The following is a 57671-nucleotide window of genomic DNA, read 5'->3' as shown; positions in this document are numbered from 1 at the left end:
AGATCGCCGAAGTCGAGCCCCTTGGAGAAGGTGCCGCGCGTGATGGTGACGAAATGGGCCGTCGGATAAATCCGTCCGATAACGGCGCCGGCGCCCTGGAGCGAGGAAACCGGATCGACCAGCCCCGAATATTGCGTGGCCGGGATCATGGTGAGCAGTGCGGTCGCGAAGATCGCGGCAATCTGGCTCGTCATGAATGACGAGATCACAAGGCCCATGGCGGTGGTGATGATGACATACAGGAGCGCTGCGGACGTGAATGCGACGAAGCTGCCGGTGAAGGGAACCCGGAATGCGAACACAGCAAAAGCGGTCAGCAGGAAGAAGTTCAGCATGGCGAGCGCGACATAGGGGAGTTGCTTTCCGATCAGGAACTCGAGCCGGGTGACCGGCGTGACGTAGAAATTGATGATCGAGCCAAGCTCTTTCTCGCGCACGACGCTCAGCGTCGCCAGGATCGCCGGGATGATCAGCAGCAGGATGGGGATCACGGCCGGCGCCATCGCAACGATGCTTCTGAGGTCGGGGTTGTAGAGGAAGCGAACCTCGATCTGGTGGTCGCCGGTGGTGGCGGCATTGCCGTAAAGCTGCCGGGCGCGCTGCGCGAGCCATGTCGCGTGCATCGCCTGTACGTAGCCGCGCACCGTCTCCGCGCGCGACGGCATTGCGCCGTCGACCCATGCGCCGATCTGAACGTTGCTGCCGCGCGCCACGTCGCGCCCGAATCCGGGCGGGATTTCGATGGCAAGGCTGAGCTCGCCGCTGCGCATGCGACGATCGAGATCGTCATAGTCGGTGATCGGTGCGAGCTCGGTGAAGTAGCGCGAGCCCGCGATCTGAAGGGCATAGTCGCGGCTGATCGTGGTGTCGTCATGATCCATGACCGCGAAGGAGAGGTTTTCGACGTCCATGTTGATGCCATAGCCCATCACGAACATCAGGATGAGACTGCCGAGGATCGCAAGGGTGGCGCGGATCGGATCGCGCTTGAGCTCGAGCGCCTCCCGTTGCGTATAGGCAAACATGCGGCGCGGATCGAAGAAGCTCAATGTGCTGTGCATCGCGCCGTGCGGCTTCGCGGCGGCAGCGGGGGGGCGCGATATGCGGCGTTGGGGGCGCCTTCGTCGTGTCACTCGCGGCGATTGCGTCCTTGAGGTAGGCAACGAAAGCCTCTTCGAGGCTGCCGCCGCCGCGCCGCGCCGCGATTTGTTCCGGTGTATCGCTGATCATGACCTTGCCGGCATGCATCAGCGAGATGCGGTCGCAGCGCTCCGCCTCGTTCATGAAGTGGGTGGAGACGAAGATCGTGACGTTGTCCTGCCGCGACAGGTCGGACAGGATTTGCCAGAAGCTGTCGCGCGCCACCGGATCAACGCCGGACGTCGGCTCGTCCAGGATCAGGATATCGGGCGCATGGATCATGGCGACGGCGAGCGACAGGCGCTGGCGGACGCCGAGCGGCAGCGCGTCCGGCAACGCGTCGATAACATTGGAAAGGTCGAAGCGATCGACCATGTCGAGGACTCGACCGTCGATCGTATCGGGGGCGAGCCGGAACAGGCGTGCGTGTAGCTCCAGGTTCTGGCGGACGGTCAGCTCGGAATAGAGCGAGAAGGCCTGCGACATGTAGCCGACGCGACGCCGGACATCCATGTCACGGGGATCGACCTCGCGTCCGAACAGCTGGGCTTCGCCTTCGCTGGCCGGCAAGAGCCCGGTCAGCACCTTCATGGTCGTGGTCTTGCCGCAGCCGTTCGAGCCGAGAAAGCCGAAAATCTCGCCGCGGGCGATGCGGAAGGTCACATGATCGACAGCCGTGAAGTCGCCGAATTTGACGGTGAGATCCTTGGCCTCGATCGCGACGTCGCTGCCCTGGTCGGCCCGGCGGGGCGGGATCACCACCTCCTTGTGGTCCCGTCGTTGCTCCTCAGGCAACAGGGCGATGAAGGCGGCATCGAGATTGTCGGTAGCGGTCTGCCGCAGCAGTTCGGCCGGCGTGCCGGTGGCGAGCACCCGTCCCTCATCCATCGCAACCAGCCAGTCGAAGCGCGCAGCTTCCTCCATATAGGCGGTGGCGACGATGACGCTCATGCCGGGACGATCCTTGCTGATCGTCTCGATCAGCTCCCAGAACTGCCGGCGCGAGAGCGGATCGACGCCGGTGGTCGGCTCATCGAGGATCAGCAGATCAGGATCGTGGATCAACGCGCAGCAGAGGCCGAGCTTCTGCTTCATGCCGCCCGACAGCTTACCCGCGGGCCGCTCTGTGAACGGCGCAAGACCGGTGTCCCTCAGGAGCTGCTGAATTCTCTCCGCGCGCTCGCGGCGGTCATGGCCGAACAGGCGGCCGAAGAAATCGACATTCTCGAACACGGAGAGCGTCGGGTAGAGATTCTTGCCGAGGCCCTGCGGCATGTAGGCGATCTGCGGACAGGTCCGCCGCCGGTGGGCAGCGTCCGTCATGTCACCGCCCAGCACGTGAACGTGGCCGTCCTGGATTGTGCGAGCTCCGGCGACCAGCGAGAGCAGGCTGGATTTGCCGACGCCGTCGGGTCCGATCAATCCCACCATGCGGCTTGCGGGAATGTCGAGCGTGATGCCATCGAGCGCGCGCGTTGTGCCGTAGGACAGCCCGACCGCCTCGAGGCGTATCACCGGTGCAGAAGCGGAGGAAGGGAAGGCGTGCGGCGCGTCGGTCATTTGACCAGATTTTCCGTCAGCTGCGCCGGCCACTCGGCGTTGGGATCGAGGCGAACGAAGGCGCGACCGGGCAGCCCGGTCTTGACCTGCTCGATGTGTCTGCGCAGCAGCTCCGGCGAAATATGCGCCCTGACGCGGAACATCAACTTCTGGCGCTCCTCCTCGGTCTCGACCGTCTTGGGTGTGAATTGAGCAACGCTGGCGACGAACGTCGCCGTGGCCGGGATGACCCGTTGCGGCGCGGCGTCGAGCACGAGGCGGACCTCCGAGCCGATGGCCACGCGGCCAGCCTGCGCCGTCGGCAGGAAGAAGGTCATGTAGACGTCGCCGAGGTCGACGAGGTTCAGCACGCGCCCGCCGGCGCTGAGGACCTCGCCCGGCTGGGCCACGCGGAATTGAACGCGGCCATCGCGCGGTGCGCGCAGCGTCGAGTCGTTGAGGTCGGCCTTGATGCTTTCGATCGCGGCCTTCGCCGCATCGACGGCAGCTTCCGCGTCGACCACCTGCGCATTAGCAGCGCTGATCGCGGCTTCAGAGGCGGCGAGCTGGGCTTCGGACGCTGCCACGGCTGCGCGCGCGCCGTTGGCGGCTGCCCGGTCGTCGTCGAGCACCTGCTGGGATACCGCGTTGGTTAGGATCAGTTGCTCGGAACGCTGGAGCTTGCGATCGGCTGCATCGAACTGCGCTTTGCGCTGGGCGATCACGGCGGTTGCCGTCTTCTTCTCGGCTTCGCGCTGGGTCACGAGACTCTTGGCGGTCTCGATACCGATCGTGGCGCGCCGCAATTGCGCCTGGGCCTGGCGGTATTGCGCCTCGAGCTGCACGGTATCCATCTGCGCCAGAGCCTGTCCCGCGGTGACCAGATCGCCTTCTCGCACCAGGATGTCCCGGATGCGCCCCGGCGTCTTGGTGGCGATATCGATCTCGACGGCCTCGATGCGGCCGTTACCACTGGCGAATCCGCTCGGAAGGCTGTCGCCCCCAAGCCTCTGCCAGAGGAAGTAACTGCCTGCGCCGAGAGCAGCGACGAGGGCGGCGATCAGCCAAGGTCTTCGATTGCGTGTCATGGTCGAGGTCGTTTTCATTGGGCAGCAAGGTCGGATGCGGATTATCGCTGGCCTCGCGGTCCCAATGTCAATTGGGTCACGCCGGCCGCAAGGTTGAGCCCGATCGAGCGCTCGACCGAGATCGGCTGCAGCATGATCGTCCGCCGCGACCCGCCAATCAGCACGTTGGCGCCAAGCCCGGGGCCAACGGCGATATTGCCGCTCGCGCCGACATAGTTGCCGCGCAGCGTGCCGGGACCTATCCGCGAATTCCTGGCGAAGACGGCCCAGGACAATGTGCCGGCACTGGTCACGCCGAGATCAAGCCCGACGCGCCTGATCCGCCCTTCGTAGACGTACTGCCGGGGCGGGCGCAACGCGTTGAATACGCAGCGCAAGGACTGCGCCGACCCGAGCACCATTCCGACACGCGGCTCCGAGAAGCACAGTAGCCTGCCGACCCTGAATCTCTCGGCGTGTGCGGGAGAGGTGACGACACAAAGAACGGCTATCGCGCCGGTGACTGCAAGATATCGCAATGGTCGCATTCAAGCCTCCGTCTGTTACCCGCTTCCCGTCGGCCCGGCCGCGGGCCGGTCCTGGCGCAGCCAGAACGAGATGGCAAGGCCGATCAGCAGCACCGCGCCGAGCAGGAAGAAGAAGATCGACTGCTTCAGCCACGAGATGGCGGGGACGGCTGCGCCCATCGCAAGTCCGAGAAAGGCAATTTGCAACGACAGGAGACTCACGCCAGCAAGGAACGTGCCGAGCGCAAGCAGCGTCAGCAGGACGAGGCCGGTCGCCGGCGTCGGAAGCAACTGCTGAACACCGGAGACGAGGATGATGTTCATCGTGATCAGGACCGCGATCCAGTGCAGCGCCTGGGTCCAGATCAGACGGATCTGGCTTTCCCGGCCCTCGGTCTCCGGCCATTTCGTGACGACGCAGACCACACCGATGGCAAGCGCCAGAAATTCCCAATAGCCAACCAGCGGCTGGTGCGAGATGTTGGTATAGGCGACACCCCCGATGGCGAGCAGCAGTGCGACAGCGTAGGGAAGCTGTTGCCACAAAATGTGACCCATCCCCGAACGTGCCTGGGAAGGCTCAGGGGTATCATGGTGAGCATTGATTTCGCTCATGGCAGTCACTCACGATTGTCCAACGCCGACCCGAGACGGTCGCCGAGATAGTCCTCGACATAAAACCTGATGATCGCGACGCGGCCGATGGCGACGAGCGGCATCGCGAGCGCGATACCCATGACGCCGAACAAGGCGCCGAGCAGAACGATCGCCACCAGCGTCCAGGCCGGCGGCGTCTCGACCGCCTGACGCTGGATCAGCGGGCCGATCACGTAGCCTTCGATCGACTGGATGATCGTGTAGACGACGACGGCCCAGATCAGCGGCGAGACGCCGAGCGGCATCGCCACGAGCGCGATCGGGATCGCGGCGACGATCGGCCCGAGATAGGGAATGAAGTTCGACAAGCCCGCCTGCAGTCCGAGCACGAACGGGCCCGGCAGCCCGATGAGATAGAGCGCGAGCCAGACGCATAGCGTCATCAGAATGATGCGGATCAACTGGCCGACAAACCATAGCCGCATGACATTGCCCATCTCGTCCATCACTGCACGCATGCGGGCGCGGTAGGATTGCCTGACCAGCACGACCAGGCTTTCGCGGTAGCTGGTCGGATCGAAGGCAAAGAGAATGCCGAGGAACAGGATCACGAGCACGCCGGTCAGAAGGCTCGAGGCGCCACCCAGCAGGAATTGGGCATGGCTGAAAAACCGGCCCTGGTCGGCGAACAGCCATTGCGCAATGTCGCGCCCCCATTCAGGGCCGAGTAGGTCCACGCCATAGGACAACAGATGCTGCTGCACGATATCGAGCTGGGCATCCATGACCTTCAGCAGCAGGCGCGTCTGCTCCGGCAGCTTCCCCGCGCCCCAGACCAGGCCGAAGCCTGACAGAGCTGACAGCAGCAGAAGCACGAGCGTCAAACGCCATACGCGACCGAGAGGAACGACCGGCGCCAGCGCCCGCGCCGCGGCATCCAGCAGGGCCGCAAACAGCACGCCCGCGAAGACGATCAATAGGCTGGGCACCGTCGTCCACACCAGGAACAGCGTGACGCCCGCGACAAGTAGAATAAGACCCGTCGCGAGCAGGCTCCGCTGGCCGGTATCCCCGCTATGATCTATCGGGCTCTCGTTCAGAACGACCTCGCGCACGCGCTCTGGTCCCATCCTGGATTCGCTCATAGATCGGTCCATTGCCGGGAGCCGCCAGACCTTAGGTGCGAACGCGGCGGCTGCCATAGTGAGGATGCTTGCCGCCGCGGTGCCGCCAGTAGCGGTGCTTGGCCGGATTCGTATTGGTATTCGGCGTCGCATCGTTTGGCGCGGCTGCGCCCTGTTGCTTCGGCGCCGTCACGCCGCCGTCCTTCGGCTGGGCCTGACAGAGGGTCGATGGTGCAATGACGGCTACCAGTGCACCCAGGATCAAGGCGCGATACGCGGTCCGAATATTCACACTCGCCTCCATACGGTCAGCGATATTGGTCAGATCGAGATGGCTCCGATGGCCAGCCCATAAATTCCTGCGCCGGCGGCGATTGCAATCGGGCCGAACAGGACGGATTCAACCGGCTTGAAGGTTCTCGCCGAACGCCCATGCTGACCTCGTTCGCCGGCGAAGACCTTAGAAGACCTTAATGGTCCGCTTCGCGGGCGCACATCCGGAATTCTATGTAGGGAGGAGGGCAGAAATCAAGCGGACGAGGCACGCCGGTCTAGTTGGACTCTCGGAAATGGAGCAGGCGGGGCCAGGACATCGGTCAGGGACGTGTTCCTAAACGCAAGCAGACGCAACCAAATTGCCGCCGATCATTTCGCCAAGCGTACGTCCTCAAGCGCGGGTCCTGAAGTGTGCGTCCGGTGTTTTGAATCTTGTTTGCATCGGATTTGAGCGCTGCGTGGCACAAACTGCATATCGAACGTCGCGAACATATTCCTCGCAAATTAGAGATTTTGGTTGTCTGGGAATGCTATCTGTTGGTGTGGCGCGTTGTGCGGTGGTATGATCGTCAAGCCTGCGGGGAGGATCTTCCGATCTGGTGGTTGATGTTGGCGGGGCGGGGAAGGAGACACTCGATCTGGTCGAGAGTCGCCGGAATAGAGTGAGTATCTGCCGTGAAGTCACATGGTGCGTCGAAGCGAATCCGTCTCGGCAGCGGGACGGGTTCGCAGGAAGCCATCGACGGGCTCTACTGGATGTCTTCTGCAGATCTTCTGTTTGCCGCGCGCCCGTCCTACCGCGGACACTTCGCCTATGAGCGGATCAATCCGGCATTCGAGTTGCAGCTCGGTGTATCGTCCGAAGACGTCCGCGATCTGGATATCTTCGATTGCATGAGCGCCGACGACGCCAGATCCGTTTGCGAGGCCCTTGGGATGGGCCTTGCGGAAGGAACCGGTGTCAGGATCCGCCAGCGACTTGCGCTCGGCGGTCGACCTCGGGCGATGGAAACGACCGTCACGCCGATCGTGGATCCCGCGCTCGGTGGCATGATCCGATTGATCGGCAGCCACCGCGAACTGCGCGATGGTCCCATTCAGCAGGCATGCGGCGGCGGATTCGATATCAGCGTTGACCTGTTGTCCATTCAGGAAGGCATCCAGCAGCGGATCGCCTCCGATCTGCACGACTCGACCTGTCAGCATCTGATTGCCGCCAGCCTTACCCTGATGCGGATCCGCAGCAGCCTGGGCGACGCGTCCTCGGCCGAGCGGCTCTGCGACGACATCGATGCGTCGATCGATGAAGCCCTACGGGAGCTTCGCGCTTTTGCCTATCTGCTTCATCCGCGGAATCTTGAGGGGGAGGGGTTGAAGGCCGCGATCGAGCGTTACGCAGAGGGTTTTTCGGCGCGTACATCGCTAAGCGTGGCATTTGACATCGTGCCGGACGTCGACCAGCTGCCATACGAGACGAAGCGCTCGCTTCTGCGCGTCGTCCAGGAAGCTCTGACCAACGTCTTCCGTCATGCGAAGGCGACGGAAGTGACCATCGTCGTCGAATTTGCCGACGGCCAGTTCCGGTTGACGATCAGCGACAACGGGCGCGGCCTTCCCGACCCCGGCAGGCGCGGCACCAAGGCCGCATCGATCGGGGTCGGAATTCCCGCGATGCGGGCCAGGCTGCACGAGATCGGAGGTACGCTCGAGATCCAGTCCAATCCAGCAGCGTCGCATTCCGGCGCCGTTCTGTGCGCAATGTTCCCGCTTCGTCTCGCAGCGAACAGGCGCAATCGGCGAAGTAACGTGGCGGTCGTGAGGGCCTACGCAGGCACGCAGTCAACGAAAGAACACTAGCCCGCGGCGGCGAGCCGGAAAAGAACCGGACCGCCGTGAAGGATTTGGAGTGCGCTGCGATGAAGCGAATTCTCATAGCGGACGATCACGAAGCGGTGCGTTCGGGCCTGCGCGCGGTGCTTGAACAGCGGGCGGACTGGGCGGTTGTGGCCGAGGCTACCGACGGCGGCAAAGCGGTCGCAGCCGCAATCGAGAGCCGGCCTCACGTCGCCATCCTCGACTTCTCGATGCCCCGCATGACTGGCGTCGAGGTGGCCCGGCGGATCAGGGATTACCCGCTGCAGACAGAGGTTCTGATCTTCACCGTGCACAATTCGGGCTTGATCGCGCAGCAGGCGTTCGAGGCCGGCGCGCGCGCGTTCCTGGTGAAGTCGGATGCGAACAAGCTGCTGCTGGCTGCCGTCGAGTCGCTATTGCAGCACAGGCCGTTCTGCACGCAGAGCTGCGTGAACGACTTCGAACGCGAACCGGGTGCCGATGGTGGGTACCACCACGAACTCACGGCGCGCGAGCGGCTCGTGGTCAAGCTGGTTGCAGAGGGATACAGCAACAAAGGGATCAGCGCGATCCTCGATCTCAGTGCCAAGACGATCGAAGCGCATCGGGCGGCCGCGATGCGCAAGCTGGAGGTGGGCTCGACGGCCGGATTGGTCCGCTATGCTGCTCGGACGGGTCTGATCGTGGCCTGAACGGTGACTTCGGCGAGCCGCTCCGGGGCGTCAGTACCTTTGCCGGGATATCTCAGGGTTTTACTGGATAAACCCGGTGGCCGGGCGCCGTATAATCGGCTGATTGTGCGGACGGTCACCGCCGTTGTCGCCCGGTAGAGGCGAGACTGGCAAACGGGAACGACGCCGTGAAGCGCATCTTGATTGCGGATGACCACGAAATCGTGCGTTCCGGGCTTCGCGCGATCGTCGAAGCACGCCCAAACTGGATCGTGAGCGGAGAAGCGATCAACGGCGAGCAGGCTGTCGCGCTGGCGCTGGAGACCAGACCGGATGTCGCGATCGTTGACTACTCCATGCCCATCATGAACGGTGTGGAGGTCAGTCGTCGTCTCAAGGCGCTGCGTTCACGAACCGAGGTGCTGATCCTGACCATGCACGAGAGCGAGGAACTCCTGACGGAGGTCATCCTCGCCGGCGTCCGTGGCGTGCTGTTCAAATCCGACGCCCGCAAGCACCTGATTTTCGCCGTCGAGGCCTTGCTCGACGGTAGGCCCTACTTCACCAGCGCTCTGCTGGAGAAGTTGCTTCAAGATTACCAGTCGAACAAGCAGAACCGGAACGACATGCTGCTCACCTCGCGCGAGCAGAGCGTGGTCCAGCTGATCGCGGAAGGGCATACCAACAAGTCGATCAGCGAAATCCTGAAGTTAAGCGTGAAGACCGTCGAGACCCACCGCGCCGCCGCGATGCGCAAGCTCCGGATGTCGTCCACTGCCGAGCTGGTTCGCTATGCCATCCGCAAGAAGCTGGTGTCGCCGTAAGGGCTGACTTCGCCGCACCGATCGCGGGGCTTGCCCGACGAGTTCGCCTCGCGCTTCGTCCAACCATCAAGTTCTGACGACAAAGCCCTTGGCGAGGTGGTTCCGAACAAAATAGATCATCGCAATTCCGGGAACGAGCGCCAGAACCGTCATTGCCATGACGAGGCCGACGTCTGTTCGGAAGCCGAAGAGCGCGTTGATGGCCATGGTGATTGGCTTGCCACCGGTCGTCGTAAGAATGCGGGCAAGCACCACCTCCACCCAGGAGAAGATGAAGCAGAAGAACGCGGTGACCCCGATGCCCGGCGCCACGGCTGGAATGAGATGGCGGAAGAAAAAGCTGACGAGAGTGTGGCCGTCCAGGAACGCTGTCTCGTCCAACTCACGAGGCACCGCTGAGATGAATCCCTCCAATATCCAGATGGATATCGGAATGTTGAAAACGCAATGAACAAGAGCGATGCCGACTGGGGTGTTGACCAGGCCGATCTGTGCGAACAGGACAAAGATCGGCAGTGAAAGCACGACGGTCGGCGTGATGCGGAAGACCAGCAGCAGGAAGAAGAGCTGCCGATCGGCGACGAAGCTGTATCGGGCGAACGCATAAGCGGCGGGCAGTCCGACGCCAAGGCAAAGCGCAACGTTCAGCAGGACGTAGATGATGGAATTGAGAATCGCTTCTTTCAGAACAGGCGAAAGAAGAATGTTCTTGTAGTTGACGAGACTGAAATGCCCTTCGGGGATCCCGTCTCTTGGAAGCGTCGAAACAAAGCTGATGAGGATCGTTTGCGCCAGTGGTACGAGGATGAAGGCCCCAAGCACGACGAATACGATAATCCTCCCCGTCAATGACAGCGACTTCACCTGACGGGCTCCATGGCGACCGGCTTCCGGGTGCCGGTTGCTGCCTTGAAGGCCCAGGCGACTGTCATGACGATCAGGAAGTGTACGATCGAGCGGGCGGCTGCCGGTCCGTAGTTGAAAGCCTGGATTTCCTCGCCAAGGTCGAGGCTTAGGAATGCCGTCGCGCCATCCGGTCCGCCGGCATTGATGCGGAAGGCCTCGATATAGATCATGAAACTGTCCATGAAGCGAAGAAGAAGTGCCATCGAAAGCACCGTCTTCATTTTCGGCAGTTGGATGAAGCGAAAGATGTGCCATCGCGACGCGCCGTCAATGGCCGCCGCCTGGTAGTAGGCGGGAGGAATGCTGGAGATTCCCGCATAGGACAGCACGACGACCAACCCCAGCCAATGCCATGTATCCATCACGACAAGCACGATCCAGGTGTGCAGGGCATTGAACTTGTAGTCAAAGCCGACGCCTGACCATTCCAACATCCGGCCGGCGAGACCGACATTGGGATTGATGAAGTTGAGCCAGATCATCGGGATCATGTTCCACGGCACCACAAGCGGAATGGTGATCAGAACAAGCACCGTGCTGACGATGAATCGATGTGATCGTTGCAGGAGAAGCGCGATCCAGATGCCGAGCGGCAGCTGGATCGACAGGACGATGGCCGAGAAAAGAAAGCTTCGTCCCAAACTGCTATAGAAACGCTCCGAGGCGACGATGTTCCGGTACCACTCGACGCCGAGCCAATAAGGATTGTTCAGGCTGAAGAGATCGAGGAAGGAATAATTCGTCACGGCGATGAGAGGGAGGATTCCGACGAAGGTCACGATGACAAGGGCAGGAAGCACCAGGAGCCAGGCTCTATTGTCGTATTGCTTCATATCGAACGATTGCAGGCGGAAGGAGCAGAGGGCAGGACACGCCGGGCACGCAAAAGGCCTCGATCTGCACCGAGGCCTTTTGAGCATTCCGGATCGAGTGTGGAATAGCCCTTCAAACAGCCGGTGGGCAAGAGGCGGAAACTGATCTCGTCGTCGATATCGAGGCTGGCCTGGCCGCGGCCGACGACTAAACCGGTCCTGGGCCGAGGGTGAGAAGCCTTGGGCTCAAGGGGTCGAGCCGCGAAGGCGGCTCTCTTCGGAGTGTTCCGCGAGAAGATGAAGGCGGTGAGGGTCGCGCAACACGATGCGCTGTCGTCCGCCCTCGACGAGACCCTGGCCCTCCCATGCGCTCAGGATTCTACTCACGGTGTGCAGCGTGGTGCCCGTCATCTCCGCGATGTCTTGCCGGCTGATTGGGAAATCGATCTCGATTCCCCGCTCCACTTTTCGGCCAGCCTGCTTGACGAGACGCAGCAGCGCGTGCGCGACACGCTGCTCGACCTGTTCGTTCGAAATCTCGATGACGCGCGCCTGGGTATCCTGCAGTCGGCTTCCCACCGTCTGCAGCGCACTGGCCGCGAGGCTTGGATATCTGGCGACGAGGCGCATCCAAGATGCCGCCGGCCAGACCAGCACAATGCTGTCGACGGCGGCGGCCGCAGTCGCGGGATAGCAGGCAAGGTTCATGGCCTGCGCGACCCCGAATAGTTCACCAGCGGACACGTAGCGCACGATGACCTGCTGGCCCTGGGGAGTGGTCTTTTCGACCCGTAGATGGCCGTGCAGTAGCAGGAAGAAGCGGTCGGCTTCGGCGCCCTGCTCGAACACCGCGGTGTCCTTGGGGTAGCGGACCGACCGGGCCTCGCGCAGCATCTCTTCCTGCTCGGCGGGGGTGAGACCCGCGAACATCGGAAGATTGGTGACGAGCGAGCGGTCTACGGCTGCCATGAATCCCTTTCTCCAAGCCCTCCGACAGTCGCCGCGACCAGACTGTGGCTCAACATCGGGCGATCATGGATCGGTGGACCAGACGCCCTCCTGCACCGATACCTAACGTCGCAGTTGCACCTTCCGGAAACGGCCCGAAAAACCGGCTCAGACGAAAAACCCGACATTATGAACCTGGGGCGGTCGAAGCGGGGGACGCAGGACGGCCGTGTTCATGAACCGGCGGGCGCTCCGCTTCGCATGCGAAGTCGTCCAACGCCGCCGGCTCGAGCGCGGCATGGCGGCTACGCTCGCGAAGTCTTTCGAAGATCCTCATCTATCGCTCTCCGATCTATTGCGTAGTCGACTATCGAGGAGAGGAACCTCGGTGTCTTTGCGAAATCGCAAAGAGCGCTCCGGAACCTGCACTAAGCTGCAGAGACGGATGCAGAGGAATTCTGATGGGAATGATGACCAGGGCGCGAGCGTATCGCAGGCCGGCGCTGACCTATGGTCCGTTGCCCGGCGGCACGCGCAAATGACGACGGAGCGGGCATGATCGGCGGCAGCATATTCCGTTGGACGATGGCCTACTTCGCGGCGGCGCTGACATGGTTGTTGGTGGCCCTCGCCCTGATGGTCTCCGGTATCGGCTATCCCGCCGCGGACATCGCCTCGCCGGATACGCTGGTCCTGGTCCATGCCGTCACTATCGGCTGGCTGAGCCTGGCAATGTGCGGCGCGCTATTCCAGTTCGTTCCCGTGCTCGTCGCCAAGCCCTTGTTCTCCGAGCAATGGGCGTTGCCGGCTCTTGGCCTGCTTACCGCCGGTCTTGTCTGCTTGCTCGCGGGCTTCATGGCGCTGGGCGGCCACTTGCCGCCCGCACTTTGGCTCCTGCCGCTCGGCGCGGTTCTGCTCGTCACCGGCTTCGTTCTCGTGGTCGTCGACCTCGGACTAACCGCCTGGCTGAGGCCGACAGGGCCGGCCAGCTTCGTTCTCGTTGGTCTGGCTTCGCTGTGCGCAACCGTCGCTTTTGGGTCGATATTCGCATTCGCGCTGGCTGGATGGGCCGGGTCCGTCGGCGAGACAGTGTTGGCGTCCGGCGTGCCGCTCCACGCGATCGCAGGGCTTGGGGGGGTGGCTGACCTTGACTGCGATGGGCGTCAGCTACCGGCTTCTGTCGATGTTCATGCTGTCGCCCGATGTGGACGACCGCCAGAGCCGTGTAACGCTCGCGGCCGGTGCTCTGGCTGTCGCCGTAACGGCGGCTGGCGGCGCATTGGCGATCGGGCTCGCGTCCGGAATGGGCGTCGTGTTGTTGATGGCTGGAGTCCTCGGGCTTGTGTCCGCCGCTCTGTACGGCCGTGACATCGCCGGTATCTTCCGACACCGCAAGCGGCGTCAGCTCGAGCTCAACATGCGCATCGCGACGCTGTCGTTCGCGAGCCTTGCGGGCGTGGCCGTGCTGGGCATCGTGCTGATCTCGGCGGATGCGCTCGCGGCGCACGTCGGCGCATTCACCTTCCTCGCGGTGTTCGGATGGTTATCGGGGCTGGTGCTCGCGAAGCTTTACAAGATCGTCGCGTTCCTGACCTGGCTGGAAACCTACGGCCCCGTCATGGGGCGGGCACCGACGCCGCGAGTCCAGGATCTCGTCGCCGAGGGCAGGGCGACGAAGTGGTTCGTTATCTACTATGTGGCCGTCTGGGCAGGAACGCTCACGCTCCTGGTCGGTGAGCCAAGCGCTTTCCGTGTCGCGGTGGTCGCGATGACTCTGGGCGTCGTCGGCATCGTCCGCGAAATCGTCCGGATCCGGCGGCTCGCCGATGTCGCGAGCCCGCTGCGGCTGCCCGGAGGAGCAGTCGCCCCCCATCTGCTGTTTGCCAGAAACTGAGAGAGGAGAACCATGACCGCATACATCGATGTCGACGTCCGCCCGATCCTGCGAGCCGGGGGCGAACCGTTCTCAGTCATCATGGCCGCGCTCGAACGGTTGGAGCCGGGGCAGGGACTTCGTCTCTACGCGACGTTCAAGCCGATCCCGCTGTTCGCCGTGATGGCCGATAAGGGATTTGCGCATTCTGCACAGCCGCTCGAAGGGGACGAGTGGGAGGTCCTGTTCACGCCGGCCGAGCCGCCCAAAAAGGAGCCGGGCGTGTCTCCCTCTACCGACTGGGGCTTCGCGCCATGGCCGGAGCCTCTTGTCAAGCTCGACAATCGCGACCTCGAGCCGCCCGAACCCATGGTTAAGATCCTCGCAGCAGCCGACAAGCTCGGGCCCGGCGAGACGCTGTCGGCCCTGCTGCGACGGGAGCCTGTCTTTCTGTTTCCGCAGCTTGAAAAGCGCGGTTTTCGTTGGCTCGGCGGCTTTTTGCCCGACGGCACCACCTACGAACTGACGGTGAGGGCGCCGATATGACAGAAGAACTCGTCGCGCGGGCCCGCGACGCGCTGCGCGTCGTGATCGATCCAGAGCTTGGCCAAAACATCGTCGATCTCGGCTTCGTCTATGACATCACAGCCGAAGGCGGCGAGGTTCACATTACGATGACGGCCACCACGCCGGGATGCCCAGCGACGGGCTTCCTGAAGGAGGGGGCGCAAGCCGCCGTCGCGGCGGTCCCCGGCGTCGTTTCCGTCGACGTGACGATGACTTTCGAGCCGCCCTGGTCACCATCCCTGATCGATCCTGCCATCCGGGCCTCGCTCGGCTTTGCCGCGGTCAACTGAGCGGGCCATGGCAGTCACCATCGAGATCGATCACGCCCGAACGCGCGCCAGGGCTGCTGCAGCCACCGGTCAGCCTGTCGTGCCGCAAGCGGTCAAGGGTCCGATCCGCCGGTTGAAGTGGGCTATCCTCCTGCTGACGCTGTCGATCTATTACGTGACGCCGTTCCTTCGCTGGGATCGGGGTGCCAATGCGCCTGACCAGGCGGTTCTGCTCGATTTCGCAAACGGACGACTTTACGCATTCTTCATCGAGCTATGGCCGCAGGATCTCTATCTCGTCACGGGCCTGTTGGTGCTCGCCTCGACCATACTCATCCTGACCAATGCTCTTGCCGGGCGATTGTGGTGCGGCTTCGCCTGCCCTCAGACGGTGTGGACCGATCTGTTCCTGCTCGTCGAGCGGCTGATAGAGGGGGACCGGCGACAGCGTCTGAAGAACATCGGCGCGCCTCTGACGGCGAAGCGGGTGATCGAGATCGCCGCAAAGCATGCCGCCTGGTTGCTGATTTCGGTGGCGACCGGCGGTACCCTCATCTTCTATTTCACGGATGCGCCTGACCTCTTGCGCGGCTTCGCGTCCGGCGAAATCTCCGCCACAGCGCTCACTTGGATACTGGTCTTTACGGGGACGACCTATGGTCTCGCTGGCTTTGCGCGAGAGCAGGTCTGCACTTTCATGTGCCCTTGGCCGCGTCTTCAGGGCGCAATATGGGATCCCGAAGCCTACACCGTGAACTACCGCGACTACCGCGGTGAGCAGCGAACTTCCGCCAAGAAAGCCGCCGAGCTGCGGCTGCAAGGAAAGCCGGCCGGCGATTGCGTCGACTGCGGCCAATGCGTAGCAGTTTGTCCCATTGGCATCGACATACGTGAAGGGCCAAACTTTGCCTGCATCAACTGCGGACTTTGCGTCGATGCGTGCGACGGTGTGATGGCAAAGCTCGGGCGCCCTCGCGGTCTGATCGACTACGAAAGCTGGAAGAACATCGAACGTGGCCGCCGGGCCGAACCCGCGGTCAATAGATTGGTGCGCCCGAAGACCCTCGGCCTGACGGCGGCATGCGTCGCGCTCGCCGGCGTGATCACCGTCGCTTTCGGGGCGAGGACGACGGCCTCGCTCTCCGTCCAGCATGACCGGGATCCCGTCGCCGTCCGGCTTTCCGATGGATCGGTCCGCAACGCATACACGGTCAAGCTGCTCAATAAGTCGGCGAGTCCGCATCGGTACAGGCTTTCGGTGGGCGGCGTGGCCGCAAAAATCGCAATCGTCGGCAACGATGCGCTTGCACCGATCGAAGTGGCGCCGGATGCGTCCGAGTCGCTGCGCGTCACGCTCACTGCGCCGGAGCATGTCCAGGGCGATGTCGTCTTCACGGCACGTGAGGAGAGTGGCGCGGCCGTTCTGACGGCCAGGGACAAGTTTGTCGTACGCTAGAGCAGGCGGACGCTGAAGTCGATGTGCGACCTGCTGCCAAGGTTCGGCAGGAGATCGGCTGAGGAAGCGCTGGCTCGGCCTGGATCGTTCGCCTAGCTCTGGCCGGGCCGCTCGAAATCTGCGCGAGCCTCGCCGTTTGCGTGAATACGATCGCCGTACTTCGCTGCGATCGTCGCAAAGGCGGCCGGCAGCGGACCGTCGGTGAAGAGGTGGTGGCAATCGTCGAGATGGCCACCTCGCACGGTCGCGTTGCGGCCGAACTTGGTCGTGTCGGCGACGAGCACGGCCGTGCGCGAGTTGGCGACGATGGACTGGCGCGCCTGAACCTCGCCGACGTGAAAATCCAGCAGCGTGCCGTCCTGGTCGACGCCGCCGACGCCAAAAATGCCAAAGTCGGCCCGAAAGTCCGCGAAGAAGCGCGCAGCTGCCTCGCCAACGATGTCCCGATCGAGCGGGCGGAGCGTGCCACCTGCGATCGTGATCTCGACATCGGGATTTTGTGCGAACGCAGCCGCCACGTTCAGATTGTTGGTGATTACGCGTAGATCCTGGCGGCGGGATAGCGCCTGCGCGACATATTCAGGCGTCGTGCCGAGTCCGATCATTAGTGAGGCGCCGTCGGGAATGAACTTGGCGGTCGCATGCGCAATGCGCTGCTTGGCGTTGGCGTTCAATCCCTGCCTGCTTCCATAGGCGAGATTCTGGTTCTGGACGGGCAGGCTGACGCCGCCGTGGATTCGCCGGAGCAATCCCTGGTCGCAGAGCGCATTCACGAGGCGGCGAATGGTCTGCTGCGTGACGTCGAAGCGCGTTGCGAGGTGCTCGATCGAGGCGAAGCCTTCCTCGCGGACAATCTCCAGAATGTGGGCCTGACGTTCGGTGGGGGTGCTGAGCATGGGCTCTCCGTGCCAACCAAAGTATCATTCGAACATGCGAGGCGCAAATTTCTATTTCATATGCTGTCATACTATGTTCATATGAACACAATAATCGCTACGCCGATGAATGTTGCGTGGTTAAAGGGAGGGACACGGATGGATCAGTCTGCGTGTCGTGACCGACCTTGCGCTGCTCCACGCGAGCAGCACTCAACGGGTTTGCGCGGCGACATCTTTAACTTGCGCAGATCATCGCAACCGAGAGCGAACCGGCCATGTCGGCGATTACGCTGAGTCACGTCTCCAAATGCTGGGGGGCGATGCGCGCTGTCGATAACGTTAGTCTGACGGCGGACGAGGGCTCGCTGCTGGTGCTGCTCGGGCCCTCCGGATGCGGAAAGTCCACCACGCTGCGCCTGATCGCGGGTCTCGAGGAGGCCGACGCCGGCACGATCACTATTGGCGGCGTCGACGTCACGCATCTCACCCCGGCGCAACGGAAGATCTCCATGGTCTTCCAGTCCTACGCACTGTTTCCGCATCTGAGCGTGGCAGAGAACATCGTCTTCGGTCTGCGCGTGCGGCGCGTGTCGCGCGCCGAGCGGGACGAGCGGCTCCGGCGCGTGGCCGATATCGTCGGCCTCAGCCATCTGCTCGAGCGCAAGCCGTCGCAATTGTCCGGCGGTCAGCGCCAGCGCGTCGCGCTGGGGCGGGCGATCATCGCGGAAGCGCGGGTCTGCCTCATGGACGAGCCGCTCTCGAATCTGGACGCCAAGCTGCGCCACGAGATGCGAACGGAAATCCGCGCGCTGCAGCAACGCCTCGGCATGACCATGGTCTACGTGACCCACGACCAGACGGAAGCCATGACGATGGCCGACCGCGTCGTGCTGATGCGTGACGGCCGCATCGAGCAGAACGGCTCTCCGGAAGAACTCTACAACCGCCCCGCAACGGCGTTCACGGCGCGGTTCATCGGCACGCCGCCGATGAATCTCGTGCGCCAGAACGATCGGCTCATCGGCATCCGGCCGGAGCACATTCGCCTCGTCCCGGGTGGCGATCACGTCGTGCGTGTCAAAGCCGTCGAGCATCTCGGCGCCGACAGCATCGTGCTGTGCGAGATCGATGATCAGCCGATCTCGGTGCGGCTCGACGGCTTTAGCAAGGTTCAGCCGGGCGAAGATATCAGGATCGCCTGGGATGCGGATCACGAACACAGGTTCGATTCCACCACGGAAGCCCGGTTGGAAAACATCGTCAACGAGAGTCGCCTGGCAGCCTCCGACCGATGAGAGCGGCGGTGTCAGAACGGTCAGAAGGAATAACGAAGGAGACCAAGATGTTTGCTCGACGTACAATGCTGATGGCAGCCGCGTTCGCCGCATTGTCCATGGGCGCTGCCCGTCCGGCCGCAGCAGTGGATCTGACGATGTACTATCCCGTCGCCGTCGGCGGTCCCGTCACGAAGATCGTCGACGATATGGTCTCGCGGTTCGAGAAGGACAATCCGGACATCAAGGTGACGGCTGTCTATGCCGGCAACTACACGGACACGATGACCAAGGCGATGACGGCGATGAAGGGCGGCCAGCCGCCGCAACTGTCGGTGCTGCTGTCCACCGACGTGTTCACGCTGATGGACGAAAACGCCATCGTGCCGATTGACGGCCTTGTCAGCGACAGATCATGGTTCAAGGAATTCTATCCGGCCTTCATGGCTAACGGTCAGATCGACGGCAAGACCTGGAGCATCCCGTTCCAGCGCTCGACCATCGTGCTGTACTGGAACAAGGACGCCTTCAAGGAGGCCGGTCTTGATCCCGAGAAGGCGCCGGCGTCCTGGGACGAAATGGTCGAGATGTCGAAGAAGCTGATCAAGAAGGACGGCTCCGGAAACACAACGCGCTGGGGCGTCGAGATTCCCACGACCGGCTACGGCTATTGGATGCTGCAGGCGCTGGCGATCGAGAACGGCCAGAAGATGATGAACGAGGCCGGCACCGAGGTCCATCTGACCGCGCCAAAGACGGTGGCCGCGCTCGACTATTGGGTCGACCTGTCCCGCAAGCACAATGTCATGCCTGCAGGTAGCATCGACTGGGCCACGCTGCGCACCGACTTCCTCGAAGGCAAGACGGCGATGATGTGGCACACCACCGGTAACCTCACGGCCGTCAAGGACGCCGCGAAATTCCCGTTCGGCGTGGCCATGCTTCCGGCCAAGGAGCAGCGCGGCTCGCCGACCGGCGGCGGCAGCTTCTACATCTTCAAGAGCGCATCCCCCGAGCAGCAGAAGGCGGCCGTCAAGTTCATCCAGTGGATGACGGCGCCGGAACGCGCGGCGGAGTGGAGCATGAAGACCGGTTACGTCGCGGTATCGCCGGCTGCTTACAAGACCAAGGCAATGGAGGAATACGCCAAGGGCTTCCCGCAGGCGACCGTCGCGCGCGATCAGCTCGAGCATGCCGTGCCTGAGCTCTCTGTCCACGAGAACGGACGTATCTACAAGTTCGTGAACGATGCGGTACAGGCCGCGGTAACCGGCTCGCAGAAACCGCAGGAGGCCTTGGCCTCCGCGCAAGCGCAATCCGACCGCGTGCTGCGCGCCTCCAAGTAAGGGAAACGGTGGGATGGCGGCTCTCCGCCATCCCACCACTCCAGGGATGTCCGATCTCGCCGCCTCATCGCCAATTCCCGAACGCCGCGCTGGATCGCAGGCGTGGTGGAACGCCGTGAATGCCTGGCTGCTGTTGCTGCCGGCCGCGGTCTTGCTGATCACGTTTACCCATTATCCGATCCTGGCGACGATCCGGCATTCGCTGTTCATCACACGCAGGAACGGCACCGAGGTCTTTGTCGGCCTCGACAGCTACCAGGCCATGGCAGCCGATCCGATCTTCTGGAAGGCGCTGGTCAACAATTTCTGGTTCGCGCTCGGCACCATTCCCGCGTCGATTGCCCTGGCCCTGGTCATGGCGATCTGGGTCAACCGCAACATGCGCGGTCGCAGCTTCCTGCGCCTGGCCTATTTCACCCCGACCGTGCTGCCGATGATCGCTGTCGCCAACATCTGGCTGTTCTTCTACACGCCGGATTACGGCCTACTCGATCAGTTGCGTGGACTTTTCGGTCTTGCCGGCTGGAACTGGCTTGGCGAGCCCTCGACGGTCATGGGTTGCCTGATCGTGATGGTGATCTGGAAAGAGGCCGGTTTCTTCATGATCTTCTACCTGGCGGCCCTTCAGCAGCTCTCTCCGGATCTCGACGAGGCCGCTTCCATCGAAGGGGCGAGCCGCTGGTACACATTCCGCCGGATCACGTTCCCGCTGCTGATGCCGACCACGCTGTTCGTGGCGATCAACGCGGTCATCAATTCGTTCAAGCTGGTGGATCACCTCGTCATCATGACCAAGGGCGGTCCGAACAACGCCAGCACGCTGCTGCTGTACTACATCTATGAGGTCGCCTTCACTTTCCAAGATTCGTCCTACGCGGCGACGCTGACGGTGGTGCTCCTGGTGCTGCTGAGTGCAGTTGCGCTGGTCAAGTTCGGTTATCTCGATCGCAGGATCCACTATCAATGAGGGGCCGGACACATCCCGTCGAGGCTGTCGCCGCGTGGCTCCTGGCTTTGATCTGGCTCGCGCCGCTGGCCTATGCCTTCTGGAGCGCGCTGCATCCGGCCGCCTATGCGACGTCGTTCAGCCTGTCCGCGCCATGGACCCTGGAGAACTTTGCACGCGCCTGGAAACAGGCCCCGTTCGCTCGCTACTATCTCAATACGATCATGCTGGTGACCCTGGTTCTGGTCGGACAGCTTATCCTTTCGACGCTGGCGGCCTATGCCTTTGCGCGCTTCAAGTTCAGGGGCAGCGGCATCGCTTTCGCGCTCGTACTGCTCCAGCTGATGATCATGCCCGACGTGCTGATCGTGGAGAATTATCGCGCCATCGCCAAGCTCGGGTTGCTGGACACTATCCCCGCCATCGCGCTGCCTTATCTCGCCAGCGCCTTCGGTATCTTCCTGCTGCGGCAGACTTTTAAGAGCGTCCCCCAGGAGCTGGTCGAGGCCGCCCGGGTCGAGGGGGCCGGGCCACTGGGAATTCTCTGGCGGGTCTATGTCCCGCTGGCGCGTCCGACCTACGTGGCGTTCGGTCTGGTCTCGGTCAGCTATCACTGGAACAACTTCCTGTGGCCGCTGATCGTGACGAACTCGGTCGAAGCGCGGCCGCTCACCGTGGGTCTCGCGGTGTTCGGCGCGCCGGAGACGGGCGTGGACTGGTCGGTCATCACAGCGGCAACCGTGATGACCATGGCGCCGCTGCTGGTCGCGTTCCTGCTGTTCCAGCGGCAGTTTGTCCAATCTTTCATGCGCGCGGGTATTCGTTGATGCGACTCCTCACCTGGAACATTCAGTGCGGCAAGGGCTGCGACGGCGTGACCGATCTCGCAAGGATCGTCGCGATCGCCAGGGAGACGTCCGATGCAGACGTCTTCTGTTTCCAGGAGGTGAGCTCGAATTTCTCCAGCCACGACGGTGGGGGCGATCAGAGCGCAGAACTCGCCGCGCTGCTGCCCGGCTATATGCCGATATTCCGGCCTGCGATCGAGACCGTCGATCAAGCAGGCCAGTTGCATCGTTTCGGCAACATGACCCTGTCGCGTCTGCCGGTCCTGCAGATCAACAACCACATTCTGCCGTGGCCCGGCGCGGGCAGCGTCCGCAGCATGCGACGCCATGCTTTGGAGGTGACGGTTCAGGCTGCTTTCGGCGCGGTGCGCATCGTCAATACGCATCTTGAGTATTACTCGGTTGCTCAACGAGAAGCGCAGATCGCGCGCCTGCTGGATTTGCAGGAGGACGCCTCAACCAGCCCCAAGGCGCCCACGAGGCAGCCCGACGAGCCCTACGAAAGCCAGACAGTCGCTGCCTCGAGCCTGATGTGTGGCGATTTCAACTTCGATGTTACGGATCCGCAGCACGCGTTGATTGACCGGTCCAGTCGTCCGGGACTCAACTATCGCGACGCCTGGACAGCCGTTCATGCCGACGGGCAGCGGTCACCAACCTGCGGTTTATATGATCACGTACAATGGACCGCGGGCCCCGATTGTCGCGACTTCATTTTCGCGACGGAGGATCTGACCGGTCGGGTCAGTCACATCGATGTCAACGGTAAGACTGATGCTTCCGATCATCAGCCGGTCTTCATCGAACTTGCGGATCATGACACGCCGATCCGGCGGACCTAAGCCGACGGCTGATCCGCGGCATGTCCGAGCGTTGCGCTAGTGCGGGCTCCTCGGAGTATCGTCCGAATCAGGTTCCGGTTCCTGGATCAGCATCGCCGGTTCGTCATAGTGCCTTGCGGCTCAAGCATCACGCTACGGTGCGGTAACCTTGGTCGCTATCGCATGCAAGGCTGCCGTCATTGCCTCGACGGCCGCCTTCGCCGGCTCGCCAACGCCGTGACGGCCTGCGAGGTAGGCTGGATCGTTGTAGGACAGCCAGGTCGCGCCTTGGTCGTCCTGCCAGACGAGCGCCCTCAGCGGTAGGTCGACGCCGATCGTCTGCGCTTGCTGCATCAACGGCGTGCCGCCCTTGGCGTTGCCGAAGATCAGGAGATCGGTCGGTCGCAGCGGCAGGCCGACAGCGGCGGCACCCGCAGCATGATCGACATGGGCAAACACAGTGAGGCCCTTGGCCTTCACCTCGGCTTCGAGCCGCTTCATCGTATCGTCCAGCCCGAAGCTGCTCTTGATGCTGATGAGTCCGTCTGCGGCCATTGCTTGCGTCTCCCATAAACATGTCGCTACAACGAGAGCGAAGATCCGGATCAGTGCCGAAAGCTTCATCATCACCCGCTCACTTCTTGCGGGCTAATCGGGCCGGGTCGAATTCAGCCTCCGGAACGAAGCCGTCGCGATTGGGCATCCTGATTTTCGGCAGGCTGGCCTTGTCGAGCTTGGCGTCCGCAGGAACGATGCCGTTGAGGCTCAGGATGTAGGCGGTGACGGCATAGGTGTCGTCGGTGCTGAGCGAGCCCGGCGTCGGATAAGGCATCGCGCGATGAATGTAGTCGAACAACGTGGTCGCGTAGGGCCAGAAGCTGCCGACAGTCTTGACCGGCATGCCGGAGGCGAGCGTGCCCTGTCCTCCAACGAGACGATCCTTGATGCCGCCTTGGCCGTTGTCGCCATGACAGGCTGCGCAATTGTCTGAAAACACCTGCTTGCCCTGTGCCACCGTGCCGGCGCCGTCAGGCAGACCCTTGCCGTCCGGCCCGACGTCGATGTCCCACAGCTTGATCTCGTCCGGCGTCGCCGGACGCCCGAAGTCGAAAGCCAGCGCCGGTGAGGCGAGCACGCCGAAGCCGAGCACGGCTGCGATAAGCTGTTTGTTATGCCAGCACATTGCGGACTCTCCCGGCCTCGTCGATGCTCCAGGTCTGCTGGGCGTTGTAGTGAAACAGCGCATTGGTTCCCATCGCGGCGATGAAGGACTGCCGGTCCGGCTGAACATTGCCTTTGTCGTCGGTTGAACGGCTTACGATCCTGGTCGGCTTGCCGTCCCAGACCCAATCCATCTGGAATCGGACCTGGGCCTTCGACAACACCGGTTGGCTCAATTGCGCCTGCGTCCAGGTCTTCGCGCCGTCGGTCGAGATCTCGACCTTGGCGATCTTGCCATGGCCGCTCCAGGCGAGACCGGAGATGCGGTTGTAACCCGGCTGGATCTGCATCATGCCCGAGGGCTGGGTGATGACGGAGTTGGTTTCCATGCGTAGCTGGAATTGCCTCGCCTTGCCGTCGGCAAGCAGCTGCGTGTAGCGCGCCGTCTCCCAGCGCGTCATCCAGGGCTGATTGCCGAACTTCAGGCGGCGCAGCCATTTGATGTTGAGGTTGCCTTCGAATCCCGGCATTACCAGCCGCATCGGGAAGCCATGCGCCGGCCGCAGCGGCTCGCCGTTCTGCCCGTAGGCGACGAAAGCCTCGTTCACGATCTCGTCGGTGAGGGGAATGCTGCGGTCGACGCCCGCGCCGTCTCCGCCCTCCGCAAGCATCCAGCTCGAGCTCTTGTCCTTGCTCACGAGGTCGATCAGGAACTTGAGCGGCACACCGGTCCATTCGTTGGTGCTGACCAGGCCATGCGTGTTCTGGACCGTCAGCTCGGGATCGGCCTTTTTCCAGTTCTCCCATCCGTTGCCGGTGCATTCGATGAAAACGACGCGCGAGATCGATGGCATCCGCTTCAGATCGTCGACGCTGAAGACCAGCGGTTTCTGAACCATGCCATGGATGAGAAGCCGGTGTTGCGCGGGATCGATATCGGGCACGCCGGAATGGCTACGCTCGTAATGCAGATCGGTCGGCGTGAGGTTTCCCACCAGCTTCTGATGCGGCGTCTTGGAATTGATGGTATCGCCAGGGTCGATGTTGCGCTTGCCTGGGCCGGCCTCTGGAATGCGATCGATCTTGGCGAATCTGGATCGTTCGCTGTGAGCGCTCAGAATGGCCCCAGGCCCGCGATCGGGGACGTCGGCAAGCGTTTCGGCACCGGCCGCCTCAGTCGCGACCGCGCCCAGGATGCCCGCCGACAGGCCTCCCACAAAACCCCGGCGCGAAACGTTTGCGGGTCGTGGCAATGGATCAATTGGCGCCTTGGACATCATACGGTCTCCCCTATCGGTAAGCGCGCTTTACTCATGAGTCACGTCGAAAGATCGCGGCCGCCTTTATGCCGTGGCAATTACCCGAGGCCGCTGAAATTGCTCGTTAGGTCTTGTTAGAAGCCGTGAGCACTCGCGGCCTCATTCGCCCGATCACTCGTTGGTTCAGGCTTCCCTGAACGCCTCGTGCGCCCGGGTCGAGTAGACCAGCGCGGCGCCGGCATTTACCGAGATTGCGACGCCAAGCGCCTCGGCAAGCTCGGCTTCGCTCGCTCCGTGCTTCTTCGCTTCAGCGGCATGGACGGTGATACAACCGTCGCAGCGCAGGCTAATTGCGACGGCGAGCGCGATCAGCTCGCGTGTCTTTGCATCGAGGTGACCAGTCTTCGCACCCGCGCCGCTCAGGGTCGCGTAACCCTTGACTGTATCCGGTGTCAGCTTCCCGATCTCGCCAACGCCGGCGACGACCTGGCGACGGTAGTTGTTCCAGTCGAGCATTGCCATGTTACCCTCCGCTCGTATCTCGAACTTTAATCTGGACGCGCTTGCCGCTCCGTGGAATTGCCAGGCGGCTCGAACTAATGTCCGGGCGGATCAAGGAGTGCCGAATGTCGGAAGCGGAAGCCGCCGAATTGTTGAAAGCGATGGTGCCGCTGTTCAGAATTCGTCCTGTGATCGACGATTCCTGCAGATTTGGTGGCAGCTGGGAGTCGTTACACGCGCCAAACGGCAGGGGATGGGCGCAATTCCATATGGTCACGCGCGGTTCTTGTGTAGTCGAGAGGCCGGGCCTGGGCCCGCAGCGGCTTGAAGCTGGTGACATCCTCCTCCTGCCGCACGGAGACAGTCATCTGGTACGAAGCCGGGTGGGCGGCGTTGCGGGGCGGATGTCGACTGAAGTCCGAAACGGTGTCCGCCAGCGCGCGACGGTCGACGCTCAAATTGATACCGAACTCCTCTGTGGCCGGTTCCTGTTCGAAACGTCGGATGAGAATCCCCTGATCGCAGTCCTTCCCGATGAAATCGTCCTTCGCACGGCGAACGAGCCGTTACTGGAGCGGTTTCGGCACCTGTTGATCGATATCCGTGAGGAACTGGACACAGGACGGGTCGGGTCGGAGATGGTCGTGGCCGATCTCGCGAGGGCCCTGTTCGTCATGATGCTTCGCGACCATCTTGCGGACAGGGCCTCCGGGAACGGCACGGTGTCGTTGTTGCAGGACCGGACAACGGCCCGCGTCGTGCTCGCGATCCTCAATGATCTTGCCCGGGACTGGACGCTCGACGAGATGGCGGCGATCGCCATTTCCTCGCGCGCGACGCTGGTGCGCGCCTTTCGAAAGCACGCAGGGATCGCGCCAATGACGTTCCTGTCCGATCTGAGACTGACGATCGCGCGCAAGCGGCTCGCCGGAACCTCCGATCCGATCGCGAAGATCGCGAGCGAGGTCGGGTATGCTTCCGAAGGCGCCCTGAGCAAGGCCATCATGCGCAGATACGGCATGCGGCCCGGCGCCCTGAGAGTGCCGCCGGGCCGTCAGGCGCCGGCCGTCAGCTGCGATACCAGCTCGCCAGATTCCAGGTCGTGACGTCCCATCCCGAGATGTCGGCCATGAGGTTATTGATGGCGCCGCCGACGATGTTGCGCGAGAGGATCGGCACGAACACATTGGCCTCGCAGAAGATCTCGTTGACCTTGATCAGCAGCGCGGCGCGCTTGACCGGATCGAGCTCCTTCTGCGCGGCCTTGTAGGCCTTGTCGGCCTCGGGATCGGACCAGCGCGAGACGTTTCGGCCGAGCCACTTGTTGTCCTTGTTGGCGATCTCCCAGGAGACGCACTGGTTCAGGAACCGCTCCGGATCGGGCTGCGGCTGCGTCGTATTGTACATCTCCATGTCGCAATAGAGCTTCGAGTAGGTGTCGGGGTTGCCGACATCCGACGAGAAGAACACCGATGCAGTGACCGACTTGAGCTCGATCTCGATGCCCGCGCGCTGGCAGGCCTGCTTGATGATCGCCTGCGTCTTCTGGCGCGGGGCGTTGATCGACGTCTGGAAGACGTATTTGAGCTTTTTGCCATCCTTCTCGCGGATGCCGTCCGCGCCCTTCGTCCAGCCGGCCTCGTCCAGGATCTTGTTCGCCTTGTCGACGTTGAATTCGTATCTCAGCTTGCTCGATTTGAACTGTGCGGGCTCGTTGACGAAGCTCGCCGTTGCGATGCCGCCGCGGCCGTAGATGAATTTCTTGATCGCCTCGCGATCGACCAGGAGGTTGATCGCCTGGCGAACGGCCGGATCGGACAGCGTCGGGTGCTTGGTCTTGACGCTGGAGCGCTCGCCGTCGACCTCGGTCCACGGGTCCGTCGTGTTGAGGATGATGAATTCGACGCCGCCGGAGGGCGTGAATTCCACCTTTCCTTTCCCGCTGGCCTCCATGCGCTTGAGGACTTCATCCTCCACCAGCAGGTTCCAGGCATAGTCGTATTCGCCGGTTTGCAGCACCGCGCGCGCCGCGGAGACCGCGTCGCCGCCGCCCTTGACCTCGAGCGTGTCGAAATGCGGCTGGTTCTTGACGTGATAGTCGGGGTTGCGTTCGGCTCTGATCAAGTCGCCCGGCTTGAACTCGACGAACTTGTACGGGCCGGTGCCGACCGGCTTCAGATTACCCGGCGCGTCGCGCGACTTTGCGCCGGCATAGTCGCCGAAATGATGCTTTGGCAGGATCTGGCCGACCGCGCCGACGAAAGGGTCGGCCCAGAACGGGGTCGGGGCCTGGAAGATCACCTTGACCGTGTGGTCGTTGATCTTCTCGACAGTGATGTCCTTGTAGGATCCCGTGGTGTACGCGGCCGTCGCGAGGTCCGCGGCGTATTGCCAGGTGAAGACGACGTCGTCGGCGGTGAAGGGCTTGCCATCGTGCCATGTCACGCCCTGTTTCAGCTTCCAGGTCACGCTCGTGCCGTCCGCCGAGAGGCCGCCGTTCGCCTTGGTCGGGACCTCTGCGGCGAGGCAGGGGATGAGGTTACCCTCCTTGTCCCAGCCGGCGAGCGGCTCGAAGAAGATGCGCGAGGCGACCTGATCCTTGGTGCCGATCGCGAAATGCGGATTGAGCAGCGTCGGGGCCTGCCAGACCAGGATCTTGAGCGGGCCGCCGCCGCCGGCCTTGGTCGGCTTGTATTGCAGCGTGGCGTCCGCCATCGCCACGTCGTTCCAGATCAGGATCTGGCTTGCGACCGGCGCTGCGATCCCGACCGCAGCCATTGTCTGGATGAACGAGCGTCGCGATAACGTGCCTTGCTTGACCTCCGCGATGAACCGGCGGATTTCGTCTCCGTTCATCTTATGACCTCCACCTCTCAAAGAAAAGTCGTCACCGGCCGTAACCCATCATGTTTCATCATGGACGAGGCGGCAATGCCGACGAGGCTGGAAAGCCATGCGACGAAATGGCAAATCGCGCGCACGGCAAAACCGTGTCGCGGAGGTGGGCAGCGTCTGCCCATGCCGCGTCGCCTGCAAACAGTCTCCGGCGTTCTGCTGGTACGGTTCCGGTTCTGCGCGCTCGTTTGATAGTCCCGCAGCCGCGCCTTGATCTAGGTCAAGCATGATCGTTCGGTGCCGCAGACTGTGATGGCTGGTGCCTGTCGCTGCTGGCGGTGCATCAATGCTGCAATCCGCGGGATCGACGGCACTCCAACTTCAGCAGGATGCCCATGGTTCGTTACGGTCCGATCGGCCTCGCCGCAGCCATTCTCGTCGCGGCCAGTCTTGTTCCCGATGATGCACTAGCGCGCGGCGGCCGCGGGGGCGGCTTCCACGGCGGCGGTATGCGCGCTGGCGGCTTCCATGGCGGCGGTATGCGCGGAGCGCACGTTCGGGGCGGTGGTGCTTATGCCGGGCGGGTTCACGGCGGTCGTGGCTATCGCGTTGCGGGCGGGCCGCGCCCCAGCCATCCGATAGCTGGCCGTCCAGGCCGTCCGGGGTATCCAGGTCGCCCCATCGCGGGACGACCGGGCTATCCGGGCTATGGCGGCGGTTACTACCGGCCCGGTTGGGGCTACGGCGCCGCTGCTGTTGCAGGGGCGGCTGCCGCTGGAGCGTACGGCTACTAACAACAGCTGCTATTACGACGCCCGCGGCAACTACGTCTGCCCGGGTCAATATCCATACGGCTACTAGGAAAGAGCGAGAGAAGACGGCGGCGTTGAGGGGACACCGCCGTCCTCCGAAATCGGCCGAGCGGCCCAAGGCCGGCCAATCGAGACGCTCGTCTCAGGCGCCGGAGGCGGTTCCAGCGGTTGACGCGAGCGGCAGCGTCAGGTGGACGACCTGCGGATCGACGCTGCGGCCGGTCTGGAAGCCGCATTTGCCGAGCACTTTACGCATGGCGGTGTTTTCCTGCAGCACATCAGCCGCGAGCTGCTTCAGCCCGGCCTCACGCGCAAGGCCCGCCAAATGCGACGTCAGCATCGTTCCGATCCCTTGTCCCTGATACGCGTCGATAACGACAAAGGCGACCTCGGCTTCGCCCGGTTCCGTGACGATATAACGACAGCCGCCGACGATGGTTGGCCCGCCTTCATCCTCGACGACTGCGACCAGCGCGACATGCTTGACGAAATCGACGTTGAGAAAGAAGGCCTTCTCATTCGCTGAGAAATTGCGCTTTGTGACGAAGAAGCGACGCCGCAACGACTCCGCGTTGGTGTGGTCGATGGCGGCGAGCATGCCGGCTTCGTCATCCGGCTTCAGTGCGCGGATGTGGACCGGTCGTCCATCCCTGAGCTGTTCCCTTGCCGAATATGTGGCTGGCGTCATCGTGCGCCTCGCTGGTTGCAAGATGAGATCGGCGATCGTCGCTCCGCATGCTTGACTTAGATCAATGGTCCGTTTGCGAAGCCGACCATCGTTCAGGACAGCAGGCTCAAGGACGACAATTCCATGACGGAAAAGCCAGCAAATCCAGGCGAAGCACTGCCTGGTATTTTTGCATCCGCATTTGAATATCTGCTCGATAGCGGTCAGCGCAGCGTCCTGTTCATGGACGTTCTGCGCCGCCGGGGCGAGCAATATCGTGAGCATCTCGCCGAAACCGTCCCGCACGTTCTCAACTACGAGGTCGAGCTGATTGCGGATGGACGCAGCTTGAAGCGGCCGGTGAACTATGGGCTGGTGCGCGTCAAGCCACCCGTCGGTGTCGAGATCGACGCCACGCGACGACCCTTTGTCGTCATCGATCCGAGGGCCGGTCATGGTCCGGGCATCGGTGGGTTCAAGGCCGACAGCGAGATCGGCGTTGCGATGAAGGCTGGCCACCCCTGCTATTTCATCGGCTTCACGCCGGAGCCGATGCCGGGACAGACCATCGAGGACATTGCCCGCGCCGAAGGCACCTTTATCGAGAAAGTGATCGCGCTGCATCCGGAGGCTGACGGCAAGCCCTGCGTGATCGGCAACTGCCAAGCCGGCTGGGCCGTGATGATCCTCGCATCGTTGCAACCCGAGCTGTTCGGACCGGTCATCATTGCCGGTGCGCCGCTGTCATATTGGGCCGGCGTCCGCGGCAAATTTCCGATGCGTTACTCTGGAGGCCTCCTGGGCGGAAGCTGGCTCACTGCGCTCACCAGCGATCTGGGCGGTGGCAAATTCGACGGAGCCTGGCTGGTCCAGAATTTCGAGAACATGAATCCGTCGAACACGCTCTGGACCAAGCAGTACAACGTCTATTCGAAGGTTGACACCGAGGCCGACCGCTATCTCGAGTTCGAGCGCTGGTGGGGCGGCCATGTCAATCTCAACGCCGAGGAGATCCAGTTCATCGTCGACGAGCTTTTCGTCGGCAACAACCTCGCGGCCGGGCGCATCAAGACCTCGGACGGCGAGGTCATCGACCTCCGCAAAATTCGCTCTCCGATCGTGGTGTTCTGCTCCAAGGGCGACAACATCACGCCGCCGCAGCAGGCGCTCGGCTGGATCCTCGATCTCTACAAGAGCACCGAGGAGATCAGGTACTACGGCCAGACCATCGTCTACACCGTGCACGAGACCGTTGGCCATCTAGGGATCTTCGTCTCCGGCGGCATCGCCAAGAAGGAACATGCCGAGTTCTCCAGCAACATAGACCTGATCGACGTGTTGCCGCCGGGACTCTACGAGGCGACCTTCTTGGCGAAATCCGAGGACACCGCCAATCCCGACCTGGCACACGGGAAATGGATCATGCGCTGCGAACAGCGCACCCTCGACGATCTGCGCGCGCTTGGGGGAAATTCGCCCGAGGACGAGCGACGTTTTGCGACTGCCAAGAAAGTGTCGGAGATCAATCTCGCCAACTACCGGACATTCGTCCAGCCCTGGGTGCGGGCGATGACGACGCCGCAGATGGCGAACTGGATGCGCAAGCTCCATCCGTTGCGCCTCAGCTACGAGATCTTCGGTGGCGAAGGGCCGCTGATGAAGGGCGTTGCCAACGAGGCAGAAGCGATCCGCGAGCACCGCAAGCCGGCCGCGACGGGCAATCCTTTCCTGAAAGCCCAGGAAGCGATGTCCGAGGGCATCGTCAACGCGCTCGACAAGTGGCGCGATACGCAGGAAGCGATGAGTGAATCGATGTTCCTGGCGCTCTACGGCTCGCCCGTATTGCAGGCGGCCGTCGGCATCGACCCGAATGCCGATCCGTCGCCGCACCCGGAGATGTCGGCGGAGCACCGCAAGGCTCTGGATGCGCGCATCACTGAGCTGAAGGCGAAGATTTCAAGCGGCGGCCTGCGTGAATGCGGGCTCCGGGCGCTGCTTTATGTCGGCATGGCGCGCGGCATGGTCGACGAACGGAGCCTCGAAGCACTGCGGCGGATGCGGAAGGACGATGCGGAATCGCACCTGACTGTCGCCGAGTTCAAGATGCTGGTCCGGGAGCAGTTCTTCATGCTGCTGCTGGACCAGGAGGCGGCCTTGGCGGCCATTCCGGCGATGCTGCCGCACGACATGGGCGCGCGCCGAGCGGTCTTTGCCGCCATCCGCGAGGTGCTGTCGGCGGCCGGTGAGATCTCCGGCGAAACCAGAGATCGCCTGATGCGTGTGGCCGATTTGTTCGGTCTTGGCAAGGATGCGCCAGAGAGCTCCTTTCGTCGTCAGGCAAAGGCGTCATGAGGTCTCTCACGGCCCAGGGAGTGGAGCGATGAGCGTGCAGCCATCTGACGTGGATCAAGCCCGTCCAAGCAAATATGATCGCTTGATCGCCATGGCCAAGACGATTCCGTCCGCAACGACGCTGGTGGTACACCCCTGCGACGAGAGTTCGCTTCGCGGCGTCGTCGAGGCGACGGGCGCCGGCCTCATCAAGCCAATACTGGTTGGGCCGACCGCGAAGATCAAGGACGCCGCGTCCAAGCACGGCATCGACATCAGTCGCTTTGAGATCGTCGATGCGCCGCACAGCGAGGCGGCCGCGGGCAAAGCCGTGGAGATGATCCACGAAGCCAAGGCCGAGCTCCTGATGAAGGGCAGCCTTCACACCGACGAATTGATGCGGAGCGTGACTGCGAAGACGGGGCTGCGTACCGAACGCCGCATCAGTCACGTCTTCATCATGGACGTCCCAGCCTATGGGGAGACGATCTTCGTCACCGACGCTGCGATCAATATTTTCCCGGACCTCGACTGCAAGCGCGACATCATCCAGAACGCGATCGACCTTTTCGTGCAGGCCGGCTTCGGCTCCCTGCCGCGCGTGGCGATCCTGTCGGCGGTCGAAACCGTGACGGCCAAGATCCCGTCGACGATCGAAGCGGCCGCGCTTTGCAAGATGGCGGATCGCGGACAGATCATCGGCGGACTGCTCGATGGTCCGCTCGCATTCGACAATGCGGTGGACGTGGACGCTGCCAGGATCAAGGGAATCAAATCGGAAGTCGCAGGCCGCGCTCAGATACTTGTCGTGCCGGACCTCGAGGCAGGCAACATGCTCGCCAAGAATCTGGCTTACTTCGCCAAGGCGGATGGCGCCGGCGTCGTGCTCGGCGCCCGGGTTCCCATCGTGTTGACCTCGCGTTCGGACCCGCTGCGCGCACGCATGGCATCGTGCGCCGTCGCAACGCTCTATGCCCACGCCCGCCGGCGCCGGGCGGCAGCCGTGGCGTAACCGCGATGGATACGATTCTGGTCGTCAACGCAGGTTCGTCGAGCGTGAAGTTCCAGATCTTCGCGTTCGATGGTGGCGGCCGGCCGGAGCGGCAGATCAAGGGACAGGTCGATGGCATTGGCAGCCGGCCGAGATTGCGCGCCGCGAACGTGAAGGGCGATAAACTTGTCGATCGCGACTTTCCGGCCGACAGCGTTCGGGATGTTCCGGCGGCACTGCACGTGGCCGGCGATTGGTTGAGGGAGGAACAGCGCATTACGCCGCTGGCCGTTGGCCATCGCGTGGTTCACGGAGGTCCGGATTACGATCGACCGGTGGTGCTCGACCATGGCGTCGTGGCCCGTCTTGAACGCTATGCCTCGCTTGCGCCCCTGCACCAGCCGCACAATCTGGCGCCGATCCGCTCGCTTATGACAAATCTACCCAACCTGCCGCAGGTCGCCTGTTTCGACACGGCCTTCCATCGCGCGCACGGCGCTCTGGCGGATCACTACGCGATTCCGCGACGGCTCCACGAAGAAGGCGTACGACGCTACGGATTTCACGGGCTGTCCTACGAGTACATCGCAAATGCCCTTCCGGGGACCGCGCCGGAGATTGCGAATGGCCGCGTCATCGTGGCTCATCTCGGAAACGGCGCCTCGATGTGTGCGATGAAGGCCGGCAAGAGCGTCGAAAGCACGATGGGCTTTACGGCGCTGGACGGGCTCGTCATGGGCACGCGTCCAGGTCAGCTTGATCCCGGCGTGGTGCTCTACCTGATGGCCGAAAGAGGCATGTCGGCCTCGAGCGCGCAGCACTTTCTCTACCGCGAGTGCGGCCTGAAAGGCTTGTCCGGCGTCAGCAACGACATGCGGGAGCTGGAGGCCAGCGCGGACCCGAATGCCGCATTTGCCATCGACTATTTCACGTACCGGATCGGACTCAATGCAGGGATGCTGACGGCCGCGCTACAGGGGCTCGACGCCTTCGTGTTTACGGCCGGCATCGGTGAAAATTCGTCCTCCATCCGCGCACGCATCGCCGAAAGGCTTGCCTGGCTCGGTATCGCTCTTGATCCGGTCGAGAACGGCAGGCACGCCAGCAGGATTTCGTCAGCCGGCAGCCGCGTTCCCGTTTATGTCGTGCCGACCGATGAAGAGCTTATGATCGCGCAGCACACCGTGGCGCTGATCTGGAAGCATCAACCTGGGCAGAAACGAGAGAGCGCGTCATGAGCATTCCGGAGTTTCCCGAGACCAAGGTCGCGCTCAAGGGGCGCAAGGGTCTGATCGTCGGCATCGCGAACGACCAGTCGATAGCCTGGGGGTGTGCAAAGGCGTTCCGCGCTCTCGGAGCGGATCTTGCGGTCACTTATCTGAACGACAAGGCGAAGAAGCACGTCCAGCCCCTGGCGGAGATGCTCGAGGCACCGCTCTTCATGCCGCTCGATGTGATGGTCGACGGACAAATGGAGCAGACGTTCGAGACGATCGCGAAGGAATGGGGCCGCCTCGACTTCCTGCTTCACTCCATCGCCTTTTCGCCGAAGGAGGCGCTGCACGGACGCGTGGTCGATGTCGACCGCGAGGGCTTCCAGAAGACGATGGACGTATCATGCTGGTCGTTCATGCGGATGGCGCATCTGGCCGAGCCGTTGATGAAGGACGGCGGGACCATGTTCACCATGTCCTATTATGGCAGTCAGCGCGTGGTGAAGAACTACAACATCATGGGCGTTGCCAAGGCTGCGCTCGAGGCCGCGGTGCGGTACATCGCAGCGGAGCTCGGACCGAAAGGCATTCGTGTTCACGCGATCTCGCCCGGACCGCTCGCGACACGCGCGGCATCGGGTATCCCGGAGTTCGACGAGCTCATGGACAAGGCGCAGGAACACGCACCGTCACGAAGGCTTGTCAGTATCGACGACGTCGGCAATGCCACCGCGTTCCTGGCTCTCGATGGAGCCAAGCTCATCACGGGCGAGGTGCTCTATATCGACGGTGGCTATCACATCATCGACTGAGATAGCGGACTTTCAGCGATAATGGAGTGCGATCAGCTCGGCGACACAGGCCGGTCGCTGGCCACCATCGATCTCGATGACCAGACGGTAGCTCACCCGCAGACCATTGGGTGGAACCTCTTCCGCCTCGGCGATGCCGACCCGGCCGCGAAGCCGTGACCCCGAAGGGACCGGAGCGAGATAGCGAATTCGGTCGGCGCCGTAGTTCAAGGTGTTCTTGAGTCCCTTCAGTCCCATGACCTCCCGGATGAACATGGGCGCCATGCTGAGCGACAGGAGGCCGTGGGCAATGGTCTTGCCGCCGGGCATTTCGGCGCGGGCGCGCTCCTGATCCACGTGGATCCATTGCTCATCGCAAGTCGCATCCGCGAATTTGTTGATCCGTTCCTGGGTAATTTCGATCCAGTCGCTGACGCCAACCTCGGTGCCGACCGCGGCCTTGAGTTCATCGAATCCGTTGAATATCCGCATGGCTCCGTCCGCTTCATCAGAGCTTCATTTGGGGGACGTTGTCCGGCACGGTGAGCTCCGCCTCCGTGACGGCCAGGACCTCCGCAACGCCCACACCGGGTGCAGTCTCCAGCAGCGTCGCCTTCCCGCCTGGGAACGCGATGACCGCCATGTCCGTCACGACAAGGTCGACCGGTCGCGACGAGGTTAAGGGCAGATTGCACTTGGCCACGATCTTGGATTTGCCCTTCGCTGCGTGCTGCATGGCGATGATGACCCGCTTGGCGCCGGTCACGAGGTCCATCGCGCCGCCCATGCCCGGCACCATCTTGCCCGGGATCATCCAGTTGGCGAGGTGACCGTCGGCATCGACCTGCAAACCGCCGAGCACGGTGACATCGACATGACCGCCCCGGATCAGGCCGAAGGACATCGCGCTATCGAAAGTCGCCGCGCCCGGCAGCGCGCTGATGGGTCTGCCGCCGGCATCGGTCAGCAAGGGATGCGACATCCCTTGCTCGGGGATCGGTCCGGTGCCGATAAGCCCGTTCTCGGACTGGAAGAACACGCTCATTTCCTTGGGAACATAGTTCGCGACCAGCGTCGGGATACCAATGCCGAGATTGACGAGATTGCCCGGTCGAAGCTCCTGCGCCACGCGACGGGCGATAATGGTTTGCGCATCCATGGCTCACCCGTTCGATACGAGGTAGTCGACCAGTGGTCCCGGCGTGACCACGTGATCGGGTGCAATCACGCCAATCGGAACGATATTCTCGGCGGTGACGATGACGGTGTCGGCAGCCATTGCCATCAGCGGATTGAAGTTCCGAGCGGTCAGTGCGTAGGAGAGATTGCCGACATAGTCGGCAAGGAAAGCATGCACCAGCGCGAAATCGGCGCGCAGCGGGGTCTCGAGCAGATAGGGCTTGCCGTCGACCTCGATCTTCCGCTTGCCTTCCTCGACGAGCGTTCCCACGCCCGTCGGAGTCAGCACACCGCCGAGGCCGCAGCCGCCGGCACGGATACGCTCGACGAACGTCCCCTGTGGGATCAGGTCGACGGTGATCTGGTTGCCGAGCATCTGCTGCTGCGCCTTGGGGTTCAGCCCGATATGGGTCCCGATCATGCGGGACACTTGAGCGCCATCGAACAGTTTGCCGACGCCCTTGCCTGGCGTCGCCGCATCGTTGCTGATCAACGAAAGACCTGACTTCTTCTGCCGCACCAGTTCGTCCAGCAGCCGCTCCGGCGTGCCGACGCCCATGAAGCCGCCGACCATGATGGTGGCTCCGTCGGGAATCAGCGCAACGGCGGCCTCTGCGGAAACGGGCTTCATGTCTGCAACTCCGAGCGACTTGTCTGATCGACTTGGGTCGAGGGCCGCAAGCCGCATCGTGCGCGCCCCATGCCGGGCATTGGTCTGCATCGAGGGTCGGCCTGCCGGTTGATACCTGATCCCAGCATGATCCCGCGCGATTGATTTAGATCAACGTCGCGCGGTCGACCAAAACTGGCCGAGCCACTGCAGCCCCAGGCAAGGGTCGCTGACTTGACCGAGGGGCGCTCACCCGTGATGAATCGTCTCCTCAATAGAGCCCGGTCAGGTAGAAAAACGCGATGGCCACGAACACGGCCGCGGTTTTCGTCAGCGTGATCACGAAGACGTCCTTGTAGGCCTGCCTGTGGGTTAGTCCCGTAACAGCGAGCAGGGTAATGACGGCGCCGTTGTGGGGCAGGGTATCCATGCCGCCGCTCGCCATGGCGGCGATGCGGTGAAAGACTTCGAGCGGAATATTCGCCGCCTTGGCCGCGGCGATGAATTCGTCGGACATCGCGGCAAGGGCAATGCTCATGCCGCCCGACGCCGAGCCGGTGATCCCGGCGAGCACAGTCACGGTGACGGCCTCGTTGACAAGCGGATTCGGGATCGCCCTGAGTGCGGCGGAAACCATCGCAAAGCCCGGCAGCAGCGCGATCACGCCGCCGAAGCCGTACTCCGACGCGGTATTAAGCGACGCAAGCAGCGCGCCGGCGACTGCCGCATTGCTGCCTTCCGCGAACCTTGCAAGGACGGGGCGCCAGGCAAACACGAATACGGTCAGAATGCCCAGGAGCAGCGCGCCCTCGACGGCCCAAATCGCGGCCAGCGGACCGACCTGGGTCATAATCGGATGGTCACCGAGCGTGACCTCATGCTTGGCGCCATAGGCCCGGGGTACCACCTGCGTCAGCACGAAGTTCATGACGCCAACCACGACCAGCGGGGAGATGGCGATCCAGGGGTTCGGCAATTCCTTCTCTTCAAACGGCTCCGGTTCGTTCATCAGCGCGGTGCCGTAGCCTTCGCCACGCTTCTGCGCCGCAAGGCGACGGTTCTCGATATAGCCAAAGCCGACGGCAAAGACGAAAATGCTGCCGACAAGTCCGAGGATCGGTGCCGCCCACGTTGTCGTGTTGAAGAACGTCGATGGAATGATGTTTTGGATCTGTGGCGTTCCCGGCAGGGCGTCCATCGTGAAGCTGAAAGCGCCGAGCGCGATCGTGCAGGGGATGAGCCGCTTCGGGATGTCACCCTGGCGGAACATCTCGGCGGCGAACGGATAAACGGCGAAAACCACGACGAACAGCGATACGCCGCCATAGGTCAGGATCGCGCACACGACGACGATGGACAGGACGGCTCGCTCCCGGCCAAGCACCCCGATCACCGCGGATACGATCGATTTGGAAAAGCCGGACAGCTCTATGACCTTGCCAAAGACCGCGCCCAGCATGAACACCGGAAAGTAGTTTTTGATGAAGCCGACCATCTTCTCCATGAAGACGCTGGAAAACAGGGGCGGGACCAGGGAGGGGTCGGTCAGCAGGACGGCGCCCATGGCGGCGACGGGAGCGAACAGGATCACGCTGTAGCCGCGGTAGGCAACGAACATGAGAAAGACGAGGGCGGCCAGAACGATCAAGAGATTCACGGCAAATTCCCCCAAACTATCCGACCACCGGAGCTGCTCAGATGGTCGACATGAGCATCGTCAATCGTTCTCGTTCCAGCTCGCTGATGACCTTGGCGTGATGGCCACGGCCTCGCTCAGGAGGTCGCGAATTGAAAGAACACCGATGGTGGTGCCGTTTTGCATCACGGGCAGGTGTCGAATGTGGTGCGTCTGCATCAGCTTCAGGCAATCGGCCAACGCGCTGCCAATATCGGCCGTGACGACGTCTTGCACCATGATGGCCGCAACCGGCGTGGCTTCCGGAGCCTTTCCGGCCAGCACGAGGCGCCGTACGCAATCGCGTTCGGAGATAACCCCGACGATCGCCTTGTTTTCCATGACGACCAGGAAGCCGATGTTCTTGTCTGCCATGAGGTGCATGGCCGTGAGCACATTGTCCTTCAGACCGATCGTCCACAGCTCGTTCGGCCGGGCGGCGAGGATCTGCCTTAGCGGCCGATAGGCTAGGATTTCATCGGGGCGTCTGAGCGGATGATCCATGAAGCGTAACCTTCGCGATCACGAAAGTGGGTCTAAAGGTCGCTGATGATCCGGGTGCAGCTTGGGAAGCCGAAGGCGCTACGCTGTTGATCTATGTCAAGTCGATGGGCGGCCAGGCTTCGTGCGCTGCAACAAAGTCGAGGCTCGACCACGAAAAACATGCTGGCCGCGTGCGCGGCCGGAAGTAAGATGAGGCGGCTCGCGACGTCGCTCCCGGGAGGTGCAAATGGATAACTCGTCCTCGCAAGGCGGTTCCTCCGACTATCTCGAAAGCCTGATGCGGGTTGGCGAGCAGGCAACCAAACAATTCGACGAGGCGCTTGCCGCCGCCATGGGCATTGAGAGTAAGCCTGAGCAGGGCGGGCAGAAATGGCCATTCAGTATGGCCAACCTTCAGGGCCACTACTGGTCGCCCGTGCTGGAGTTCTGGCGCGGCTTCTTCAACGACAAGCCTGCCGTGGGAGGGAATGGGGCGGCGAAAACAGCGCGGGGCGACCGTCGCTTCAACGACGACGTCTGGAGCCACTCACCATACTATGACCTACTCCGGAAGTCCTATTTGTCGAGTTCAAGACAATTGGCGGAGTTCGTGGATCAGGCGCAGGTCGATGAAAGATCTCGGCTTCAGCTTCGCTTCTACGCCAGGCAATTCATCGACGCGATGAGCCCGTCGAACTTTCCTGCCACGAATCCGGATGTCATCCGGACCGCCATCCGCACCCGGGCCGGGAGCCTCGCGTCCGGAATGCAGAACATGATCGAGGATCTCCAGAAAGGACGAATCACGCGTGTGGATGAGACCGCATTCGAGGTTGGCCGCAACCTCGCGGTCACGCCCGGGACGGTGATCTTCGAGAACGAGCTGATCCAGCTCATTCAATATACGCCGGAGACGGGCGAGGTCGAGAAAACCCCGCTATTGATTGTCCCACCCTGCATCAACAAATACTATTTGCTTGATCTCGGCGCGGGGAACTCGTTTGTCGAATATGCGGTCGCCCAGGGTCACCAGGTCTTCCTGATTTCCTGGCGCAGCGCGGTAGCCGAGACCCAGTATCTGACCTGGGACGATTACTTGACGCTGGGGCCCTTGAAAGCCATCGATGTCGTGCGCGACATCGCCAATGTCGACAAAATTCACGCGCTGGGCTTCTGTGTCGGCGGCACCATCCTGAGCTGTGCTGCAGGCGTGCTCGCGGCGCGCGGCGAAGACAAGCTCACGACCATGACCCTGCTGACCACGATGGTCGATTTCGCCGATACGGGTGAGATCGGACTGTTGATCGATCAGCCTTCTGTGGCGCTGCGCGAGGCGACGATCGGAAACGGCGGCATTCTTCCCGGCAAGGAACTGGCCTTCACGTTTGGCACCTTGCGAGCCAACGATCTGATCTGGCGCTACGTCGTCGACAGCTACATGAAGGGCGCGCCGCCGGAGGCGTTCGACCTGCTCTATTGGGACTCCGACAGCGTCAGCCTGCCCGGACCGATGTACTGCTGGTATGCGCGCAATACCTATCTTGAGAACAAACTGAGGGAGCCAGGTGCGACCACGCAATGTGGCGTCAGCGTCGACCTCTCCAAGGCCAAGGTGCCGCTCTATCTGCTGGCCTCGCGCGAGGACCACATCGTGCCGTGGCAGAGCGCGTACCTCTCGAAGGGACTGATCGGGGCGGATCCCCGCTTCGTGCTGGCCGCGAGCGGCCATGTTGCAGGGGTGATCAATCCCCCGGCGCGCAAGAAGCGCAGCTATTGGACCCACGACGATCTGAGCGGCGACGCAATTGACTGGCTGGAAGCGGCGGAAGAAAGGCCGGGAAGCTGGTGGCCCGATTGGGATGCCTGGATGAAGCGATATTCCAGCGGCACTGTTGCGGCACCAGTACGCCCCGGCAACGACAGGTATCAGGCCATCGAAAGCGCGCCTGGCCGTTACGTGAAGCAAAAATCCAACTGAAGTCTGGACCAATCCCGCTTGAATGCGGACGGCGGTCAGGCGGGAAGACACCATCAATATAATTTGCCGGGCACGCCGCGCCAGCATAGTCCGGCTCTTGCATTGGAACGGCCCGCCCATATCTCATTGGCTATGATGAAGCTGTCACTCGTCGAAGACCAGGCAATCCAGGCGCGAATCGCGTTCATCGCGGGCGCCGAGACGTTCGATCGCCTGTTCGCCGGTATTCGATTCGATGAAGTCGACGGCAACCTGCTGTTTGCTATTGCCAGGGATGAAGACTGCGCATCCGAGATCGAGGACCAGTTCTCGCATCACCTCGCCATGGTCGCGACGCAAATCCTCAGGCAAAATGTCGACGTGGTCGTGGTGCTGCCGAAGGTCCTGCAATAACCCTCGATTAGTGTCGGGCGGGGTGTCTTGGCTTGCGCCTCAGGCCGATGCGGGTGCCCGGAAGCTGAATCCCCAGCTCGATCGCGCGCGATCTGATCGACGCAATGGGTCGCTTCAGCTTCACGATCATCAGGGTGAGGCTCTTTCCACTCTCGCACATGGCGCGCAGAAGCTTGTCGTCGTCCTCCGACCAGCGTTCGTGATTGTATGTACGGATAGCCATCTTCGTTGCCTCTGAGGCCGGTGAGGCAGGGCCGGATCGCGAAATCAAGAGGACCCAGCTCGCCTTTCCTGAGCGCGGCCCGCCGGGCGTAAGTTGAGGGACAGGTTTCAACGCTCCTGCCTAGTGTAGAAATGGTATTGAAGTCACTGCTTTTCAATGCATTTGCAAAATTGTAATGACGTCGTCGAGCGCTTGGCGCCGACGCGCGTTACCGACGGAGCTCTATGGAGGGCTCGTCGTCGCTCGACTCTGCCTATGAAACATTGATGGATATAAATTGGGGCCCGCCAGGAAAACCCGCGCCGCGACGAGCGCGAAAAAGACAAAGAGCAAGAGCTCAAAAAGCAAGAGTTCATCGCGTTCCGCGATATCTTCCTCCTCGCCTCTCGGCATGCTGGCTCTCCACCTGCTCGAACAGTGGAGGAAGGCGGGCCGCGACGGCCTCGTCTTCCTGTGCGGCGAGGAGAACAGGGCAGAGCGCCTGGGCGGGGTGATCCACGCGCTCGATCCCTCGGTCGACGTGCTGGTGTTTCCGCGGCTGAATACGCTGCCATTCGACGGCCTCGAGCCTTCCCGGGAGATCGCCGGCCGACGGAGCTCGGTGTTGCGGCGGCTCGCTAAGGCGAAGGAGCCCATCTTCCTGGTGTCGACCGCGGAAGCCATCATGGAGCGGCTGCCGCTGCCGGCGAGCTGGTCACGGACCAGCCTCAGCCTGAAGGTGGGCGCGGCCTATTCCGAGCAGGAACTGGAGAGCCGTCTGGAGGCCCTCGGCTACGATCTCGACGAAGAGGCGGAATATCCGGGTGGCGTCCTGTTCCACGGGAAGACGTTCGAAGTGTTTCCCGCCGGTGCGCTTTGCCCTTTCAGAATTGAGCATTCGGGCGGTGCCTTGCGCAGAATCGTCGCCGTCGATCCGGTCGAGCACGAGGTCGTCTTCGAGACGAAGGAACTCGTCATCGACCCCATGTCGGAACGGGTCGCGCTGGGCGGCAAGCGTGGACAGCGGGCGACGCTGCCGGATTATTGCGGTCGCGCGCGGTGGATCGTGGATGCCGGCGTGTTGGCCCACGCCGACAGCTGGCTGGGCACGATCGAGGAGGCGGCCGGCCGTAGGGATGTGGAGCGCGAGTATTTGGGGCGGGCGGACTGGAAGCGGCTGAAGAAGCGCATCAGCGTTCTGCCTCAAAAATCGGCTTTCACCCTGACGCCGGATTTCTCGAAGGCGGCTTCGCCAAGAAAGATACTCCGCGCATTCATTGCCGATATGCAACGCGCCGGGTCGCGGCTGCTGTTCACCGCGGCGGTCGAGGATGACCTCCGCGCGATGGAGCGGATGAGCGGCGTGAAGGCGGAGCGCTGTGCCGATTGGAGCGACGCGACAAAGGGACGGGATCGCGAAACGGCGCTCCTGGCCGACTTTGATGGCGGCTTCGTCGGATCCGGCCGCAAGCCTCTCGTCGTCGTGACGGCGTCCGACGTGCTCGGCAGCAGGGCCCATCATCCGCAGCCGATGGCGAGGGCGTGGACGGCTGCTTTCGATCATCCGGACGTACCGGAGCGCGGCGCGGCGGTGGTTCATTTGCAGCGAGGGCTCGCCGTGCTCGACGGCTTGCAGACCTTCGATATGGGGAAGGGATCGCGGCGCGAGATGGTCAGGCTTGCGTTCGCGGGAGACAACGCCGTTCTCGTACCGCCGGCCGATCTTGCTCTGATCTGGCCCTATGCGGCGGAGCCCGGCAAGCTGGCGCGGGACAAGGCGGACGGAAGCACGTGGTGGGCGCGGCGGACCGAGGCGGAAGCGGAAATCCAGGTTGCCGCCAAGGCGCTGGCCAAACACATCAGCCAGCGGCACCGCCGGCGGGCGCCGAAACTGGTCGCGCCTGGAGCAGCCTACGAGAGGTTCGTCGCGCGGTTTCCGTATTTCACGACGGTGGACCAGGCGAAGGCCATCCAGGACGTGCTTGATGACCTCGCCGCAGGTCACCCCATGGACAGGGTCGTATGCGGCGACGTCGGATTTGGTAAGACCGAGGTGGCGCTGCGCGCGGCGGCCGCTGTGGCGCTGTCGGGGAAGCAGGTGGCGATCGCGGCACCGACAACGGTGCTGGCGCGACAGCATGTCGAAACCTTCCGCAAGCGGTTTGGGCCCCTCGGTATCGAAGTGGGAAGCCTGTCGCGAGCCACCTCGGGCCCGGAGGCGAGGGAGACGAAAGAGGGGCTGCGCAGCGGGCGAACGAAAGTCGTGGTCGGCACGCAGGCTCTCGCTGCAAAGGACGTGAAGTTCGCCGACCTTGGCCTCGTCATCATCGATGAAGAACAGCATTTCGGCGCGGCAGAGAAGGCGAAGCTTTCAGGGCTGGCCAAAGGCGCGCATACCCTTTGGATGAGCGCAACGCCGATACCGCGCACCCTCGCTGCGGGTCTCGCGGGCTTCAGGGACCTCAGCGTCATCGCAACTCCGCCCGTGCACCGGCTTCCGATCGTAACCAGGATCGCCCCGCTTTCAGATGCTGCCATTGCCGCGGCACTGCTCCGCGAGAAGAGACGGCATGGACAAAGCTTCCTGATCTGTCCGCGGATCCAGGATCTGGAGCCGATGCTAGCGCGCGTGCAGGCGGTAGCTCCCGATCTTCGCATCGTCTGTCTTCATGGCAGATTGCCTGTCGACGAGATCGACGACCGGATGATGAGTTTCGTCGACGGCGATGCAGATGTGCTTCTGGCGACCAATATCGTGGAGAGCGGTCTTGATATCCCGCGCGCGAACACCATCGTCGTGTGCTGGCCCGAAAAGTTCGGTCTTGCGCAGCTCCATCAGCTGAGAGGGCGGGTGGGACGCGGCGGTACGCGCGCCTTTGCATCTCTGCTGACGGAGTCGGCTTCGGAGCAATCCGAGAAGCGCTTGGCCGTTCTCGAGGAGTTCAGCAAGCCTGGCGCCGGCTTTGCCATCAGCGAGCGTGACCTGGACCTCAGAGGCGCCGGCGACCTGTTCGCGGAGCGCCAGTCCGGGCACGTGCAGGTCTTCGGACCAGTGCTCTACAGCCATCTCCTGAAGCTGGCCTCCGAGACGACCAATGACGCAGGCGCCGTCCTGTGGGTGCCTGATCTGAATCTGCCTGTAGCCGACATGTTGCCTGAAAGTTACGTGCAATCGGAAGCGGTTCGGCTCGAGATCTATGGCCGCGCCGCCAGGTGTCGGAACGAAGACGATCTGGAAGACCTGGAGGAGGAGACGTCGCGTCGTTTTGGCAGGCTGCCACGGGAGGCGCGCGATTTCTTTGCTGCTGCCAGACTGAGGATCGATTGCAAGCAGCGCGGAATCGTCAGGCTCGATGTCGGGCCGGGGGCCGTCGCCGCGACATTCCTTCCCGGGCGGCTGCGGAAATCCAGGGGGCGATCGCTGCAGCGCGCTGGCGATCGCGTCGTCCATGCCGGCTGTGGCGACGTGGACCCGTTCGATCGGGTCGAGGAGTTCCTGGATCTGCTGGACGAGTGAAAATCATTCGGTCTGCTCATACCCAAAAAAGACGCCTCCTCTTCACAATGATGGCACTGGAACGCCGCAGGAGCGCGGCTGTTCCATGCCCGTGCACAGATCAGGAGGGTTGACGCAGCAGGCAGGAACGATCGCGCGCGCTGCTGATTGGTAAATTGAGTGACGCGCCGCCGAGTATGCTCGGATGAAGGCCGCAGGGAGCGCCTCGCTCGATCTTTAAGTGAAACCTGTGAGCCGACCGACGTGACTGAGATGAACATCGGAAAATGGTACGACCCGATCTCGGAGCAGTGGATCGTTCCTCGTGAGACGCGCACGATTGCGGGATATGGTCAGGCAAGTGCGGAAGAGATGCCGGAAGCCCGCGAGAGACGCGAGGCACAGCGGATCTGGGACCTGCTGGTCGACTGCTGCGCCAGTGGCCGATGCCAGACGGAGGCGGCCGTTTGCATGTCTTGCGAATGCTGCACCCCCGAAGCGCCATTTAGCTTGCTTCATCCAACAAGCCGATAAGTGAACTGTCCTCGTGGCCGCTAAAGCGGGATGGCGGACGAGGGTGGCCGCTGCTATGCAGGCGGGATGCCGCGAAAGCTGAAGACATTCCGGACCTCGCTGGGCTTCTATGATCTCGCGATCGCCGCGCCATCGATGAAGGCGGCGCTCGAGGCATGGGGCGCCGGAAGCAATCTGTTTCACCAGGGGATCGCCGAGGAGACCGACGATCCCGAGGTGGTCGCAGCGACGTTGGCGAAGCCGGGGGTGGTCCTGAAGCGCCCGGCCGGCTCGAACGGCCGCTTTGCCGAGCATTCCGGTCTTCCGTCAGAGATGGCCACCGATAAGATCGGGCACCGGCCAAAGGCAGGACAAGCGAAGCCCAAGCAGAAGCCCGAGCCCGAGCATCGGGCGTCTGCCACGAGCCGCGACAAGGAGGCCACCCGAAAAGCCGCGGCGAGCTCCGAGAGGGAGCAGGCCCGGCGCGAGGCGCAAATCCGGCAGGAAGAGGCCGCCCTCGCGCGGAAGCGAGAGCAGCGACAAAAGCTGATCGCGAAGGCGCAAGCCGCGTTTGAAAATGCGGAACGGGAGCACGAGGCCAGGGCCGCCGCACTCGAGGCCGAGCGGGCCGCGGTCGAGGAGCGGGCGCAAGCTGAAGAGGCGCGCTGGTTCAGGCAAAAGGAAAAGCTGACGGCTGTCTTGCGCCAGGCCCGCGAACAATAGCGGTGCCGCGTCTTTCTGGCCAAGCCCAGTCCTTCCGATTCCCTATCCCTCGTATTGGTCCGGCCCCATCGCCCAGTGCGATTGATCGTGGCCGAATGCGTAGTTGCGGTTGGTTAGCGCCGGATTGCGATTGACCATCGGGCGCATGAACATCGGATGAGTGGCGCTGCGCACCTCGTGCTCGACCGTGAACAGATGCCTGCCGCTGTCGGGATCGACGATATCGCAGAAGCGGTACTGGTATTGATTGTCCTCGCGGGAGATCAGGTCGCGCGCCAGGAGCTTGCGGTAGGGACCGGAGAAATCGGTGATGTACATCTGCACGTGGTGTCCGTCATAGTGCGGCTGCGGCCGATCGGTCTCGCGAAACAGCAGGTGCTGGTTGCGGCCGGTCTTCACCGCCGCAACCTGGCCGTCGCCGTTCCAGAGTTCGGCGGGCATGCCCATGATCTCGGGATAGAAGGCGCAAATGCTCTGCGCGGATCCGGCCGGTACGTCAAACTCGACATAGGGGATTCCGAGCGCGATGCGCCCGAAGCGCGCCGCGTCGGGTTCATAGCAGCGCAGCCGGTTGCCCCACGGGCAGGTCGCCTCGACATGATCATTGTGCTCGGTGAACGTGAACGCCGTGCCCTCGAGCTTTTTGGCGACCGATGCGAGCCGCTGCAGCAGGGCGTTGCGGCCCTCGATGACCAGCCCGACATGACCGCGCAGCACCTGCGGCTTGCCGCTCGGCAAATGAAACTGGCTCCGTCCGGCGTTGATCCACATGTTGGTGTCGGACACCATCAGATAGGGATCGCGGGTCAGCCCAAGTCCCGCAACGTAGAATAACGTCGCCAGGCGCTGATCCGGGATCTGGATGTTGACGTGCTCGAAATGGATCGCATTCCCGAGATCTTCAGCAGATCGATCGAATTGCTGCGGCATGGTGTGTGCTCTGGCTATGGGGCAGACGGGTCATACTAGAGCAGAATTTCCGCCGGCCGAAACTGCCAGACGATCAAATCTGTAAACCGGGCATGATCTCCGCTGCCGCCTTGCCGTGGCGGCCAGTCCCTGTAATCTGACGAAAACACAAGGCAAAAAAGGCAAGGGAAGGGATTGATGGGAGGAGTTCTGGAGGGCGTACGTGTCCTCGATTTCGGTCGCTATATCGCGGGGCCGTATTGCGCGACATTGCTGGCCGAATTCGGCGCCGAGGTCATTCGCGTGGAGAAGCGCGACGGCAGCGAGGATCGGTTCGTGGCGCCGGTCGGTGAAGGCGGCGAAGGCGCGCTGTTTCTACAGATCAACCGAAACAAGAAGTGCATCACGCTCGATCCGATGAAGCCGGAGGGGCAGGAGGTGATGCGCCGTTTGATTGCGACCGCGGACGTGGTCGTCGCCAATCTGCCGCCGCAGACCCTGCGCGCGATGAAGCTCGATTATGAATCACTGAAGGCGATCAAGCCCGACATCATCCTGACGACGGCAACTGCGTTCGGCGGGCCGGGGCCATGGTCCGACCGCGTCGGTTTCGACGGTGTCGGGCAGGTCATGTCGGGCTCGGTGTATATGACCGGCGCCGGCGATCCGCCTTACCGGGCCGCCGTGAACTGGGTCGATTTCGGAACCGCGCTGCACTGCGCGTTCGGGACGCTCGCCGCGCTGATCGAGCGCGGTAAATCCGGGCGCGGGCAGATCGTCGAGGGCGCGTTGCTTGCAACCGCACTGTCTTTCACCAACGCAACGCTGATCGAGCAGGCCGTGATCAACGTCAATCGCGTTCCGACCGGCAATCTCGGCCAGACCGCAGCGCCTGCCGACATCTACCGCACCAAGGACGGCTGGGTGCTGTGCCAGGTCACGGGTCACCCGTTGTTCAAGCGCTGGGCCAAGCTCATGGGTGAGGAGCAGCAGTGGCTGAATGATCCGCGTTTTGCCGACGACATCAGCCGCGGCAACAACGGCCCTGTCATCAGCGAGCGGATGGCGCGCTGGTGCGCCGAGCGCACCACGCAGGAGGCCGTCGATACGCTAGGCAAGGCGATGATTCCGACCGGGCCCGTGCTAAGCCCGCAACAGGCGCTGGATCACCCGCACATCCGTGCCGCCGGATTCATGCAGGACGTCGATTATCCCGGCTTGCCGAAACAAGCCCCGGTCGCCCGCGCCGCCGTCCGGTTGTCGGAAACGCCGGGCGAAATCGCGAGCCGCCCGCCGACGCTCGGCGAGCATACCGATCGTGTCCTGGCCGAACTCGGCTACGATGCGGCTGCGATTGGGGTGCTTCGGCAAAGCGGCATCGTCTAGCGCGCGGGCATCGCGAGCTCGCCGCCAACCTCGCATCCCCGGCGGCGATTTGCCGTGATGCGCCTCGCGCTTGTGGAAGGCGTCATCGTCGCCGTGAATTCGTTTCCCGTTGGGTGCCGAATGGAGAAAGTGCGTCCGCCGCAGCCCGCTAATATGGATTTCCATTTCATTGATTTCGTTCGGCGGAGAAGCGAATACGGTTCCAATCATTGTTGCTGAGTTATGGAGCCCGAAGATGTCGTTTCGTTCCGCCCTGATCCTCTCGAGCGTACTCGCCGCATGGTCAGCCGCGGCTGCGGCAGAGACGATCAAGATCGGCGTCACGCCGGGACCGCATGCGCAGATCTTCGAGGCCGTGAAGCCGATCGCTGCCAGGCAGGGCCTCGATATCCAGCTTATCGAGTTTTCCGACTACGTCGTGCCGAACGCAGCGCTTGATGCAGGCGAGATCCAGGCCAATTCCTTCCAGAACCAGCCCTATCTCGACAACCAGAAGGCCGACCGCGGCTACAAGATCGAATCCGTCGCACTGACCGTGAACTTCCCGATCGGCGTCTATTCGAAGAAGCACAAGGCCTTCGCCGATATCCCCGAGGGCGGCAAGGTCTCGATTCCGAACGATCCGACCAATGGCGGCCGCGTGCTGCTGCTCCTGCGCGACAAGGCCGTGATCAAACTGAAGGACGGTGTCGGCTTCAAGCCGACGGTGCTCGACATCACCGAGAACCCCAGGAAGCTGAAATTCGTCGAGGTCGATGCGGCGCAGGCGCCGCGCGCGCTCGATGATGTCGACGCAGCTGCGATTAACACCAATTATGCAACCCAGGCCGGGCTCGATCCCGTCAAGGATCCGATCCTGCGCGAGGACCCGAAGGGACCCTACGTCAACCTGATCGCCATTCGCACCGCCGACAAGGACAAGCCCTGGGTCAAGACCCTCGTGGACAGCTACCACACGCCCGAGGTCAAGGAGTTCGTCCTGACGAAGTTCAAGGGCGCGGTGCTGCCGAGCTGGTAGGCAGTCTGCCCAGCAAGGCTCCAGCGCAGGGGCGATCCCGGCGGACAGCCTTGCGCAATGCCCGCTTGTCTGGAGCTGCGGCAGCCGACATCATTGGGGCGTGGTAATTCTCGTCCGGCAGGGGTCGTATGAAACGCTTTGCAAACCTGAAACGACTGGGATTCTTCACGCGCCTTCTCGACGAGGCGCCGGCCGCCGAGCGATACCGCTTTGCGGCCGAGCAGATCGTGCGCGCCGAGAAGGCGGGCCTCGATTCTGCGTGGATCGCGCAGCATCATTTTCACGAGCGCGAGGGCGGGCTGCCCTCGCCCTTCACCTTCCTCGGTTACGTCGCAGCACAGACCTCGCGCATCCGCCTCGGCACCGGCATCGTGACCTTGCCGCTGGAGAACGCGGTGAGGGTGGCGGAGGACGCCGCGGTGCTTGATCTGCTCTGCAACGGCCGCTTCGAGCTTGGCGTCGGCACTGGCGGCAACCCGTCGGCCTTTGCCGCTTTTGGCCTCGACAGCGCCCAGCGCAACGAGATCTTTGCCCGCAACCTGGACGTCGTCCGGACCGCGCTGACCGGCAAGCCACTTGATGGCGGTGACACGCTCTATCCGCAGCGGCCGCAATTGGATGGTCGGATCTGGCAGGCGACCTTCTCGGTGGCCGGTGGGGCGCGCGCGGGCAAGGCGGGCGATGGTCTCTTGCTGTCGCGCACGCAGCCGCGGGCCAAGGAGGCGCCGCACGCAACGCTCGCCGAGATCCAGAATCCGATCATCGACGCCTATCTGGAAGCGCTGCCGCCGGGTCGCGAGCCCCGCATCATGGCGTCGCGCACCATCTTCGTCGCCGACGACCGGGTCGAGGCGATGCGCCTCGCGGATGCCGGGCTGCGGCGCGCGCTCCCGCAGTTCCTCAAGGGTGGCCACTCCGAGCCGGGCGAGACGCTGGAGGAGATGATCACGGCGTTCGACACGCATGTCGGTGTGGCCGACGACGTCATCGCCTCGCTCCGCGCCGATGCCACGCTAGAGCGGGTGACTGATCTCGTCTTCCAGGCGCATTCGGTCGATCCGCCGCACCCCTACATCCTGCGTTCGATCGAGCTCGTCGCGGACAAGGTCGCGCCGGCGCTGGGCTGGACCAGGACGGCGGCAGATGTCGCCCTGGCGGGCTAAAGCATGATCCGGAAAAGTGCGCAGCGGTTTTCCGAAATGATCATGCTCGAACAATAACCTAAAGCGCGATGACGATTCATCCCAATCTCATCGCGCTTTAGCCGAAATGAATGTGATCGTGTTGCACGAGGCTGAATGATGGGAACGAAGGATATCATCGACACGCTCGCCGGGATTGAACCGGGCTCGGCGCTGGACACCATTCGCGCGCGCCGGCTGCAGGCGCGCGAGAATGCGCAGAAGAGCTATCTCTCGCTGTTCGAGCCGATTGACGCCAGCGATTTCTCGCTTGCCGAACGCGCCGCGGTCGCGGCCTTCGTGACCGGCCTCCACGGCGAGTCCCCCGTCGCCGCGTTCTACCGCGAGAAGCTTGCCGTGAACGCGGATGGAGCAGCTTTGTTCGAAGCGATCAAGGCCGAGATCGAGCGCGGCAAGACGTCGGGCCCGTATGGCGCTTTTCCGGCTGGCCCGCTGTCGGTCGAGAACAAGGCCGGGCTCATCTACCGGGTGAGCACGGAGCGCAGGCCTGCCCTCGGTGCGCGGCTCGTCGCGGCGCTGGAACATGCCCACCTGCTGGTGTTCCGGCCCCGCGATGCCGCGTCTTCCGACATGAAGGCGCTGCTCGCAGCTGGCTGGTCAAACACTGGCATCGTCACGTTCTCTCAACTCGTCGCGTTCCTGTCGTTCCAGGTGCGAGTCGTCACCGGACTGCGCGTGCTCGGCGCTTCGCTTGGGCGCACCGCGAACGCCGCTTCTGGCGCGTAGGAGGCTGCATCATGAGCGCTGAAAACAAAGTCATTCCGCCCGTCGTGTTCACTCAGGACGAACTCGGCTGGGTGTCGTGGATTGATCCGCTGCCCGAGGCTGAACTGACCGAACGGCATTTTTCCGGCCTCGTCGATCGCGCCCGCGCCAAATCGGAATATTTCCGCCTGCTGGTGCGGGATCCCGAGGTGCTGGAAGCCCGTACCAAGACCGACAAGGACATTTTCTACAACACCGCCGATGGCCTGCCGCGCGCCGAGCGCGAGCTCGCAGCCGCAGCGACCTCGCGCTACAACGGCTGCATCTATTGCGCGTCCGTGCATGCACGCTTTGCCAGCACCTATTCCAAGCGCGGCGACGACGTGCAGCGCCTGCTCGACGAAGGCGTCGGAGCCGATCTCGGCGAGCGCTGGAATGCCGTCGTCAAGGCGTCCGTCGCACTGGCTGCAACGCCGATCGCGTTTGGTCCGGACAATATCGAGGAGCTGCGCCGCGCCGGCCTCGACGATGCGGAGATCGTCGACGTCATCAACGGCGCGTCGTTCTTCAACTGGGCGAACCGGCTGATGCTGTCGCTCGGCGAGCCCTCGAAATAGGCAGCTTCACTGGCACAAGAATTGCCGCTTGTTTGTAACACCTGAGTGGATGGAGCCGTGCATGAGCAACATCGATCGCCGTACCTTGGTCAAGGGCTCGCTTGCCGCCATGATGGCTGGAGCGGCTTTCTCGCGTTCCGCCTTCGCGCAATCCTCTGAGCCGATTCTGCTCGGCGTCAGCGGTCCCCTCACGGGTCCCAATGCGCAATATGGCACACAGTGGAAACAGGGCTTTGATTTTGCGCTCGACGAGATCCTCGGCGCCGGCGGCATCAATGGCCGCAAGCTCGCCTACAGCTTCGAGGACAGCCAGAGCGATCCGCGCCAGTCCGTGGCGATCGCGCAGAAATTTGTGTCCGATCCCCGCATCGTCATGGAGCTTGGCGATTTCTCCAGCCCGGCCTCGATGGCGGCCTCGCCGATCTATCAGCGCGGAGGTCTGGTGCAGTTTGGTTTCACCAACTCGCATCCCGATTTCACCAAGGGCGGCGACTTCATGTGGAGCACCTCGGTCAGCCAGGCCGACGAGCAGCCGCTGCTGGCGTCATATGCGGTGAAGCGCCTCGGCCTCAAGAGGCTCGCAGTACTGCACCTCAACACCGATTGGGGCCGCACCAGCCGCGACTATTTCACCAATGCTGCCAAGGAGTATGGCGCGGAGATCGTGGTCACCGAGGGCTACATCGCGGAGGAGCGGGATTTCCGATCGACACTGGTGCGCGTCCGCGACGCCAATCCGGATGGGCTGATCCTGATCTCCTATTATTCCGACGGTGCGCTGATCGCGCGCCAGGCGCGTCAGGTCGGGCTGAAGCAGGTGATCTGCGCTGCGAGCTCGGTCTATTCGCCGAAATTCCTGGAGCTCGGCGGCGAGGCGGTCGAGGACGTGCACGTCGGCACGCGCTATTTCCCGGAAGACCCGCGGCCCGAGGTGCAGAAGTTCATCGCGGGCTTCAGGAAGAAGTACAACGGGCTGGAGCCCGACGCATTCAATGCCTACGCCTATGACGCGATGAACATGGCGGCCGCGGTGGTGAAGATCGGTGGCGCAGATCGGCGCGCCATTCGCGACGCGTTCACGAAAGTGAAGGATGTCCCGAGCGTCATCTTCGGCACGGCGACGTTCGACGTCGCGACCCGCCGCGTCAAGGGTGCCATGAATGCCGAGCTCGTCGTGCGCAAGGGCCAGTTCGCGCTCTGGGACGGCAAGCCGACCTGACATGATGGTCGGACCAAAGCATGATCCGGAAAAGTGCGAAGCGGTTTTCCGGAAAGATCATGCGCAAAAACAAGCTAAAGCGCGATGACGAACTTTTCCGATCTTATCGCGCTTTAGTCGCTCCGGCCGCTTTTCTCTCTACTCGGGGGCTACCCGCGTGTCTTCCTGGCTCGACTACACGATCAACGGGCTGATCGTCGGTAACGTCTACGCTCTCGTTGCGGTCGGGCTTGCGCTGATCTTCGGCGTCAGCCGATTGATCAACTTTGCCCAGGGCTCGATCTATCTCGTCGGCGCCTATATCGGCTGGGTCGCGGTGGTGCAACTGCACACGCCACTGCCGCTCACGATCATCGTGGTGGCGGCCTCCGCTGCGGTGGTCGGATTGATCATCGAACGCTTCGGCCTGCGCCCCCTGCAGAACTCGGTGCGCATTGCGCCGCTGCTCGCGACGATCGGCATCAGCTTCGTGCTCGATCAGCTCGTGATGCTGACGTTCTCGCCCAACCCGCGGGCGCTGCCGAGCCAGTTACCCGACGTTCGCTTCCAGGTCGGTGGCGGCACGATCGGGCCGCTTGATCTGCTGATCGCCGGCGTCGGCATCAGCAGCGCGCTGCTGCTGTTCGTGTTCCTGCGCTACAGCAAGCTCGGCTGGGCGGTGCGTGCCACGGCGCAAGACCGTGACGCAGCGATGCAGATGGGCGTCGACGTCAACCGCGTCAATCAGGCCGTGTTCGGCATTGCCGCTGCGCTCGGTGGCGTCTCCGGCATGCTGGTCGGCATGTACTACAACCAGATCGACACCGCGATGAGTCTTCAGGCGACGCTCAAGGGCGTGGTCGCCGAGGTGGTCGGCGGCGCCGGCAATGTGCCTGGCGCCGTGGTCGGCAGCCTGTTGCTCGGATTGGTGGAGAGTTACGGCGTCGCCGTGTTCGGCACCAGCTACCGCAATCTCTTCGCGTTCCTGCTGCTGGTCGTTGTCCTCGTGCTGCGGCCCAATGGCCTGTTCGCCAGCGCGCGGCAGGCGCCGCCCGAGCCGCTCACCGGCACCTTCATCGCCCCCGAGCCGCCCGGTGCGCATTCCGCGCTGGGCCCTGCTGGCCGCCACCGGCATCTTCGCGATCCTGCCGCTGTTTCCGGTGTCATTCTACGTGCTCCAGACTTTCATCAACGCCTGGCTGCTCGGCATGCTTGCGCTGAGTCTGACATTGGTTGCGGGTACGATCGGCCAGGTCTCGCTCGGACACGCCGCGCTGCTGGCAATCGGCGCCTACACTTCCGCGCTGCTGTCGCTGAATTTCACCGTTCCCGTCGGCCTTGCCGTCATCGGCGGCGGCCTGATGAGCGCGGCGCTCGGCACGGCGCTGATCTCGCCGTCGTTCCGCCTGCGAGGGCACTACGTGTCGATCGCCACGCTCGCCATCGGCGAGATCGTGTCGCTGGTGATCCTGAATTGGGAGAGCGTCACCCGCGGTCCGATCGGCATCTCCGGCATCCCGCCGCTGTCGCTGTTTGGCTACGATTTGATCAGCCCCACTTCGATCTACTGGTTCAGTTTTGCGGTGATGATCGTGCTGGCGCTGCTGCAGGGGCGCTTGCTCGGCTCGCATCTTGGCCGCAGCTTCCGCGCCATTCGCGACGACGACATCGCCGCGCGCGCCTACGGCCTCAGCCTGAACCGCTACAAATCGTTGGCCTTCATCTTCGGCGGGTTCGCCGCCGGCGTCAGCGGCGGCATCGCTGCACATCTCTATTCCTACATCAACCACGAAACCTTCAACACGCAGCAATCCATCCTGGCGTTGACCGTCGTGATCCTCGGCGGCCTCGGCAATGTCGTCGGGGCCATCGTCGGATCGGTCGCGCTGGTCGGCCTGCCCGAGTTGTTCCGGATCGCGGCGGAGTACCGCATCCTGATCTACGGCATCGTGCTCCTGCTGCTCGTGCGGTTCAGGCCGCAGGGCCTGTTGGGGACGATGTGATGGCGGAGCAGCTTAACTCCATGCTGTCCCTGCGCGGGCTGACGCGGCGCTTCGGCGGCCTCACCGCGGTCGACGCTATCGATCTTGACCTCGCCAGGGGTGAGCTGATCAGCATCATCGGCCCGAACGGCGCCGGCAAGACAACGCTGTTCAACCTCGTGACCGGGCTCGATCGGCCCGATGCCGGTGATGTCAGCTTCGAAGGTCAGGACATCACTGGTCTCTCGCCGGAACGGCTGGCGGCCGAAGGTATCGGGCGCACGTTCCAGCTCGGCCGCGTCTTCGGCAATCTCAGCGTTATGGACAACGTCCTGATCGGCGCCCACACGCGGCTGCGCGCGGTGAAGCCGCCCGTGCCGGTGATCGGCCCGCTGCTGGAGTTGGGGTTGGCGCTGCTGCGCCCTGCGAGCGTCAAGCTTGAAGAAGAGAAATTGCGGGAAGAGGTGAAGGTCATTCTCGCGCGCTTCGGGGAGCGGCTGCTGCCGCGGATCGACCAGCCGGCCTACAGCCTGTCCTACGCCAACCGCCGCCGCGTCGAAATCGCGCGCGCGCTCGCGCTGAGGCCGCGCCTGCTGCTGCTCGATGAGCCCACCGCCGGCATGAACCCGACCGAGACCGCGGAGATGCAGGCGCTCGTCGCCGAGCTGAAGGCTGAAGGGCTGACCATCCTCCTGATCGAGCACAAGTTAGAGATGGTGATGCGCCTCTCCGACCGCGTCATCGTCATGGACGAAGGCAGGAAGATCGCGGAAGGGCCGGGCGAAGAGGTGCGCAACGATCCCAAGGTGATCGAGGCCTATCTCGGCCACGGCCTGTCGGGGACGACGGAGCAGGAGAGCGCGGCATGACGGCGAACGTATCCGAGCCGCTGCTCGCGCTGTCGGGCGTCAACACCTTCTACGGCCAGGCCCAGGTCCATTTCGACCTGTCCATTACCGTCGGCCGTGGCCATATCGTCTGCCTGCTCGGCGGCAACGCCAGCGGCAAGTCGACGACGATGAAGATCATCCTGGGCCTGGTGAAGCCGCGCTCGGGCGAGGTGACCTTCGACGGCGCCTCGCTGCTCGGCCTGTCCACGCCGCAGATCGTTCGCCGCGGCATCGCCTCGGTACCGGAGGCGCGGCGGCTGTTTGCAGACATGAGCGTGCGCGAAAACATCCTGATGGGCGCGTTCGTGCGGAGCGACCGCGATGCGGTGGCGCAGGATCTCGACAAGATGCTCACGCTGTTTCCAAAACTCGGCCAGCGGCTGTCGCAGCGCGCCGGCTCGCTCTCAGGCGGCGAGCAGCAGATGGTCGCGATGGCGCGCGCACTGATGAGCCGGCCGCGCATGATCGTGATGGACGAGCCGACCATGGGCCTGTCGCCGCTCTATGTCGATCGCGTGCTGGAGCTGATCAGGACCATCAATCAGGAGGGCGTCTCGGTCTTCATGGTCGAGCAGAATGCCAGCCTCGCGCTCGAGATCGCGCACGAAGCCTATGTGCTCCAGATCGGCAAGATCGTGCTATCAGGCCCGGCGCGGGCGCTGAAGGACGACCCCCGCGTCCGCGATGCCTATCTTGGCGGCTCTGAGGCGGCCTAGCTCTGCACCCGGTCGACAGTGGCCGGGACGTTCCAGGTCGATCTCAAGCGGAGGCCGCGCTCCGAGCCGGCTCCGCCGGCAGATCATCGCCATTGGGATCGCCTGGCGCCGTGGCCCAGGCCAGCTCCACCAGCGTCACGATCCTGCGTCCACCGCCGTCGAGCTGGCAGACGATCAGGCCCTGCTCCTCCATGTAGCCGAGCAGGCGCTGAGCCCGGCGCAGCGAGTGCGAGCCATAGGCGCGGGCGATCGCGGCGTCGCCCGGACAGGGCCAGCCTTCCTTCGCCGCGCGCGCGATCATCATGAACACGCCCTGCATGTCGTCGGGCAGGATGGAGGCGCGCAGCGACACTTCCTGCCAGGCATCATCTTCGGCGAGATCAGCGCCGAGTCCGGCGCGCGCGTGCGTCAGCATACGGCGGAATTCGTTGAGGTCGGGTACGGCCGAGCCGAGGCCTTCGATGCGGCAGCGGACCACGAATTCCTGATAGAGCACGCTGATAGCGCGGAAGCCGGCATCGGGCTCGGCGAGCACGGCGCGCAAGGTGCGGTCGACGCGTTCGCGCCGCTCCGCGAGCTCTTCGGCGCTGACCGTCACCTCGACGACTTCCGGCTGGATTACCGGCGCGGCGGCGGCCTTGGCGGCGCGGAGCTGCTCGAGCAGGTCCGGC

The 57671-nt window shown here is 63.1% G+C and carries 52 protein-coding genes and 3 pseudogenes (1 of these 55 running past the window's edge); 31 read left to right on the top strand and 24 right to left on the bottom strand.

The features are described from left to right. From rbbA to AC629_RS07915, 6 genes and pseudogenes are all read right to left on the bottom strand, one after another. A pseudogene (rbbA, locus tag AC629_RS07940) lies at positions 1-2700 on the bottom strand (ribosome-associated ATPase/putative transporter RbbA); it reaches 85 nt to the left of the window's first position. Then, complete coding sequence (locus AC629_RS07935; protein WP_084804165.1) at positions 2697-3767, bottom strand: HlyD family secretion protein; 1071 nt, start codon at positions 3765-3767, stop codon at positions 2697-2699. The pseudogene rbbA and the gene AC629_RS07935 overlap by 4 nt, the downstream one beginning before the upstream one ends. A 41-nt stretch (positions 3768-3808) precedes the next feature. Next, complete coding sequence (locus AC629_RS07930; protein WP_084804158.1) at positions 3809-4294, bottom strand: DUF992 domain-containing protein; 486 nt, start codon at positions 4292-4294, stop codon at positions 3809-3811. A gap of 15 nt (positions 4295-4309) precedes the next feature. Beyond that, entirely contained in the window at positions 4310-4888 is a 579-nt protein-coding gene (locus AC629_RS07925; RefSeq protein WP_084804157.1) for a hypothetical protein, read from the bottom strand. A 5-nt stretch (positions 4889-4893) separates the two neighbouring features. Continuing rightward, positions 4894-6015, bottom strand: coding sequence for an AI-2E family transporter (locus AC629_RS07920; protein WP_084804156.1), 1122 nt, complete (start codon positions 6013-6015; stop codon positions 4894-4896). Between the two features lie 31 nt (positions 6016-6046). Next, entirely contained in the window at positions 6047-6286 is a 240-nt protein-coding gene (locus tag AC629_RS07915; protein WP_084804164.1) for a hypothetical protein, read from the bottom strand. A 659-nt stretch (positions 6287-6945) separates the two neighbouring features. Here AC629_RS07915 and AC629_RS07910 point away from each other — a divergent pair. The 3 genes from AC629_RS07910 to AC629_RS07900 all read left to right on the top strand — a co-directional run bounded on the left by AC629_RS07910 (position 6946) and on the right by AC629_RS07900 (position 9619). Then, positions 6946-8127, top strand: a complete 1182-nt coding sequence (locus tag AC629_RS07910) for a sensor histidine kinase (RefSeq protein WP_245331755.1) — start codon at positions 6946-6948, stop codon at positions 8125-8127. 59 nt (positions 8128-8186) lie between these two features. Further along, the gene (locus tag AC629_RS07905) at positions 8187-8816 is read left to right on the top strand and encodes a response regulator (protein WP_084804154.1); all 630 of its coding nucleotides are present in this window, start codon (positions 8187-8189) and stop codon (positions 8814-8816) included. A 167-nt stretch (positions 8817-8983) separates the two neighbouring features. Continuing rightward, positions 8984-9619, top strand: coding sequence for a response regulator (locus AC629_RS07900; protein ID WP_084804153.1), 636 nt, complete (start codon positions 8984-8986; stop codon positions 9617-9619). A gap of 66 nt (positions 9620-9685) precedes the next feature. On the opposite strand, the gene AC629_RS07895 is transcribed toward AC629_RS07900, so the two are convergent. From AC629_RS07895 to AC629_RS07885, 3 genes are all read right to left on the bottom strand, one after another. Further along, positions 9686-10483 (bottom strand): carbohydrate ABC transporter permease, encoded by a 798-nt coding sequence (locus AC629_RS07895; RefSeq protein WP_084804152.1) that lies wholly within the window; start codon positions 10481-10483, stop codon positions 9686-9688. Beyond that, positions 10480-11358 carry a carbohydrate ABC transporter permease gene (locus AC629_RS07890; RefSeq protein ID WP_084804151.1) on the bottom strand — a complete coding sequence of 293 codons (879 nt, stop codon included), beginning with the start codon at positions 11356-11358 and terminating at the stop codon, positions 10480-10482. Before AC629_RS07890 ends, AC629_RS07895 begins: the two co-directional genes overlap by 4 nt. Before the next feature lie 225 nt (positions 11359-11583). Continuing rightward, on the bottom strand, positions 11584-12306 hold the full coding sequence (locus tag AC629_RS07885; protein ID WP_084804150.1) for a Crp/Fnr family transcriptional regulator: 723 nt from the start codon (positions 12304-12306) through the stop codon (positions 11584-11586). A gap of 1126 nt (positions 12307-13432) precedes the next feature. Here AC629_RS07885 and AC629_RS50115 point away from each other — a divergent pair. Genes AC629_RS50115 through ccoG form a run of 4 tightly spaced genes read left to right on the top strand, consistent with a single transcriptional unit; the run spans position 13433 to position 16450 of the window. Beyond that, positions 13433-14179 (top strand): hypothetical protein, encoded by a 747-nt coding sequence (locus tag AC629_RS50115; protein WP_349531096.1) that lies wholly within the window; start codon positions 13433-13435, stop codon positions 14177-14179. A 12-nt stretch (positions 14180-14191) separates the two neighbouring features. Continuing rightward, positions 14192-14704, top strand: a complete 513-nt coding sequence (locus tag AC629_RS07875) for a DUF2249 domain-containing protein (protein ID WP_084804149.1) — start codon at positions 14192-14194, stop codon at positions 14702-14704. After that, entirely contained in the window at positions 14701-15015 is a 315-nt protein-coding gene (locus AC629_RS07870; protein ID WP_084804148.1) for a metal-sulfur cluster assembly factor, read from the top strand. Before AC629_RS07875 ends, AC629_RS07870 begins: the two co-directional genes overlap by 4 nt. Positions 15016-15022: 7 nt before the next feature. After that, positions 15023-16450, top strand: a complete 1428-nt coding sequence (gene ccoG / locus AC629_RS07865; protein WP_084804147.1) for a cytochrome c oxidase accessory protein CcoG — start codon at positions 15023-15025, stop codon at positions 16448-16450. A gap of 92 nt (positions 16451-16542) precedes the next feature. On the opposite strand, the gene AC629_RS07860 is transcribed toward ccoG, so the two are convergent. After that, positions 16543-17346, bottom strand: coding sequence for a DeoR/GlpR family DNA-binding transcription regulator (locus AC629_RS07860; RefSeq protein ID WP_084804146.1), 804 nt, complete (start codon positions 17344-17346; stop codon positions 16543-16545). Between the two features lie 257 nt (positions 17347-17603). On the opposite strand from AC629_RS07860, the gene AC629_RS07855 reads away from it, so the two are divergent. The 5 genes from AC629_RS07855 to AC629_RS07835 all read left to right on the top strand — a co-directional run bounded on the left by AC629_RS07855 (position 17604) and on the right by AC629_RS07835 (position 22584). Further along, entirely contained in the window at positions 17604-18623 is a 1020-nt protein-coding gene (locus tag AC629_RS07855; RefSeq protein WP_084804145.1) for an ABC transporter ATP-binding protein, read from the top strand. A 65-nt stretch (positions 18624-18688) separates the two neighbouring features. Beyond that, positions 18689-19948, top strand: coding sequence for an ABC transporter substrate-binding protein (locus AC629_RS07850; RefSeq protein WP_084804144.1), 1260 nt, complete (start codon positions 18689-18691; stop codon positions 19946-19948). A gap of 46 nt (positions 19949-19994) precedes the next feature. After that, a complete protein-coding gene (locus tag AC629_RS07845; RefSeq protein WP_084804143.1) occupies positions 19995-20915 on the top strand; it encodes a carbohydrate ABC transporter permease in 921 nt (306 codons plus the stop codon). Next, positions 20912-21721: a carbohydrate ABC transporter permease gene (locus tag AC629_RS07840; protein ID WP_074117026.1), complete on the top strand. Its 810-nt coding sequence runs from the start codon at positions 20912-20914 to the stop codon at positions 21719-21721. Before AC629_RS07845 ends, AC629_RS07840 begins: the two co-directional genes overlap by 4 nt. Then, positions 21721-22584, top strand: a complete 864-nt coding sequence (locus tag AC629_RS07835; RefSeq protein WP_084804142.1) for an endonuclease/exonuclease/phosphatase family protein — start codon at positions 21721-21723, stop codon at positions 22582-22584. Before AC629_RS07840 ends, AC629_RS07835 begins: the two co-directional genes overlap by 1 nt. Positions 22585-22716: 132 nt before the next feature. On the opposite strand, the gene AC629_RS07830 is transcribed toward AC629_RS07835, so the two are convergent. The 4 genes from AC629_RS07830 to AC629_RS07815 all read right to left on the bottom strand — a co-directional run bounded on the left by AC629_RS07830 (position 22717) and on the right by AC629_RS07815 (position 25505). Continuing rightward, positions 22717-23187, bottom strand: a complete 471-nt coding sequence (locus AC629_RS07830; RefSeq protein ID WP_084804163.1) for a DUF302 domain-containing protein — start codon at positions 23185-23187, stop codon at positions 22717-22719. Positions 23188-23197: 10 nt separating this feature from the next. Next, positions 23198-23746: a c-type cytochrome gene (locus AC629_RS07825; protein ID WP_084804141.1), complete on the bottom strand. Its 549-nt coding sequence runs from the start codon at positions 23744-23746 to the stop codon at positions 23198-23200. Beyond that, a complete protein-coding gene (soxC, locus tag AC629_RS07820) occupies positions 23733-25004 on the bottom strand; it encodes a sulfite dehydrogenase (RefSeq protein ID WP_084804140.1) in 1272 nt (423 codons plus the stop codon). The genes AC629_RS07825 and soxC overlap by 14 nt, the downstream gene beginning before the upstream one ends. 162 nt (positions 25005-25166) lie before the next feature. Next, complete coding sequence (locus AC629_RS07815) at positions 25167-25505, bottom strand: carboxymuconolactone decarboxylase family protein (protein WP_208866953.1); 339 nt, start codon at positions 25503-25505, stop codon at positions 25167-25169. A gap of 104 nt (positions 25506-25609) precedes the next feature. On the opposite strand from AC629_RS07815, the gene AC629_RS07810 reads away from it, so the two are divergent. Further along, entirely contained in the window at positions 25610-26590 is a 981-nt protein-coding gene (locus AC629_RS07810) for an AraC family transcriptional regulator (RefSeq protein ID WP_210419006.1), read from the top strand. On the opposite strand, the gene AC629_RS07805 is transcribed toward AC629_RS07810, so the two are convergent. Beyond that, on the bottom strand, positions 26553-28340 hold the full coding sequence (locus tag AC629_RS07805) for a peptide ABC transporter substrate-binding protein (protein WP_084804138.1): 1788 nt from the start codon (positions 28338-28340) through the stop codon (positions 26553-26555). The two genes, AC629_RS07810 and AC629_RS07805, sit on opposite strands and share 38 nt — an antisense overlap. 374 nt (positions 28341-28714) lie before the next feature. Here AC629_RS07805 and AC629_RS07800 point away from each other — a divergent pair, with 374 nt between their 5' ends. Then, positions 28715-29113 (top strand): hypothetical protein, encoded by a 399-nt coding sequence (locus AC629_RS07800; RefSeq protein WP_349531095.1) that lies wholly within the window; start codon positions 28715-28717, stop codon positions 29111-29113. Between the two features lie 160 nt (positions 29114-29273). Here the strand turns inward: AC629_RS07800 and AC629_RS07795 are convergent, their stop codons facing one another. Then, positions 29274-29819 carry a GNAT family N-acetyltransferase gene (locus AC629_RS07795; protein ID WP_084804137.1) on the bottom strand — a complete coding sequence of 182 codons (546 nt, stop codon included), beginning with the start codon at positions 29817-29819 and terminating at the stop codon, positions 29274-29276. A gap of 123 nt (positions 29820-29942) precedes the next feature. Here AC629_RS07795 and AC629_RS07790 point away from each other — a divergent pair, with 123 nt between their 5' ends. From AC629_RS07790 to fabI, 4 genes are read left to right on the top strand one after another with little or no spacing between them, the layout of a single operon-like run. Beyond that, positions 29943-32150: a DUF3141 domain-containing protein gene (locus AC629_RS07790; RefSeq protein WP_084804136.1), complete on the top strand. Its 2208-nt coding sequence runs from the start codon at positions 29943-29945 to the stop codon at positions 32148-32150. Between the two features lie 28 nt (positions 32151-32178). Further along, complete coding sequence (locus AC629_RS07785) at positions 32179-33141, top strand: phosphate acetyltransferase (RefSeq protein WP_084804135.1); 963 nt, start codon at positions 32179-32181, stop codon at positions 33139-33141. A 5-nt stretch (positions 33142-33146) separates the two neighbouring features. Next, a complete protein-coding gene (locus AC629_RS07780; protein WP_084804134.1) occupies positions 33147-34358 on the top strand; it encodes an acetate/propionate family kinase in 1212 nt (403 codons plus the stop codon). Further along, positions 34355-35146, top strand: coding sequence for an enoyl-ACP reductase FabI (gene fabI / locus AC629_RS07775; protein WP_084804133.1), 792 nt, complete (start codon positions 34355-34357; stop codon positions 35144-35146). The genes AC629_RS07780 and fabI overlap by 4 nt, the downstream gene beginning before the upstream one ends. Before the next feature lie 12 nt (positions 35147-35158). Here fabI and AC629_RS07770 read toward each other — a convergent pair whose 3' ends face one another. The 5 genes from AC629_RS07770 to AC629_RS07750 form a co-directional block, all read right to left on the bottom strand. Next, the gene (locus tag AC629_RS07770) at positions 35159-35617 is read right to left on the bottom strand and encodes a MaoC family dehydratase (RefSeq protein WP_084804132.1); all 459 of its coding nucleotides are present in this window, start codon (positions 35615-35617) and stop codon (positions 35159-35161) included. A 16-nt stretch (positions 35618-35633) separates the two neighbouring features. Further along, a complete protein-coding gene (locus AC629_RS07765) occupies positions 35634-36284 on the bottom strand; it encodes a 3-oxoacid CoA-transferase subunit B (RefSeq protein ID WP_084804131.1) in 651 nt (216 codons plus the stop codon). Positions 36285-36287: 3 nt separating this feature from the next. Then, complete coding sequence (locus AC629_RS07760; RefSeq protein ID WP_084804130.1) at positions 36288-36935, bottom strand: CoA transferase subunit A; 648 nt, start codon at positions 36933-36935, stop codon at positions 36288-36290. A gap of 250 nt (positions 36936-37185) precedes the next feature. Further along, a complete protein-coding gene (locus AC629_RS07755) occupies positions 37186-38571 on the bottom strand; it encodes a GntP family permease (RefSeq protein ID WP_084804162.1) in 1386 nt (461 codons plus the stop codon). A 60-nt stretch (positions 38572-38631) separates the two neighbouring features. Beyond that, positions 38632-39093, bottom strand: coding sequence for a CBS domain-containing protein (locus AC629_RS07750; RefSeq protein ID WP_084804129.1), 462 nt, complete (start codon positions 39091-39093; stop codon positions 38632-38634). Positions 39094-39319: 226 nt separating this feature from the next. Between AC629_RS07750 and AC629_RS07745 the strand changes: the two genes are divergently transcribed. Beyond that, positions 39320-41050 (top strand): PHA/PHB synthase family protein, encoded by a 1731-nt coding sequence (locus tag AC629_RS07745; RefSeq protein ID WP_210419005.1) that lies wholly within the window; start codon positions 39320-39322, stop codon positions 41048-41050. Positions 41051-41068: 18 nt separating this feature from the next. Further along, positions 41069-41443 (top strand): hypothetical protein, encoded by a 375-nt coding sequence (locus AC629_RS07740; RefSeq protein WP_502693002.1) that lies wholly within the window; start codon positions 41069-41071, stop codon positions 41441-41443. 7 nt (positions 41444-41450) lie between these two features. Here the strand turns inward: AC629_RS07740 and AC629_RS07735 are convergent, their stop codons facing one another. Next, a complete protein-coding gene (locus tag AC629_RS07735) occupies positions 41451-41666 on the bottom strand; it encodes a hypothetical protein (RefSeq protein ID WP_084804128.1) in 216 nt (71 codons plus the stop codon). Positions 41667-42057: 391 nt separating this feature from the next. On the opposite strand from AC629_RS07735, the gene AC629_RS07730 reads away from it, so the two are divergent. Further along, positions 42058-45162: a DEAD/DEAH box helicase gene (locus AC629_RS07730; RefSeq protein ID WP_084804127.1), complete on the top strand. Its 3105-nt coding sequence runs from the start codon at positions 42058-42060 to the stop codon at positions 45160-45162. 579 nt (positions 45163-45741) lie between these two features. Then, positions 45742-46377, top strand: a complete 636-nt coding sequence (locus AC629_RS07720) for a cell envelope biogenesis protein TolA (RefSeq protein ID WP_084804125.1) — start codon at positions 45742-45744, stop codon at positions 46375-46377. 42 nt (positions 46378-46419) lie between these two features. Here AC629_RS07720 and AC629_RS07715 read toward each other — a convergent pair whose 3' ends face one another. After that, the gene (locus AC629_RS07715; RefSeq protein WP_084804124.1) at positions 46420-47307 is read right to left on the bottom strand and encodes a hypothetical protein; all 888 of its coding nucleotides are present in this window, start codon (positions 47305-47307) and stop codon (positions 46420-46422) included. Between the two features lie 177 nt (positions 47308-47484). Between AC629_RS07715 and AC629_RS07710 the strand changes: the two genes are divergently transcribed. The 9 genes and pseudogenes from AC629_RS07710 to AC629_RS07670 all read left to right on the top strand — a co-directional run bounded on the left by AC629_RS07710 (position 47485) and on the right by AC629_RS07670 (position 57000). Next, positions 47485-48672 (top strand): CaiB/BaiF CoA transferase family protein, encoded by a 1188-nt coding sequence (locus tag AC629_RS07710; RefSeq protein ID WP_084804123.1) that lies wholly within the window; start codon positions 47485-47487, stop codon positions 48670-48672. Between the two features lie 235 nt (positions 48673-48907). Next, entirely contained in the window at positions 48908-49690 is a 783-nt protein-coding gene (locus AC629_RS07705) for a MetQ/NlpA family ABC transporter substrate-binding protein (RefSeq protein WP_084804122.1), read from the top strand. Between the two features lie 128 nt (positions 49691-49818). Further along, entirely contained in the window at positions 49819-50853 is a 1035-nt protein-coding gene (locus AC629_RS07700; protein ID WP_084804121.1) for a putative FMN-dependent luciferase-like monooxygenase, read from the top strand. A 138-nt stretch (positions 50854-50991) separates the two neighbouring features. Continuing rightward, positions 50992-51618, top strand: a complete 627-nt coding sequence (locus AC629_RS07695) for a CMD domain protein (protein WP_084804120.1) — start codon at positions 50992-50994, stop codon at positions 51616-51618. An 11-nt stretch (positions 51619-51629) separates the two neighbouring features. Further along, complete coding sequence (locus AC629_RS07690) at positions 51630-52214, top strand: alkylhydroperoxidase domain protein (protein WP_084804119.1); 585 nt, start codon at positions 51630-51632, stop codon at positions 52212-52214. Between the two features lie 61 nt (positions 52215-52275). Further along, complete coding sequence (locus tag AC629_RS07685; protein ID WP_084804160.1) at positions 52276-53433, top strand: ABC transporter substrate-binding protein; 1158 nt, start codon at positions 52276-52278, stop codon at positions 53431-53433. Positions 53434-53590: 157 nt separating this feature from the next. Beyond that, positions 53591-55415 (top strand): annotated as a pseudogene (locus AC629_RS50110) (ABC transporter permease). Continuing rightward, positions 55415-56263, top strand: coding sequence for an ABC transporter ATP-binding protein (locus AC629_RS07675; protein WP_084804118.1), 849 nt, complete (start codon positions 55415-55417; stop codon positions 56261-56263). Before AC629_RS50110 ends, AC629_RS07675 begins: the two are co-directional and overlap by 1 nt. Next, positions 56260-57000, top strand: coding sequence for an ABC transporter ATP-binding protein (locus AC629_RS07670; RefSeq protein ID WP_084804117.1), 741 nt, complete (start codon positions 56260-56262; stop codon positions 56998-57000). Before AC629_RS07675 ends, AC629_RS07670 begins: the two co-directional genes overlap by 4 nt. A 43-nt stretch (positions 57001-57043) precedes the next feature. Here AC629_RS07670 and AC629_RS07665 read toward each other — a convergent pair. Next, a pseudogene (locus tag AC629_RS07665) lies at positions 57044-57671 on the bottom strand (ATP-binding protein); the annotation flags it as partial.

This window comes from Bradyrhizobium sp. NAS80.1 (genome assembly GCF_001908205.1).
Lineage (GTDB): Bacteria > Pseudomonadota > Alphaproteobacteria > Rhizobiales > Xanthobacteraceae > Bradyrhizobium.
The sequence above is the reverse complement of the archived record's forward strand: the minus strand, read 5'-3'. Positions and strand labels throughout refer to the sequence as shown.

Coding starts and splice junctions, on each gene's coding strand:
- AC629_RS07935 (WP_084804165.1), bottom strand. CDS start 3,767: ATGACACGCAATCGAAGACCTTGGCTGATCGCCGCCCTCGTCGCTGCT.
- AC629_RS07930 (WP_084804158.1), bottom strand. CDS start 4,294: ATGCGACCATTGCGATATCTTGCAGTCACCGGCGCGATAGCCGTTCTT.
- AC629_RS07925 (WP_084804157.1), bottom strand. CDS start 4,888: ATGAGCGAAATCAATGCTCACCATGATACCCCTGAGCCTTCCCAGGCA.
- AC629_RS07920 (WP_084804156.1), bottom strand. CDS start 6,015: ATGAGCGAATCCAGGATGGGACCAGAGCGCGTGCGCGAGGTCGTTCTG.
- AC629_RS07905 (WP_084804154.1), top strand. CDS start 8,187: ATGAAGCGAATTCTCATAGCGGACGATCACGAAGCGGTGCGTTCGGGC.
- AC629_RS07890 (WP_084804151.1), bottom strand. CDS start 11,358: ATGAAGCAATACGACAATAGAGCCTGGCTCCTGGTGCTTCCTGCCCTT.
- AC629_RS07885 (WP_084804150.1), bottom strand. CDS start 12,306: ATGGCAGCCGTAGACCGCTCGCTCGTCACCAATCTTCCGATGTTCGCG.
- AC629_RS07875 (WP_084804149.1), top strand. CDS start 14,192: ATGACCGCATACATCGATGTCGACGTCCGCCCGATCCTGCGAGCCGGG.
- AC629_RS07870 (WP_084804148.1), top strand. CDS start 14,701: ATGACAGAAGAACTCGTCGCGCGGGCCCGCGACGCGCTGCGCGTCGTG.
- ccoG (WP_084804147.1), top strand. CDS start 15,023: ATGGCAGTCACCATCGAGATCGATCACGCCCGAACGCGCGCCAGGGCT.
- AC629_RS07860 (WP_084804146.1), bottom strand. CDS start 17,346: ATGCTCAGCACCCCCACCGAACGTCAGGCCCACATTCTGGAGATTGTC.
- AC629_RS07855 (WP_084804145.1), top strand. CDS start 17,604: ATGTCGGCGATTACGCTGAGTCACGTCTCCAAATGCTGGGGGGCGATG.
- AC629_RS07850 (WP_084804144.1), top strand. CDS start 18,689: ATGCTGATGGCAGCCGCGTTCGCCGCATTGTCCATGGGCGCTGCCCGT.
- AC629_RS07845 (WP_084804143.1), top strand. CDS start 19,995: ATGTCCGATCTCGCCGCCTCATCGCCAATTCCCGAACGCCGCGCTGGA.
- AC629_RS07840 (WP_074117026.1), top strand. CDS start 20,912: ATGAGGGGCCGGACACATCCCGTCGAGGCTGTCGCCGCGTGGCTCCTG.
- AC629_RS07835 (WP_084804142.1), top strand. CDS start 21,721: ATGCGACTCCTCACCTGGAACATTCAGTGCGGCAAGGGCTGCGACGGC.
- AC629_RS07830 (WP_084804163.1), bottom strand. CDS start 23,187: ATGAAGCTTTCGGCACTGATCCGGATCTTCGCTCTCGTTGTAGCGACA.
- AC629_RS07825 (WP_084804141.1), bottom strand. CDS start 23,746: ATGTGCTGGCATAACAAACAGCTTATCGCAGCCGTGCTCGGCTTCGGC.
- soxC (WP_084804140.1), bottom strand. CDS start 25,004: ATGATGTCCAAGGCGCCAATTGATCCATTGCCACGACCCGCAAACGTT.
- AC629_RS07815 (WP_208866953.1), bottom strand. CDS start 25,505: ATGGCAATGCTCGACTGGAACAACTACCGTCGCCAGGTCGTCGCCGGC.
- AC629_RS07810 (WP_210419006.1), top strand. CDS start 25,610: ATGTCGGAAGCGGAAGCCGCCGAATTGTTGAAAGCGATGGTGCCGCTG.
- AC629_RS07805 (WP_084804138.1), bottom strand. CDS start 28,340: ATGAACGGAGACGAAATCCGCCGGTTCATCGCGGAGGTCAAGCAAGGC.
- AC629_RS07800 (WP_349531095.1), top strand. CDS start 28,715: ATGGTTCGTTACGGTCCGATCGGCCTCGCCGCAGCCATTCTCGTCGCG.
- AC629_RS07795 (WP_084804137.1), bottom strand. CDS start 29,819: ATGACGCCAGCCACATATTCGGCAAGGGAACAGCTCAGGGATGGACGA.
- AC629_RS07790 (WP_084804136.1), top strand. CDS start 29,943: ATGACGGAAAAGCCAGCAAATCCAGGCGAAGCACTGCCTGGTATTTTT.
- AC629_RS07785 (WP_084804135.1), top strand. CDS start 32,179: ATGAGCGTGCAGCCATCTGACGTGGATCAAGCCCGTCCAAGCAAATAT.
- AC629_RS07780 (WP_084804134.1), top strand. CDS start 33,147: ATGGATACGATTCTGGTCGTCAACGCAGGTTCGTCGAGCGTGAAGTTC.
- fabI (WP_084804133.1), top strand. CDS start 34,355: ATGAGCATTCCGGAGTTTCCCGAGACCAAGGTCGCGCTCAAGGGGCGC.
- AC629_RS07770 (WP_084804132.1), bottom strand. CDS start 35,617: ATGCGGATATTCAACGGATTCGATGAACTCAAGGCCGCGGTCGGCACC.
- AC629_RS07765 (WP_084804131.1), bottom strand. CDS start 36,284: ATGGATGCGCAAACCATTATCGCCCGTCGCGTGGCGCAGGAGCTTCGA.
- AC629_RS07760 (WP_084804130.1), bottom strand. CDS start 36,935: ATGAAGCCCGTTTCCGCAGAGGCCGCCGTTGCGCTGATTCCCGACGGA.
- AC629_RS07750 (WP_084804129.1), bottom strand. CDS start 39,093: ATGGATCATCCGCTCAGACGCCCCGATGAAATCCTAGCCTATCGGCCG.
- AC629_RS07745 (WP_210419005.1), top strand. CDS start 39,320: ATGGATAACTCGTCCTCGCAAGGCGGTTCCTCCGACTATCTCGAAAGC.
- AC629_RS07735 (WP_084804128.1), bottom strand. CDS start 41,666: ATGGCTATCCGTACATACAATCACGAACGCTGGTCGGAGGACGACGAC.
- AC629_RS07730 (WP_084804127.1), top strand. CDS start 42,058: ATGCTGGCTCTCCACCTGCTCGAACAGTGGAGGAAGGCGGGCCGCGAC.
- AC629_RS07720 (WP_084804125.1), top strand. CDS start 45,742: ATGCCGCGAAAGCTGAAGACATTCCGGACCTCGCTGGGCTTCTATGAT.
- AC629_RS07715 (WP_084804124.1), bottom strand. CDS start 47,307: ATGCCGCAGCAATTCGATCGATCTGCTGAAGATCTCGGGAATGCGATC.
- AC629_RS07710 (WP_084804123.1), top strand. CDS start 47,485: ATGGGAGGAGTTCTGGAGGGCGTACGTGTCCTCGATTTCGGTCGCTAT.
- AC629_RS07705 (WP_084804122.1), top strand. CDS start 48,908: ATGTCGTTTCGTTCCGCCCTGATCCTCTCGAGCGTACTCGCCGCATGG.
- AC629_RS07700 (WP_084804121.1), top strand. CDS start 49,819: ATGAAACGCTTTGCAAACCTGAAACGACTGGGATTCTTCACGCGCCTT.
- AC629_RS07695 (WP_084804120.1), top strand. CDS start 50,992: ATGGGAACGAAGGATATCATCGACACGCTCGCCGGGATTGAACCGGGC.
- AC629_RS07690 (WP_084804119.1), top strand. CDS start 51,630: ATGAGCGCTGAAAACAAAGTCATTCCGCCCGTCGTGTTCACTCAGGAC.
- AC629_RS07685 (WP_084804160.1), top strand. CDS start 52,276: ATGAGCAACATCGATCGCCGTACCTTGGTCAAGGGCTCGCTTGCCGCC.
- AC629_RS07675 (WP_084804118.1), top strand. CDS start 55,415: ATGGCGGAGCAGCTTAACTCCATGCTGTCCCTGCGCGGGCTGACGCGG.
- AC629_RS07670 (WP_084804117.1), top strand. CDS start 56,260: ATGACGGCGAACGTATCCGAGCCGCTGCTCGCGCTGTCGGGCGTCAAC.